This window comes from Brevibacillus sp. GCM10020057 (assembly GCF_042683565.1).
Lineage (GTDB): Bacteria > Bacillota > Bacilli > Brevibacillales > Brevibacillaceae > Brevibacillus.
This window is the reverse complement of record NZ_JBHUJW010000012.1, coordinates 417-56,857: the sequence shown is the minus strand read 5'-3', so window position 1 is coordinate 56,857 and position 56,441 is coordinate 417. Positions and strand designations below refer to the sequence as shown.

Below are 56,441 nucleotides of genomic sequence, written 5' to 3'. Positions count from 1 at the left end.
TGGGCGACCGCTCCGGTACGATCATGGCGAAGTTGTGGGACGTCAGCCCGGAGATGAAGGAAGCGATCGCCGTCAAATCGGTGGTCAAGATCGATGCCATTGTGCAAAATTACCGGGGGAAAAAGCAGCTGGTCATCCAGCGTATCCGCCCCGCCACTGCGGCTGACGAGGTGCAGATGGAGTCGCTCGTTCCCGTTTCTCCTGTACCAGTCAATGAGCTTTGGGAGAAGCTGTCAGCCAAGGTCCAGAGCCTGCAGAGCAAGACGCTGCGGAGCATCGTCGAAGAAGCGCTTGCCGATGAGGTGATCAGCACGAGGCTGCGCCACTATCCTGCAGGCGTGCGAATGCACCACAACTATTACCACGGCCTGCTCGAGCACATCGTCTCGCTGCTCACGGCTGCGGAGCGGCTTTTGCCCCTTTATCCGCAGGTCGACAGGGATGTCCTGTATGCTACGTGTATCATGCATGACATCGGCAAGCTGTACGAGCTGTCCGACCCGATTGCGCCGGACTACACGACGCCGGGCCAACTGATCGGACATTTGGTAATGGGCGCGGAAATCGTCAGCGGCATCTGCCGCAAGCTGGACATACCGCTGGGAGACGCGGAAGTTTTACACTTGAAGCATTGCATCCTCAGCCATCACGGCGAAGTGGAAAACGGCTGGGGGAGCGCGGTATCCGGCAAGACGCCTACCGCTGTGCTTTTCCACTACCTGGACCAGATCGACAGCAAAATGAATGCCTTGGGCCAGACGCTCGCGGATGCGGGCGAGGAAGAGTGGGCCTACGCGGGCGTTCTTCGCAGAAAAGTATGGCGCGGCTATTAAGCCAGTCGCACTGGCCGTCTGCATCGGGAGCAGGCGGCCATTTTTGTTTCGGCAGAAACGTTTCTGGCGCTGTTACCGTCTTTTGGAAGAGATGCACTTTCGCAAAGGAGGAATCTGTATGAAGCGTTGGAACCGGACAGCGTCTGTGCTCGTCGCAGCGAGCCTGCTGGCATCGCCGGCCGCCGTGCTGATACCTGCCTCTGTCTATGCCAGCAGCATCGACAAGAAAGACGTGGAGGTCATTCCGCTGCCGGAAGAGCTCGTAAAAGTGCTCAAAGACTTGAAGGAAGACTACGTCCCGGCGCTGGGGAACCTGCACACCGATGCGTTCGTCAAGGACGGCGGGGAATACCGGATCGCGCTCTCGGACAAAAAAAGCAAAATTACGGCAGGGGTCTCGCTGGATCTCGCCGTCGATGAGCAAGGGAACATTACGTACCTGAAACTGAACGATCCGGTTCGGGAGAAGGCCAAACCTTTTGCCGGCGACGTCCCTTACCAGAAGGCGGTCAACTTCATCCGGGAGCAAGTCGCCCTCGACCACAGCGTAGCTGCACAAGGTTATCGGGCAGCGGACAGGGGGACAGAAAGGGAAGGACTGCTCGTCGTCCCGTTTTACCCGACCTTGGGCGGCGTTCCCGTGAAAAAAGAACTCGGCTATGTCGCCGTAGATGCGGACGGGCAGGTCGTGCAGTTTTATCAGAAAAAGCAAAAGCTGCCGCTCGCCTCCAAGGTGGCCGATCCGAAAAAGGCCGTGCCGGCCGGACAGGCGCAGAAGGCGTGGGAGACAGCGCTGTCCATGAAGCTCGTCTACGACCAGGAGACAGGTAAGCTCGTGTACGTTCCGGAAAACGAGCCGTTGATCGATGCCATGACAGGGACGGTCGTTTTTGACTTGCAAGTGACAGAGCGCGATTCGGTTACGCTAAAGGGGACGGCGAGCAAGGACTGGTGGAAGGACAGAGGCAACATGGAGAAGGTGCTGACCCAAGGCTTGCAGCTCGCACCTGGACGCCTGAAGTACGACTTCGTCACGGATGGCGATAAAAAGAGCGACATCGACGTGCACGAATGGACGGCAGTAGCCAAAGAGAGCGCACGCATCGTGCTTGATCGCAAGTCGCGCGCACCGCTGCGGATCGAGGTCGAGGGGCAGGCGGCGCAGGAGCGAGAGCAGCCGCTTTCGGTCTCCGCAGGACGAAAGCTGGCTGTCCAGTTTGTAGAGACGTATTTGCTGGACAAGGAACAGTCCTTTGAAGTGAAAGCGACCAGCTTGAACGAACAGCTGCCAGCGTGGGTAGACCAGACCGGGGAACGCCTGAAAAGTGTGCAGCGGTATGACTTTTATCCCGAAGTCGATGGCATCGCCACGAAAACGCCGCTGTACACCGTGGAGATCGATCCGCGCAGCGGGAAGGTCGTGTTCGCAAAAGCAGCCGCAGCGCTCCCGCTGCCCAGCCATTTGCACAGAGAGGGACTGATCGGGGAAAAATCGGCAAAAGAAGCATTTCTCGCGCAGGTCAAGCTGCTCCCATGCTACTTGTATCCCAAAGCGGGCAACCAGACGGCCCAGCTCCCGCAGCTCGTATACGCAGCGAGCGAAGACAGCCTCTCCCGGGCGATTGACGCCTATAGCGGCAGCGCCGTGCGCAGCTGGCTGCTTTGGGAGGAATGAAAACGCGAGCCTGGCACAGCCAACGACGGCTTTGCCGGGCTTTTTCTTTATCTAATTATCGGAATAGAGAAACACTTCGCGGCAGGTAGGATTTTTTTTCTTTTTGTAGAATAACTCTTTGATTCCCATTTGATTTGGCAAGCAATGCCGGTCACGAGAAGGAGACAGTTCATGAAACGGCCAACTTATACCCTGTCAAGCATTGTAAAAAAGGTATTCCGGTCCGGTGAGCGCTCCCTCCCCCGGACGGAAGTATGCTCCCGAATAGAAGCGCACGAGCTGAACGCTTATCTGAATCTGGACAGCGAGTCACTGCTGGACAAAGTGCTTGGTCTGGAGCAGTCGCCTGTACGGGTAGGGAGCTCGGAAGCGATTGTGGAATTGACTTATCAGCCGCACCAGCTGTTCGATCTTGCCTACCGTTTTCTGCGCGATACGCTCTCGCCGAAAAAATCGGAGCAGATCGTGGCAGAGCTGCGTCGCCAAACCCAGTTTGGCTGGAATCAGATTCAGCGTCTGCTGCAGTTGGAGAAGGACCCGCGCTTTGTGCAGTATCAGGGCGATCCCCGCTGGTTTCTGGCCGAATGGACGCTCGGCAACGATCAAGTCTATGCTTTTTGCGTAAGCAACGGCATCACACAAGTGACTTCTCGCTCCCTGGTTCATTTTCTGGAGCAGGAAGTGGGAATTGCCCAGGATGCGGCGTTTTTGCCTGTTTTGGATGATCGCTTCCGCATCGATGGAGAACGACTGTACATTATTGTTCGCAGCGAAGAGCCAGTAGAGGACGAAGCGGCGGTCCAGGAAATTGCCGTCACCGCCCCTTCGGAAACGATAGCGACAACCGGGACAGAAGTAGAGGAGCCGGCTGAACCGGTACATAACGTGCAGCTTGGAGAAGGACACCATGAATCATCAACTAATACGAAGGAGGAAAAAACAATGAATACGACTGTATCTGATCGACAAGTTTTGCAAGAGGTACAGGAGCTTCTGCAACAGGCAATCAGCCGGTTGGAAGCGCGCCAGCAAGAGAGGACGCAGGAAGTTGTCGGCCATTTTCAACAAAGCAATATGCAGGCTATAGAACTGTTGATGAAAGAGAAACATAAGCATGAACAGATCGCACTTGGCATCAAGCAGGTGCTGGCAACCAGTGAAGAGCAATGAGTACGGATGAGGCTACAATCCGGTTGGAGCAGAGGTTTGCCTTGCTGCGCGAAGTCATCGCGAGTTATCGGATTCGGCTTCAGGAAATGGAGCAGGAAGTGGTGCAGCTTTTTGCCACGAACCAGCTCCCTGCTATATCTGCATGCATGGACGAGAAGCAGCGCATCGTCAGGCTGATGAACCGTCTGGAGAAGTTTATCATCCAGTGGGAACACAACGGCGAAGTGGGTATTGTCCATGAATCAAAACGAGAACACTTGAACACATGAAGAATAATGCGGTAAAATAGGGGGATTGTGCAGGATTCCCCGCGCATGCCGCGTGGGATGGAAAGGAGAGCCAAACCCTCTATGTCTGTAGGCAGAAACGAATTGTGTCCCTGCGGAAGCGGGAAAAAATACAAAAAATGCTGCGGCGTGGTCACTCCGATCACTGAGCTTCGCAGCCGTCACGAGCAAAAGCTGCAAAAGGAATACGCTGGCTGGGTCGAGCGTCTGAACAACTTTGTGGGTGGAAATGTGACCGCTGAAGCGATCCAGGAAGCGCGCAGCCGCTTTGCCGAGGAGGTCGGTCTGCCGGAGGAGCGCATCATGCGTCCGGAATGGGCGGCGCACTTTTTCAACTGGTGCGTGCTCGATGTGCGAACGGGCGGCAGCACCTTGCTGGAGAACTACCTCAAGCAATATGGCCGCCGCATGGAGCCGGACTTGCGCCGCGCATTCGCGAGGCTGCATCTGAACGTTTACGAAGTAGTGGATCTCGACCGCGACATTATCACGGTCCAGCAGCCAGTCACGGGCGAGATGCACTACCTGCTGCGCTCCCAGCATCTGCAGGTGGAGCCGGGCCAAGTAATCGTCGCACGTCTGCTCAATCTCGGTTTGCGCGACATGCTCTTCTCGGGCAGCATCATTTTGCAGCCGCATGTGAAGGAAGCGCTGCTGGACTGGCTGAAGGAGCATCCGGAAGTGACAGAAGCGGCGAACGATACGAGCAAGCGTGTCTATACGACAGACCTGTATCGCTTCATCGTTTCGTTCGGAGATGAAGGCGGCGCGAGCAAAGCGGAAAATGCCTTGCTGCGCCGCACGTACACGGTCGCCAGCCGCGACGAACTGATCGCCGAAATGGAAGCGACGCGCTTTTTTGAGCTGAAGCGAAAAGATTCCGCAAGCGAAATCTGGGTGTATGCGACTCGCAAAGAAGAGCATCTGTTCCCGGCCTTGAAGGGCGCCTTGCTCGAATTGTACGAGGTGCAGGCAGAAGTGATCATCCATGAGGGGCATGTCATGCTGGAAGGCTTCGCTGCGCAGCTGGATGAAATTGCCGAGCTGCTGCAACTGCATCCTTTGCAAAAACAGGAAGGGATTCGCGTCTTGACCTCCACCGGCTCCAAGCTGTCCAAAGGCACGCTGTTCATTACGAGCCAGCCGACCTTGCCGCCCAAAGTGCTGCAATGGGCTGTACAGACGTACTTTGCGGAAAAATGGCTGGTCACGCCGCACGAGGCGCTGGACGAGCTTGCTCCCGTATTGGTGGCGGCTTCCGACAATGAGGCGCTGCACGGCAAGCTGGAAAGCCTGATGGAGCAGATGGAGCAGGACAGCAAGGTAGGGCATGGGTTGGCGAGATTCATGCGAATAGACATGCTTCGTCCCCGACTGGCTCTGAAAAACGACAGCTTGCACATCAACAACTTGCTGCGCCGCCCGCTGATCGAAGGGCTGCCGGAGAGCGTCTACACCGTGCATCCCGACAGACTGGCGGACATCAGCCGGTTTGTGCAGGAAATGACGGAAGGCAAGTCAGGTGCGACCATCAAAAAGTACGACGAGGTCATGAACAACTTCCGTTCGTTCGTCCGCAGCGCTTTCGGCCCGAACTTTACATGGGACCAACTGCGCAAGGAAGAGCTGGTGTACTTCCTGGTGCACGACATTTACACGCGCACAGATGCGGCGACCAAGACGCTCGCCGCGAATCTGTTTTCCGTCCTGACCGCCTTTTTCAAGTGGCTGGACAAACAGGGGACGGCCAGCATCCATGCGTCGATTCAGTCGCTGCTTGGCGAGCTGAAAGAAACGCTTCCGGAAGCGTACCGTCTGCGCGGCCTGCTGGAAAAAGAGGCGAATCAGAACTTGCTTGGCCAAGCCAAAGGCCCTCGTCAAATCGTCGATGAGCCGCTGCTCTTGGTGGAGCCGGACAAAGACGGCTGGGTCGCCAAACGCAAAAATGGCGAAGCGATCAAGCTGGTGTTCGAGGCAGACGCCAGTCAAGTGTTGGCTGCCGACTGGCTCATTTCCGGGCTTTTTGGACAGACAGAAGACGGCAGCTGGAAGGTGTACGGCACACCGGAGCTGTATCCGCCTGTAGTCGCCCAACTGCTCGGCGCGCCGACCGGCGTACTGCTCTAATCGCATAAAAAGGTGTCCCTTGGCAGTGTCTCGGAGGGGGCACCTTTTTTGCGTTTCTTGGGCGGACAATTAAAGAGTAAGACCATGTGATATTGGAAGTAAGTCACGCAGATGGAACTCCAGACCTCACCAAACCGGGAATAAAAACCTGTTATTCCTGTCCAACCTTGTATTAGATGCGCCTCATCTGTTATTAGAATAGTTTTTTGATTTGAAACGGAGGACGCCATCATGCCAAATCCATCCATATAGGAGCTGGTGTATGAATGTTAACGAAGGTAATGCGCTACCAGATCATTAAGCCTCTTGATGATGACTGGGACGTCCTTGGGCAAGTACTGCGTACAGTCCAACGAGAGACTCACGCGTTATTAAACAAAACCATTCAATTGGCCTGGGAGTGGCAAGGGTTCTCCTCTGAATATAAAGAGAAATATGGACTGTATCCGATACCGAAAGAAGTACTCCCCAAGAAAAAAGGTGGTAATGTCGGGTCCATTATGCATTACGTGTATGATCAACTAAAGGACATGTACACGGTAAGTGACAGACGAAACCTCAATCAATCTATTAAGCGTGCCGTTGACAAGTGGAAGTCCGACTTGCCAGATATCCGCAAAGGTGAGAAGTCGATCCCCTCTTACAAAAGGGATTGTCCAATTGACTTAGTATCACAAGCGTATTCGCTACATCGAGAATCAGAAGGCTATGTCATGCGAACAGGGCTTATGAGCAAAGAGTACAGTAAAGAGTTAGGGCGTAGATTCGGATCGTTTGACCTACTTTTGCATGTCAAAGATAAAACGCAGCAAATGATTATTGACCGCCTCATTGACGGAGAGTATAAAGCTGGTGTGGCACAGATCATCTATCATAAGAAAAAATGGTTTGTGAATCTTACATACTCATTTGAGCCAGCAGAATCTGTTCTCAATCCGGAGCGTATCATGGGAGTTGATCTGGGTGTCATGTTTCCTATATACGTGGCCTTTAATGACTTATATCAGCGTTATAAGATTGATGGCGGTGAGATTGAAAGATTCCGAAAGCAAGTGGAGCGTAGACGCAAGCAGTTGAACTTGCAAGGAAAATACTGTGGCGATGGACGAAAAGGACATGGAGTTCGTACTAGAATCAAGCCAACTGAAGTCACTGAAGCGAAGATTGCCAACTTCCGGGACTCCTGCAATCATAAGTACTCGCGTTTTGTGGTGGAAATCGCACTGAAACACAGATGCGGCATCATTCAGATGGAGGACTTGTCGGGATTCAGGGAAGAAAAGGAAGAAGCTTTCCTTAAAAACTGGGCGTACTATGATCTCCAACAGAAGATTGAGTACAAGGCGAAAGAAGTTGGGATCAAGGTCGAAAAGGTTAATCCTAAATTTACCAGTCAGCGTTGCTCGAAGTGTGGGTATATTGCCAAGGAAAACCGGCAAGCGAGGGAGTTTTTCTGCCAGGCATGTGGATTCCAGACGCATGCTGATTATAACGCTGCTAGGAATATCGCAACAAAAGATATCGAACAGATCATCCAACAGACTTTGGCTCTTTGAAATTAATAAAACAATTGGGGCGATCCAGCGTCCTTAAATCGAGACAGTGGGTGCGAGGTTTACATATGATGCACCAAGACACTCGATAAGGTGAAAAGCCACTCCACGCAGCGCGTGGGAACAGTTTCAAGCTTCTGACTTCGAGCGACCCTTAGGTTTTTTGACGTTCCAGGGTGCTCGCATAAAAACGGCCATTACAGGTGGTGCGAACCCGCGTCAATATTAGCCTCCGAACAGTCATAGAAGCATGGTTCTGTTTGGAGTTTATTTAATTGCTCTTCTTTTAATTGATAAAGATCGTCTCCGAACAGTCATAGAAGCATGGTTCTGTTTGGAGGTTGCGAAAGGAGGGGACACGTTATAGGCGTTCAAAGTGACTCCGAACAGTCATAGAAGCATGGTTCTGTTTGGAGCAAATATCTCTTATGGATCACTTGATACGGGTGCTCTGCTCCGAACAGTCATAGAAGCATGGTTCTGTTTGGAGGCATCAGAGTTAATCACTCGCCACATAATCGGCTGACCCTCCGAACAGTCATAGAAGCATGGTTCTGTTTGGAGAAGGTCTTGTCGTCGAAGAAGGTTGCTCGAAAAACTCCGAACAGTCATAGAAGCATGGTTCTGTTTGGAGAACAGCTGGAATTGCGATTTCATGGCTTCGCACAAGCTCCGAACAGTCATAGAAGCATGGTTCTGTTTGGAGAAAAACTTGAGATCAGTCCGACGACCGGGAAACCGGCCTCCGAACAGTCATAGAAGCATGGTTCTGTTTGGAGACTCTGATGCGAATGGGTACATGTTGTTCGCTGAAAAGATCTCCGAACAGTTATAGAAGCATGGTTCTATTCGGAGATCAAGAATGTTGCTACATATGTAATAAGTAATAAAAACTCCGAACAGTCATAGAAGCATGATTCTATTCGGAGACTAACCATTAGGCAGGCGGCGAATCGCATATCGGTGGTATAGAAGGCGCCGATTTTTATACCTTAACTTTAAATGCCTGAATAACAAGGCTCTTACCTTACCAACATTTTTAAATTTCTTATTAAGTATACGTCCTGCCAGATTTTCTCGCGCTTATTAAATGAATCATGAAAGGCTCTTATTATTTGAAAAAAATTCGATACTAATGGAGCTACTGAAAATACATGTAGGTTGTTTGTTGGAATCTCAAATCAAGCCAACAAAAGATTGCAATGTAAACCATACCGTGAACGTTCGTCTAAATCTTTAATTCGCTTCTTCAATTCTTCATGGAAGCGAACTTCAGAATCATTGTAACCACAAAGACTAAATATCCCATTCGCGAGCTGCTTGACTGTCAGTGTATACTCCGTGAAGATCTTTTTATCTTTGGCAATGAACAAAAGTTCAAGTGTTTGCGAGTAGCCGAGGATAAAGTCAGGACCGGAACAAAGAGATAACATGAAAAGGGCCGTCTCCAAGTCAAAAATACGACTGTTGAGACAAGCCCTCTTCTCTATCCTTTCCCAACGCCTTGAGCCATGCCCCTGTTACATCCGCCCCCACTCCCGGACCGTTTCGTCTTTCGGCAGGAGCAACCCGAGAAAGCCGACCAACGGCAGCAACGAGCAGAGCGTGATGACAAACGTCAGGCTGAACATGTCAGCAAGGTAGCCAAAGACAAGACTTCCCATGCCGCCCATCCCGAAGGCCAGCCCGGTTATGAGCCCGGATACGGTTCCGATGCGACCGGGGAGCAGTTCCTGGGCGTAGACGACCGTTACGGAAAAGCTGGACAGCAGGATCAGGCCGCTCAGGAAAAGCAAAGGGTACGTCCAGATGCCGGAGACGTACGGCGTCAGGATCGTCAAGGGAAAAGCTCCAAGCGTCGAGAGAATCAGCAGGTTGCGCTTACCGAAACGGTCGGAGAGTGGCCCGCCGAGAAAGGTTCCGATCGCGCCAGCCAGCAGGAAGCCGAACACGACGACCTGTGCGTGGGAGTATTCAACTCCTTTGATGTACATGAGGTAAAATTGGTAAAAGCTCTGGTAACCGGCGTTCATCCACGAACGGACGGTGACGACGAGAACGAGCAGGCCGAGAGCGATGAACCGCTTGCGTCGATGGTTGTGCGTAACGGGTCCGGAAGCGGCCTTTTTCATGCGCTGCTGGGTACGGTACCAGAGGGCGACATACAACAGGACCCCGCTGGCGAGGATGGCTGGCAGCAGAAACCACTTGGCGCCGGTCTGCCCGAGGTTGGCAAATATCAGAATGGTCATCAGCGGGGCGAGCGCCTGGCCGGCATTGCCCCCTACCTGAAAAATGGACTGGCCCAGACCTCTGCGAACGCCGGAAGCCTGGTGGGCGAACCGGGAAGCCTCCGGATGGAACACTGCGGAGCCGATGCCCACGCAGGCGACTGCCATCAGGACAAGGTAATAGTCGCCCGCAAAAGCGAGCGCGAGCATGCCGAGCCCGGATATGAGCAAGGCGAGCGGCGGCAGAAACGGATGCGACTTCCGGTCAGAAAAATAGCCGACGACAGGCTGCAGTACCGAAGAGGTGAGGTTCATGACCAGCAATATGAGTCCGACTTGCGTGAAGGTCAGTGCGAGGTTTTTCTCCACGATCGGCAGCAAGGCCGGGATAACGGCTTGCAGGCTGTCGTTCAGCAGGTGAACAATGCTGATCGCAAACAGCATCCGGTAAACCGTAGGGGCTGCGTTTCCCGCAGGTGACGCATGAAGGGGTGCAGGGGTTGCACTCATCTGATTCATCTCCCATTTTCCGAGAAAAATGTGTCCCGTTTTCCTTTTCCCCACACCTGCTCAGTGTGGCGGATTTGTTCCCACTTTAGCATGGAACGCGCCAACCGTCATCCGTATAGCTGCAGCATATATAGGATGGGAATAAATGTATGCCAAAGGCAAGCAGCTTCACATCATGCGCCGGCAGCCGGAATGAGATAGCGGAACTTGCGCAGACTACGGGGTAGCTTCAACAGAAGGAGGAGTGTTCCCGTGGAAAAGAAGTCGAACGATGTAAATGGAAAGCAGGAGAGCCACGTCCGTCAGGGAGGAGACTCCCACCGTTCAACCCAAAAGCGCCCGGACGGCCCAGTCCAGGGCTTCAGCCAGGCTCCGCGCGGCAGGCAATAGGCAAGTTGGCTGCGGCAATACGAACTGCCCCCATCGACAAAAAGATGGGGGTTTTCTGCTTGCCAGGAACATTTTTCTACAAATGCAGACAATGGTATGGTACAATAGCGGAATCAGAGTATTCCCATCTGAAGAAAATATTAGTGCATCATGTCGAGTGGCACTGTTCACAAGTGTGCCTCTGTTTTTTCTTTTCAAAAAAAGCGCGCGCGAACAAGGAGATTGATACATATGCCTGCAAAGGTGGCAAGACGCGCCTCCGCTCCCCGAAAGAAGCAGCCGGGACGCAGTCGCAAACTTCGTAGATTTGCTGTGTTGTTGTGTCTGATCGCTCTGCTTTTGGTCGGCGGCGCGGCCGGAGCAATTTATTGGAAGATTAATGACACGTTGGATACGATGACGAAGCCGAACGACGACTTTACCTCCCCCGTCTCGCAAAATGTCGATCCGGAATATCACAGCGACAAGCCGATGTCCTTTATCATTCTCGGTTCCGACACCCGTCCGGAGACCGGTTCGATGAATACGGACGTGATGATCGTGGCAGTCGCCAATCCGGCAACGAAAAAGGTGACGATGGTCTCCATTCCCCGCGATACGCGGGTCAAAATTCCCGGCTATCGCGATTACCACAAGATCAATTCCGTCTATGCCAACGGGGAAGCGGAGCGTCGCGCGGCGGAACGCAACAACCGGACGCCCACGGAAGACGGTATTTCCTTGACGAAGAAAACGTTAAACGAGATTTTGGGGATTCCGATCGAGCATTACGTGGCAATCGACTTCGATGGATTCAAGGCAGTGATCGACGAACTGGGCGGAATCGAAGTAAACGTCGACCGCAAGCTGGTCTACGACGATCCGACAGACAATACGCACATCAACCTGAATCCCGGCTTGCAGACCTTGAATGGCGAGCAAGCTCTCGGCTATGTCCGCCACCGCCACGACAACCGCGGAACGAAATACTACTCCAACGACTTCGACCGCAACCGCCGCCAGCAGGAAGTCATCAAGGCGGTCGTGGACAAAGTCGGCTCTGTGGAAGGGTTGAAAAAAATCTTTGCCATCATGGATGTCGGCGCGAAAAACATACATACCGACCTCTCCAAAGACCAGATCACTGGCCTCGTATACGACTTCAAAGGCTTTAGCTCTTCGATGGTGACCACGCTGGACAACGGCGCATATTGGCAAGGCGGGTACACGTATCTGGAGAAGGAAAAGCTTGAGGCCGTCCGCGACTCGCTGCAAGCGGAAATGGGGATCACGGATAATGTGGTTGCCCAGCTGAACAACTCGCCTGTGCTGGGCGCAAGCGAAGAGGCAGTAGCGGCGTCCAACAGCAGCAAGCCGACGGTCAAAAAGAAAACGACCCGATCTGCCGCATCTTCATCCAAACCGAAAGAACCTGCCACAGAGGAGCCGAAAAAGGAGCATGAAATGGCGGAAGCGCCTGGAGATGCCGCAGATGCCGGCACGGCGCCGCCGCCGGATGTGGCAAGTCCGGGCGGGCAGGGGCAGACGCAGCCGGCAGACTCTGCAAGCAATGCGCCGGACGCTGGAGCGACTCCGCCGCCGGACATCGTCCAGCCTCCCCAAACCGGCGCGTCTCCGGTAACAGATTCGACCAATACGAAGACCAGTTCCTGATTGTATCAGGCACCCGTTCTGCGAAGAGCGGGTGCCTTTCTTTATGCCTGCCTGGGACGAGAGTCGGCCTTTTTGCCTATTCTCGTCCTGTATATTTATTTTTGAAAGTTTTTTAATAAAATATTGCCAGGATAGGTTTAGAAAACACGAAATGCATGGTACAATAATAATATACCGACAAGACAGATTAATCAGACAATTACGGTACTTTGACTGGAGGGATTTGGATGACAATTTTCTTGGTGAATCTGTTTCTGGTGATTGCCTTTGTTTACCTGATCAGCCGCCAACAAAATGAAGAAATTGTGTATGACGAAGATTTTTTCCTCCAGAACCCCTCAGCCCTGGAAGAATACCATCAAATGCCCATTGATTTCCAACACGCCTTTTTCCGCAAGCACAAAGAGTGGATCAAGGAAAAATATATGCGCGGAGAGAGCTACATTTTGGGATACTGCCCAAATAAGGAAGTGCGCAGAGCCTGGCTGACCGAATTCATGAATCAAAAAAATTCACCAACCCCTTCCCCGTGAAGGGGTTTTTCGATGTGCCTCCCGGCGTGCTATACTGCTGGGAGAACATCATCGCATGCGAGAGGAGAAACGAAGTGCTGCAATATATGGTGGAGCAATTAAATGAACATCTTTCTGCTTACGGGACGATTCTCGACGTGACATTGCGGTCGGATCAGTCGCTCGTGGAAGAAGCAGAGGTGCGGGAAGTCATTCTTACGTTTGCAGACGAAGAAACAGAGGGGAAGCCGCTGGCGACCATTCACCTGTTTGAACTGGAGGGCAGCTGTGAAGTCGAAGTAGAAGTGCAGTTTACGGGACGGGAAGATGGCGGCTCGCTCTGGTTGCAGGCGCAAGCGGTCGTGCCCGAGGTCGCCATGACGGAAAAACGCCGTTATGTACAGCCCGGACAGTCTGCGCAATCCGAAGTGGTGCTGGATTACCACTTTCTCGCGGAACAGCCGCAGAGCGAGGAGGAGGCGCAAACCTTGACGCGCACGCTCGAGCGGTTCGCCGCCGACCTCGGCAAGCTGGTGCGTCTGTCCTGAATCGGGAGGCAACAACATGCAGTAGAAAGAAAGCTCGGGCACCGCGTCCGGGCTTTTTGGCATAAGTTTTTCTCCTGCTCGCCTGGCAGCTGCGAGCAAGCCATCTTCCCGGCCGCGGGGAGCTTCTCGGCGGAAGATCAGGCATGATGGGGGGACGAACCGTCAGACAAGAAGGAATTCTGCTTGCGCGGGGAGAATGCATATAAGAATGAATGAGTGTTCACTCGTAGTGGTTTGGGAGGGAAAAAAATGAGCCTGTCCAAGGTACTCGAGCCGATTCAAATCGGTTCACTGCTCTTGCGCAATCGGGTGTTGATGGGGTCGATGCACGTAGGCTTTGAAAAGCTGGAGGACGGGGTAGAGCGCCTTGCCGCTTTTTACGCGGAGCGGGCCAGAGGAGAGGTCGGTCTGATCGTCACAGGGGGGGCGGCGGTCCGTCCGGAAGGCGGCATGGGGGATGCCTATTGCAATGTTTACATGGATGAACATATTGAGCCGCTGAAGCAGATCACGACTGCCGTTCACGAGGCAGGCGGGAAGATTGCCTTGCAGCTGTTCCACGCGGGGCGCTATGCCCACCAGGAGGCGACTGGTATGGAATCTGTGGCGCCATCTGCCCTGCAGGCTCCGATCAACCGTCACAAGCCGCGGGCGATGGACGCCGCAGAGATCGAGATGACCATCCAGTCGTTTGCAGACGGGGCTGTACGCGCCCGAAAGGCTGGTTTTGACGCTGTGGAAATCATGGGCTCGGAAGGGTATTTGATCAACCAGTTTCTGTCTCCGGTTACCAATCATCGGGAGGACGAATGGGGAGGAGACTTTCACCGGCGGGCACGTTTCGGGCTGGAGGTAGCGAGACGGGTGCGGGCAGCGGTCGGAACGGACTATCCGGTCATCTTTCGGATGTCAGGGCTCGATCTCATCCCAGACAGCACGACAATGGAGGAGACGCTGCAGTTTGCCGTCATGCTTGAACAGGCAGGTGTAAACGCTCTTAATGTGGGGATCGGCTGGCATGAATCGAAGGTCCCGACGATTGCCATGATGGTTCCGCGCGGTGCATACGTCTGGGTCGCCCAGCAGGTCAAGGAGGTTGTGGGTATCCCGGTCATTGCCAGCAACCGGATCAACGACTTGCGCCAGGCCGAAGACATCCTCGCGGCAGGGCGCTGCGATATGGTCTCCATGGCCCGTCCGTTTCTGGCTGATTCGCAGATCGTCCGCAAGAGCAGGGAAGGGCTGTTCGACGAGGTCAACACCTGTATCGCCTGCAACCAGGCCTGTCTCGATCACATCTTTGACGGAAAGGTCGCGTCCTGTATGGTCAATCCGGTCGTCGGGCGGGAGAAGGAATGGGCGCTCGTGCCGACTGCGGTGAGCAAAAGGGTGGCAGTCGTCGGCGCAGGTCCGGCCGGTCTGGAAGCGGCGCGCGTGCTCGCGGAGCGGGGGCATCAGGTCGTCATTTTTGAAAAGCAGGCGCAAATCGGCGGGCAGATCAATTATGCCCGGCAAGTCCCCGGCAAAGAGGAGTTCAACGAGATGCTGCGCTACTACCGGGTGCAGCTCGCGAAACTGGGGGTGGAGGTCCGGTTGCAGACGGCTGCCACGGCTGATTCCTTGCTCGCGGAAGGATTCGAGGAGGTCGTCGTCGCTACAGGTGTGATCCCGCGCCGTCCCGACATCCCGGGCGTGGACCTTGGCCATGTCATCAGCTACGACCAGGTCTTTGCCAAACAGGTACAGGTTGGCCGCCGCGCAGTGATCGTGGGAGCGGGCGGAATCGCCTGCGACCTGTCGCATCTGCTCGTGCAGGATCAATCATTCTCCGCCGAGGTCGTCCAGTATTTGCTGGAATATCGCATCCTCGACAGCAAGGCGATGCACCGTCTGCAGAGAAGCGGCAGACAGGTGTGCATGCTGCGGCGAGGAAAGCATGTCGGAACCGGGCTGGGCAAGACGACCCGCTGGGCAGTGCTCGCCAATCTGAAGCGGCACGGCGTAGAAATGATGACGCAGATTGCGTACAAGGAAATTACGCCAGAAGGGGTGGTTGTCGTCAATCAGCAGGGGGAGGAACAACTGGTCCTGGCCGATACCGTCATTATCGCGGCGGGCGCGACGTCCAATGACAGCCTGTACCATTCGTTGCAAGGGCGCATCCCTGTCCATCTCATCGGCGGGGCAAAGGAAGCGGGAGAGCTCGACGCCAAGCGGGCGATATACGAAGGGGCTGCAGTCGGCAGGGTGATTTAGACCGCTGCTTTGGAGAAGTGATTCTTTATTCCGAAAAGACTGAAAGTAGTGTATGATAAAGAGGATGTCGCCTTATAAGAAGTTTTGTCGAAAGGCTTTTCAGCGTACTTAAAATCTTGCAAAATGATAGCATATTGCTCAAATTCCTTCGATTGGGGGCACTCGCCTTGATGAATCATAATGGCATATTGCTGGGTAAACGTCACTTCTTATACTCATCTGCTCCGTTGATAGAGGTAGAAGGATGGAAGTTTACCATCGCCCCGGGTTTTAAGGTGATCGCAGGTGGCAGTGCGAATCCTTTGCAAACATTGATCAGCGTATACCGTGAAACTGAAAAAATCGCTCAACTGGTTCTCCACCACAGACGCTCTGATTCCGACGTGACGGTCCAAGCCGTCTCCAGCGAAATCTTGTTGGAGATCGCCCCGACGACGCGAACCGTAAGTGTGGCGGAAAAGCAATAAGGCACTCTTGACGGAGTGCTTTTTTGCTGGCCATAACCGGCAGCAGCAGCGTGCGGCAGTACAAATCGAAAACGAAACACAGGAGGCAGCGAAGGATGAAATTGAACGAATGGAAGCTGGGTGCCTTTCACCTGACGTGGTTGAAGGGAGGACTGACCCAACTGGATGGCGGGGCGATGTTCGGCGTTGTGCCCAAGCCGTTGTGGAGCAAAAAATACCCGTTTAATGAAAACAACCAGGTCCCTCTGCGCGCAGATCCGATCCTGCTGGAGGCTCACGGCAAGAAAATACTTATCGAATCCGGAATGGGGAACGGGCGGCTGACGGACAAGCAGAAGCGCAATTTCGGGCTGCTAGAGGAATCTCTGGTGATCGAATCGCTGGCTGCCAAAGGGCTTACGGCTGCGGACATCGACATCGTCATCATGACGCATATGCATTACGATCATTGCAACGGGCTGGTGACAGTACAGGACGGTCAGCTCGTCTCCACCTTCCCGCGCGCCGTCATCTACGTCCAGGAGCAGGAATGGGCGGAAATGCGCGAACCGAATATCCGCTCCCGCAATACGTACTGGGAGGATAACTGGCGGCCGATCGAGCGGCAGGTGCGGACGTACGGCGAGGAACTCGCGCTGCTGCCGGGAATTACCCTCCATCATACAGGGGGGCACAGTCAGGGACATGCGATCGTGCGGATGGAGAGCGAAGGGCAGCTGGCCCTGCACCTCGCAGACATCTTGCCGACTCATGCCCATCAAAATTCGCTGTGGGTCATGGCCTATGACGACTACCCGATGACCTCCATTTTCGCCAAGGAAAAATGGATCAAAGGCGGAATCGAGCAGGGGGCCTGGTTCACGTTTTACCACGATGCCCTCTACCGCGTCGTCAAATGGAATGAAAAGGGCGAACTGATCGAGCATCTCGATGTGGAGCTGTGAAGATCAACCGGGCCTACCGCCGTTTTGGGACTGCCAGCGTAGGCGTGGCCGGGACGATACCGTATCGAAAATGTGATGTACCTCATAGAAATTTTTCATAATCCAAAAATTTTGAATGATCATTGACGAAGCCCCTCCCTCTCTCTACAATGAGTACATCGCAGAGCATCTGTTCTGGCAGGAGAAGTTTGCAGAACAGCTCGGTAAGGAGAGAGGGTCATGAGGAGGATCACATCGCTGTTGCAGGAGTTTCACCCGATCGTCTGGTCACTGGTGATCGGGACGGTGTTTGTCAGGGCAGCCAGTTCCATGAGCATGCCGTTTTTGTTCCTGTATTTGTCCAATCATACCGATATGGATATGGCAATGATCGGGCTGACGATTGGCGCAGGTCCGCTCGCGGGTACGGTGGGGGGATTTATCGCAGGGACTTTGTCTGACCGGATCGGGCGCAGGCGGGTCATGATCGGCGCCCTTTATGTATGGACGCTCGTATTCGTCGGGTTTGCGGTCAGCAAGAACCCGATGGTGCTATTGGTGCTGAACATGCTCGGCGGGCTCTGTCGCTCGTTTTACGAGCCGGTGTCCCAGGCGCTGATGGCAGACGTGACCACGCCGGAGAAGCGCTTTCGGGTCTTTAGCCTTCGCTACACGGCCATCAACGTGGGCGTAGCGGTCGGGCCGATTGCCGGGGCGGTGCTGGCGAAGGCGTCGGTTGCCTTGCCGTTTTTGCTTACCGGATTCATTTACTTGCTGTACGTAATCAGCCTGCAATGGTTGCTGAACAAATTCGGCATCAAAAAAATCGAAGGGCAGAAGAAGGAGCATGTCACCTTCGCCCGCGCGTTCAGCGTCCTTGTCCATGACAAGGCTTTTCGCCTGTACATATTCGCCGGTATGCTCGGCGCGGTCGGCTACTCGCAGATGTCGTCGACGTTGGCCAAATTCGCGGAAATGACGGTGGCAAACGGAACGGAGCTGTTCGCGATCCTGATGAGCATCAACGCTATCGTCGTCGTGGTCATGCAGCTGCCGCTGACGGCCTGGGCAGAAAAAAAGACGCCCCTCACCGCGATTGTTGTGGGGAACGCCATGTACGCCGTCGGGGACGTCGGCTACGCCTTTGCCCATTCTTGGACGGTCTTCATGATTGCCATGGTCTTCTTCACCTTTGGCGAAATTCTCACCTTTACTTCCGGTGACGTGCTGATCGACCGGATGGCTCCCGAAGGAATGCGGGGCAGCTACTACGGTGCGAAAAGCTTCAGCAACGCAGGCCAGTTCATCGGTCCGTGGATGGGCGGGATTCTGCTCGCAGCTTACGGCGGGACGACCTTGTTCCTCGTCGTGGCGGCGTTCTCCATGGTCAGCAGCGTGTTCCAATGGGCGGGACAGCGCGCGTATTTGGCGAGCACCGGAAAATCCATCAACTACGCGCGGGCCGACTCAATCTAGCGCCTGCAGGATGCGCTGGGCGATGCGCTCGTATCCGGCGGTGTTGGGATGAAAATGATCCGCGTACAGGTACGTTTTTTCCTTGTTCACGAACAGATCATAAGTAGGAACAACGATGACGCGCGGGTATTTGGCTGCGATCCCGGCAGCCGTATGATTCCAGTCCAGCACAGGCTGGATCGTCTCGGCGGATGCGTAGGTATCCCCGAACGGATTGTACAAGGAAGTGTAGACGATCGTCGCTTGCTTGTTGACGGCGCGAATTTGCCGGATGATCTCTTCATAATTGGCCGTGAGCGTTTTTGTCGCTGCGGCCAATTTTTTTGCGTCGATCGTGTAGAGGCCGCCGGTCTGGCTGAACAGATCGTTGCCGCCGATGGTAAACAGGATCAGATTGGCTTCAGCCAGCTGCGCTTTGACTTGTTCTTGCCCCAGCTGTTTGACCAGGTCGGGGGATTCCTGCCCGTTGATGGCGAGGTTGGAAAAGCTGATCGGCTTGCCGAATTTTTTCTCCAGTACCTGGCGGACGAGGCCTGCGTAGCCTTGGCCGTTGGCGTCGCCTGCGCCGCGGGTGAGCGAATCTCCCAATGCCACTACCTTGCGGATTCCTTCTGCGGGCACGGGGGCCGCTTTTTCGGGGGCGGTTGGCACGGCTTCCTTGGCGGGAGCCAGTTGCTGCGGGTTCAAGGCGAGCACGAAGCCTGTCGCAAACAGCAAAAAGGATACGAGAGACAATAGACCTGCCGTGCGCCAGAGCAGTTGTCCGGATGTGCGCATCAGGTACCCTCCTGTTCGATGGTGAATCATGGATCGTGGTATAATGTGGATAGACATCTTTTGACAGTGTACCACAAACAGATTGCTTCCGTCAGGCGAGGATGCGGCGATTGAACAGGAGGGTGCCCGTTGGCTGATCCAGTGTTATCCGTAAAAGGATTGCGCAAAAAGATCGGAAAGAAGCCGATCATTCACGATATTACGTTTGATGTTTTCCCCGGCGAGGTGTTCGGCTTTCTCGGGCCGAACGGTGCCGGCAAGACGACGACGATTCGCATGCTCGTCGGTTTGGCCGCGGCAGACGGGGGCGAGATCAAAATCGGCGGCATTTCGCTTTTGGAGCGGTTTCCCGAAGCGATCTCTCAGGTCGGCTGCATTGTGGAAAATCCGGAGCTGTACAAGTTTATGACCGGGCGGGAAAACCTGGAGCACTTCGCCCGCATGAGCGGCGGCATCACGCCGGAGCGGATCGAAGAAATTGCGCGCTTCGTCGATCTGGAACGCGCGATCGACGACAAGGTCAAGACGTACTCGCTCGGCATGCGCCAGCGCCTGGGGATCGCGCAGGCACTATTGCACCGCCCGAAAATCTTGATTCTGGACGAGCCGACGAACGGACTCGATCCGGCAGGAATACGCGAGATGCGTCAGTTCATCCGCAGGCTGGCGGAGGAGGAAGGGCTGGCCGTCTTTATTTCCAGCCATCTGCTTAGCGAAATCGAAATGATGTGCGACCGCGTGGCGATCATCAACCAGGGCAAGGTCATTTCCGTCGGGCATGTGCGGGAGCTGATGGAGCAGTTCGCCGACCAGGTGGACTGGACGATCCAGCCTGCTTTCCTGCGTGATGCGATGGAGGTGCTAAGCAGGCATGAGGCTGTCACGGAAGTGTGGGAGGCCGGTGAAGATCGGCTGAAGTGCCGGATGAATGTCGATCGGGTCAGTGAAGTAAACCAGTCCTTGGTGCGTGCAGGAATTCCCGTTACGGGCATTGCGACCAGGACAGTCACACTGGAGGACCTGTTCCTGATTTTGACCAAAGGAGGTGGAAACCGTGGGGCAGAGCATGCTGGGGCTGGTGCAAAATGAGACGGTGAAACTGCTGCGCAGGCGCCGCTTTCTCGTCGTCGTGCTCATTTTGGCCATCCTCATCCCGATTTTTACATACGCCCAGTACCGCTCGGTCGTCACGGCCCAGGAGCGGATGGGCACCACCGATTGGCGTCCCTTGCTGACACAGCAGATCGTGGACATGCAAAACAGGCTCGCCTCCAGCCGCCTGCCTGACGAATGGCGCGATTTCATCAAGGTGCGCATCCAGCAGCAGCAGTATTACCTCGATCACGACATCAACCCGATGGCGCCGGGGGGACCGACGTTTGCCCGCGGCTTCATGGATCAGGCTGTCTCGATGTTTTTGCCGATGATTATCGTCGTGCTGGCGGTGGATCTGGTCTCGGCGGAGTTCAGCGAAGGAACGATCAAGCTCTTGCTCACCCGACCGGTCCGCAGGTGGAAGGTGCTGACCAGCAAGTACATCACCTTGCTGCTGTTTACCTCGCTTACGGTGCTGATGACGCTCGTCCTGGCTTATATCATGTCAGGCGTCGTGTTCGGCTACTCCGGGTGGACGCTGCCCATTTTGACCGGCTTTGAGGTGACGGGAGGGGAGCTGCAGACGTCAGGCGCGTTTATGCTGCCGCAGTGGCAATTTCTTCTGCTGCAGTACGGCCTGGGCTGGTTCGTCTGCGTCGTGGTCGGCACCGTGACGTTCATGGTCTCCGTTCTGGTGCGCAGTGCGGCAGCGGGCATGGGGATCATGATGGCCGCCTTGATCAGCGGCACGATCCTGACGCAGATGGCTTCCTCCTGGGAGTCCTCCAAATACTTGTTCGTCGTGAATTTGCAGCTGACCGACTACCTGAATGGCTCACTGCCGCCAATCAAGGGCATGACCTTGCCGTTTTCACTGACGGTCCTGACGGTTTGGGCGGTCGCGGCGCTGATCGTCGCCTACACGGTGTTTATCAAGCGGGATGTCACATCGTAAGCGTCTCGGCTTTGGACGGAGCGACGACGTGCTTCAGTAAAAAGGCAAAAAAAGGACATGCGAGCTGTAATGGATGATACGCTCTGCATGTCCTTTTTCTTATTGCCATGTGATGAGCTTCGTGGTTTCGATCAATTCATCGAGGCTGATTCCGCTGGCGGATATGACTACGTACAAGGATTGGTTATCCACCTGGGCGTTCAAGTGAACCGCATGCTGTGCGCTCGACGGTTTGGAGTCCTGCTGGTCAAATGACACGCCAATGGCTTGCTGGCCGTTGACCGTAAACAGTTGGGTAGCGGTGAACGTGCCGGGAATGGAAAGACTGCGCTTTCCATGCGTGTTGCGGACGACGTCGATCTTGATCCAGCTGTTGTTGCGCTTGTAGTTGGCGGTGAGTTGCGTCACCTTGGTGCTGGTTTCGGATTCGTACTGTACGGACACATCAGCGACCGTAAAGCCGCTGGTCGTTTGCGGCAACACTGGTACAGGCAGATCTGATGCTTGTACAGCCGTCTCGAGATCGGAAAAAGTAGAGAGTGTGATGGCATCTTTTCGTTCAGTCGGTGCAGGCGGTCCCGCAAAGGCATTCGCGGACGGATGCGTATCGGTTGCTGTCTCGTCCGGAGCCGTCAGCGCAGCGTATACATGTCCGCTTTCGTCGTCTGTCGCTTCCGGCGATTCCTTGGCCGTAAGCGATGCACTCGTTTTTCCCTTTGCCGTGTCAGCCAGAATCGCTGCCTCTTTTGCCTGCGTGTCGGCTGCAGGCGGATTGACGGTCGCCGTGCTCCGGGATGCTGGCGTTTCTGTGCGGCTTGACCGCGATTCGATAGCGGCCTTTTTTGCCTGTGGGCTGTCCATGGCAATCGCTGCGCCCGCATTGGAAACCGGTGCCTCGACCGCTTTTGGCTGTACGGCAGGGGGGACTGGGGCAGTCTGCGCTTGCGCAGCTTTTGGCGTCACATCGGCAGCGAGAGGGGCTTCCTTCAGCATGCTGGCGTTTTGTGCTTCCGCTGCTGCGCGTGCCGTCTTGGGCTGAATCTCCGTGTTGAAGGAGGCGACATCATTGGCGCTGCCGCCAGCAGAACCTGTCAGTTGTGCGGCCATCTGTTGACCGCCCGGCTGGAGCTGCTGATAGCCGGCGAAGCCTACTGCGAGCAAGATGGCAGCAGCGCTGACCCAGGCGAATGAAGGGAAGCCTTTGGCCCGGCGCTTGCTGCCGGCAATCGGTGTCGGCGGCTGCAAGGTTTCGGCAGCGGCATGAGGGGGCGTGCCTTGAGCGGCGTTCTGGTAGATGGACTGCATGATTCTCTCTTCCAGGTTTGCCGAGGGTAGCGGTACCTCCTTCAAGAACTGCACCTCCTCGTCCGTTGTCATCTGTTTTTCGATCCATGTCATGCATTCTTCACAGGTTTCTATATGAGAGAACACATCGCTGTCCGTGTCTTCCAACCATGCTTTTCTAAATGCCTGGCAGTTCATGTACGAGCCCCCCTTCCTTGCGGGTTAACAATTTTGCGAGTTCCTGGCGAGCGCGCAAATAGCGGACGCGGGCGGTCGACTCGGCAATACCGAGGAGCGAAGCGATTTTTTCAAACGGATATTCATGCGTGCAACGAAGCACGATAACTTCCCGATAGGTATGCGACAGGAGTGCGAATGCTTCTTCAATTTCACGACGCTGCTCCTTGTTCATGAGCGATTCCTGCGGAGACTCGTCTCTCGCATTGGACGGCACAAAGGCCAGTTGCTCGTCTGAGTCGTGATACTTCCGGCGACGCAAGAAATCAATGCTTTTGTTTCGGGCGAGCGTGTGCAGCCAGGAGGAAAACTGGCTGTCGCCGCGAAAGGTGGACAGTTTCTCGTACGCTTTGACAAATACTTCCTGCGTGAGATCCTCCGCATCGGAGCGATTGTTCACCATCTTGTAGATGAAAACGTAGATCATATGCTGGTATCGTTGGATGAGGTCGCGATACCCTTCGATGTCGCCCTGAAGAATCCGCTGAATGATTTCGGCGTCGGATTGCATTGAATCTCCGGCCTCCCTTCCCTCTATGAGACGCTGGTATTTATAAAACGTTTCAGACCAGCGCTTCCATTTCTATAATGTCGTATGGATAGCCTTGTTCAACGAGAAATAGCTGGCGATGGAGAGAAAACTCCTGCTCGCGCGTATCCCGTGTCACGAGTGTATAGAAATGCGCCTTGTTATCACCTGGCTTCGGACGCAGAATCCGTCCGAGCCGCTGCGCTTCCTCCTGACGGGAGCCAAACGTTCCCGAGATCTGGATCGCCACGTTGGCGTCCGGCAGATCCACGGCGAAGTTCGCAACCTTGGAAACGATGAGGCGCTTGATTTTCCCCTGTTTGAACTGTTGATACAGCCGCTCGCGTTCTTTTTCCGGCACTTTCCCTGTGATGAGCGGCAGCTGCAGTGTCTTGGCCATCTGTTCGAGCTGATCGACATATTGGCCGATGATCAGGACCTGATCCTGCGGGTGCTGATCCAGCAAAGAGCGGACAACCTCCAGCTTGCGTGGATTTTCGGCCGCGATGCGGAACTTTTGCCTTGTCGCAGCGCGGGCGTAGGCCTCCCGCCATTTCGGCTCGAAGGGAAGGCGTATTTCCCGACAATGCGCCTCAGCAATCCAGCCCTGCTCCTCCATGGCTTTCCAGGAAACTTCGTATTTTTTCGGGCCGATCAGGGTAAAGACGTCTTCCTCCCGTCCGTCTTCGCGCACGAGCGTAGCCGTCAACCCCAGTCGCCGCGTAGCCTGAATGCCGGAGGTGACGCGAAAGACAGGAGCTGGAAGCAAATGAACCTCATCGTAAATAATAAGCCCCCATTCGCGCTCTGAAAAGAGTTTCATGTGAGGAAAGTCATCTTCGGAGCCGGGGCGGTATGTCAAAATTTGGTAAGTTGCCACAGTGATAGGCTTGACTTCCTTGCGATCACCGGTGTATTCCCCGACCAGGGCAGGGTCCAGCCCGGTTTTGTCCAACAGCTCGGAAATCCACTGGCGCACGGAGGTCGTGTTGGTCGTCAGAATCAAGGTCGCCGTCTGCAGCTGGCAAATCGCGCCAAGGCCGATGACGGTCTTCCCGGCACCGCAGGGCAGGACAAGCACGCCGCTCCCTCCGGTGACCGCTCCGTTGGAGTAGAAGGCGTCGATGGCCTCCTCCTGATACGGCCGCAAAGCAAACGGGCGGCCGGAAGCCGTGTTTTCCCGCCAGCTGACGGGACAGCTTTCGCCGGTCGTGTAGCCTGCGAGATCCTGGACAGGATAACCGAGGCGAATCAACTCCTGCTTGATCAGCCCGCGGGCGTACGGCTTGATTACCTTGCCATCTTCGCGCGTGCACGGCTCCAGCAGGGCTGCGATGGATTTGTACCCGGTCAGCTCCGCCAGCAAGCATTTATCATCGCATGTCAACAGCAGCTCGTCCCCTGACTTTTCCAGCCGGATGCGCCCGTAACGGCACATCGTTTCTTCGATTTCCCGGACGATCGTGGGCGGAACGCCGTATTTACTGTACGAGGCCAGCGTCTCCAATACTTGCTCGCAGGTCATTCCCGCAGAGGCTGCATTCCACAGCGACAGGGGAGTGATCCGGTACGTGTGCATGTATTCGGGGCTTTTCAGCAGCTCGGCAAAGCTGTGGAGGGCTTGTCTCGCCTCCGTAAACAGCGGATGCTGCGTCTCCAGCAGGATTGTTCGGTCACTTTGCACAATCATGGGCAAATCTGGACGGTAAGACAAGTGACTCACCTCATTAGCCATGTACATATACATTCAGAACCATGGTATCACAATCTGGAAAAGAAAGAAAAACAGACAGGTAACATTTATCCCGGGGTGGGAAACAATATCCCAAAGTACGGACGCGAGGGAAGGAGGATCATGGCGTTGGCGTGGACCTGGTTCAACTTGGGGATGGTCGTGCTCCTTGTGTTCTTCAACGGTTTTTTCGTAGCGACGGAATTCTCGGTCGTAAAAGTGCGGGAATCGCGCATCGCCCAATTGGTGGCGGAAGGGAACGGCAGGGCAAAGAACGTGGAAAAGCTGTTGCACAATCTCGACGCGTACCTGTCGGCGTGCCAGCTGGGGATTACCCTCGCCTCTCTTGGTTTGGGCTGGCTGGGGGAGCCGGCTGTCGCGCAGCTATTGCACCCGGTTTTCCGTTACTTCGGCCTGAATGAGACCGTGTCCAGCAGCATTTCCTTTATCATCGCTTTTTCGGTCATTACCTTTTTGCATATCGTAATGGGGGAACTGGCACCGAAGACGCTGGCGATTCAGCGGACGGAGATGATCGTGCTGACTGTCGCCAAACCGATCATGTGGTTTCACAAAATAATGTATCCGTTCATCGCCTTGCTGAACTGGTCGGCGGCACGCTTTCTGGCCCTGTTTCACATTTCCATGGAGCCGCATCAGGAGGTACACACCGAGGAAGAAATCCGCATCCTCGTCAACGAGAGCCACAAGAGCGGCCTGATCGACAATACGGAAATGATGCTGGTGGACAACATTTTTGACTTCTCCGAGACAATGGCGCGGGAGATCATGGTCCCGCGCACAGACATGTTCGTGCTGAACATCCGCGACCCGTTCGAGGAAAACGTCAGGCTCGTGCAAAACGGCCGGTTCACGCGCTATCCCGTCGTGGACGGGGACAAGGACCACGTGGTGGGGAGCCTGCACATCAAGGACATGCTGACAGGGCTTTTGGAAGGCGAGCAGCGCGACCTGCAGACGCTGATGCGCCCGGTGCTGACGGTGCCGGAGACGATCTCCATCAGCCGCCTGTTGACCATGCTGCAGAAACAACGCGGTCAGCTTGCGATCATCATCGACGAATACGGCGGGACGGCGGGGCTCGTCACATTGGAGGACATCATGGAAGAGATCGTCGGCGACATCCAGGACGAATTCGACGACGAGCGTCCCGAGATCGAGCGCAAGGACAACACGCTTTCCTTCGACGGCCGCATGCTGCTGGAAGAAGTCAGCGACTACCTCGACATCGACCTGGAATCCAGCGAAGTAGACACGCTTGCCGGATGGATTTACATGCAATTCGACCATTCCCCGCGCGTGGGCGACTCCGTTCAGCACGGCAATTACCTGTTCACCGTCGAAGAGGTCGACCATTACCGCATTACCCGAGTCAGCGTAAAGAAACGGCAAACAGAGGAGGAAGTGGTGGATGCCAAGTAGGGTCCATCGCTTTTTTGTATGCTGATTATATACACGCAAATCATATATGAAGTGAAGCTTGTGTGAAATTGCAAGAAAAATCTGCATTTTCTACAAATGAAAGCACTCAAAAATGTTATGAAAAAACCTGTTCAACCAGCTAACATGTGCTATAATGATTCAAAGTTGACAAGTCAGCTTGCAGATGAGAAGCAGGTAGCAAAGCAGAGCCTAGAGGAGGAAGTTGAGATGAGACGAGCAGTCAGTATGGGACTGACCGCATTGCTGGCATTTTCTTTGGCCGCATGCGGCAATCAGACAGATGGAAAGACGGAGGCAACCGCGGCAAAACCCGCAGAGCAAAAGCAAATCGTGAAGCTCGGGTTGACGCAATTTGTGGAGCATCCGGCATTGGACGCCATTCACCAAGGGATTTTGGATGGACTGAAGGCTTCCGGCTTTGAAGAAGGCAAGAACCTCGAAGTAGACTATCAGAATGCCCACGGCGACATGAACAATACCGTTTCCATCGCGCAAAAATACGCTGGTGACCAAAAGGACCTGGTCGTAGCCATCGCTACGCCGTCCGCACAGGCAGCAGCCAAGGCGATTACTGACAAGCCCGTCGTATTCAGTGCCGTGACAGATCCACTGTCGGCACAGCTGGTCAGCAATCTGGAAAAACCAGGCGGCAACGTGACGGGTACATCCGATAAAGTATCCATGGAACAACAATTGCAATTGATTAAAAAATTCCTGCCTGACTTAAAAAAGCTGGGCGTGATCTACACGACCTCCGAAGTCAACTCCGAGGTGCAGGTGAAGGATCTGGAAGAGGCAGCGAGCAAGGAAGGCGTGGAAATCGTCAAAGCAGGCATCTCGCAGCTGTCCGAAGTGCAGCTGGCAGCGACGGGATTGACGGCGAAGACCGACGCCCTGTTCATCCCGATCGACAACACGGTCGTCTCTTCCTTTGAAGCCGTGCTGGGTGCCGCCGAGCAGAGCAAGATTCCGGTTTTTGCTTCCGATACGGACACCGTCAAACGGGGAGCCATCGCTACTTACGGAATCGATTACTACGGCATGGGAAAACAGACGGGCGAAATGGCTGCGCGCGTTCTGAAAGGTCAATCGCCGGCGGATATGCCAGTGGAAATTTCCAGGCAGGCCGAGCTGTACATCAATGAAACGGCAGCCGCAAAGTTTGGCTTGACCATATCCGATGAGCTCAAACAGCAGGCGAAAGAAATCATCAAGTAAAAGGGAGCTTCAAGCTCTCTTTTTCTACTTTAAAATTTATTTCACTCGTGTTAAAATTAGAAAAAATTTTTGAGGGGGTTATTTCGCACATGTTCAAGCAAAAAAAAACAATGAAAATGATTCAGACTTTTTTATTTCCTTTGTTGCTTTTATCCGTCACCGCGTGTGGACAGCAAAGCGCTACTCCGGCCAACGACCAAGGCCAGCCATCGACAGCAGCACCTGCGGCTGACAAGCAACTGACCATTGGCATCGCCCAGTTCGTGGAGCATCCAGCCCTGGACGCTGCGCGTGAAGGCTTCATTGCGGAATTGGCGAAAAAAGGCTACGAAGACGGCAAGCAAATCAAAATCGATACGAAATCTGCACAAGGCAGCATGGATACGGCCATTTCCATCGCCCAGAAGTTCGAGGCTGACAAAGTAGACCTCGTACTGGCGATCGCAACGCCGACGGCCCAGGCGGAAGCGCAGACGAGCAAGGAAATTCCGGTTCTGTTTACGGCTGTCACCGACCCGGTGGAAGCGGGACTGGTCAAATCGATGGAAAAACCGGAAGGCAACGTAACCGGAACATCCGACATGAACCCGGTCGAAGAACAGTTGAAGCTCGTCAAGGAATTGAAGGCGGATGCGAAAACAGTGGGAATCATTTACAGCTCCGGCGAAGTGAATTCCAAAGTGCAAGTGGATGCAGCCAAAGCTGTCGCTGACAAGCTGGGCCTGACCATCCAGGAAGCGGCGATTACGAGCGCAACCGAAGTGAAGCAAGCGGCTGAATCCATGGTAGGCAAAGTCGATGCGTACTACATCCCGACCGACAACATGGTCGTTTCCTCGATCGCAGCGGTACTCGGCGTAGCCGAAGCGCAAAAAATTCCGGTCATCGCCGGTGAGGAAAACTCCGTGAAGAGCGGCGCCATCGCGACATACGGCATCGACTACACCAAGCTGGGCGAGCAAACTGCCGACATGGCTGTGAAAATCTTGAGTGGCGAAGCGAAGCCGGGCGACATGCCTGTCGAGACGCAAGCTGACATGAAGCTAGTATTGAACAAGAAAGCAGCGGAGAAAATGGGAGTGACCATTCCGCAGTCGATGCTCGACCGCGCAGGAGAAGTGGTAGAGTAATACATGCAGTAACAGGAGGACTTCTTCTATGAATCTGGCAATAATGGGGGCAATCGAGCAGGGACTTTTGTTCGGAATATTGGCCCTGGGCGTCTATTTGACCTTTCGCATTCTGAACGTACCCGATCTGACCGTCGACGGCAGCTTTGCCCTTGGGGGCGCGATCGCAGCGAAGTTTATCATTGATGGGACCAATCCGTATCTGGCTACCTTGCTGGCTTTTCTGGTCGGCGCGGTAGCAGGAGCCTTTACCGGCGTCCTGCACACCAAAGGAAAAGTGAACGCCCTTTTGGCCGGGATTCTTACCATGATTGGGCTCTACTCGATCAACCTGCGCATCATGGGCAAGGCCAACTTGCCGCTGCTGCGCGAAGATACGCTGTTCACCTACGTCAAGGATTTGAGCATTCCCAACTTGACGATAGGCGGTCTGACGATTTTGACCGGTGTGTCTGTAGTGTTCCTGGCAGGCGTATTAGTGCTCAAACTGGTGATCGACTGGTTCCTGCATACTGACCTGGGATTGGATCTGCGTGCAACCGGGGATAATCCGAAAATGATCCGCAGCTTCGGGGTCAACACGGATACGACTACGATTATCGGCCTGGCTTTGTCCAACGGGCTGGTCGCTGTCTCCGGGGCATGGGTCGCCCAGTATCAGGGCTTCGCGGACGTCGGCATGGGGATCGGGATGATTGTGATCGGTCTTGCTTCTGTTATTGTCGGGGAAGTATTGTTCGGCAGCTCCTCCATTTTCCGGGCGACGCTCGCCGTCGTGCTCGGATCGATTGTATATCGTCTGGTCATCGCGCTCGCCCTGCAGGCTGGACTTAACCCGTCCGACATGAAGCTGATTACGGCCCTGATCGTCATTGTCGCCCTGACTGTTCCGACTATTGCCAAGGGCATTTGGAAAAAACAGCCGGGACGCGCAGCGAAGGGAGGCAGCAGCGATGCTTAAAATTTCAGGTGTGAATAAAGTGTTCAACGCAGGGACGGTCAACGAAAAGATCGCCTTGCGCAATGTGAATCTGCACGTCAAGCCGGGAGATTTCATCACGGTGATCGGCAGCAACGGCGCCGGAAAGTCCACGATGATGAACATCATCTCCGGCGGCTTGTTGCCGGACGTGGGCACGATTACCATCGACGGGAAAGATGTGACCCGGATGGGCGAACATCAGCGCGCCAGCCTGATCGGCCGCGTGTTCCAGGACCCGATGGCGGGTACGGCGCCGAACATGACGATCGAGGAAAACCTGGCAATCGCGTTGGCGAGAGGGCAGCGCCGCTCGCTCGCATTCGGGGTCAACAACCACAAGCGGGAGCTGTTCCGCGAGCAGTTGAAACAACTGGACCAAGGGCTGGAGAACCGCCTGAAGACAAAAGTCGGCTTCCTCTCCGGCGGTCAACGCCAGGCGCTCAGCCTCCTGATGGCGACTTTCACGGAGCCGAAGATTCTGCTTCTCGACGAGCATACGGCGGCGCTCGACCCGAAACGGGCGCAGCTGATTGTGGAGCTGACGGAGAAAATCGTGCAGCGCCACAACCTGACGACCATCATGGTAACGCACAACATGGAGCAGGCCCTGAACATGGGGAACCGCCTGATCATGATGCACGATGGCGGCATCATCCTCGATATTCCGGATGAGAAAAAGCGTACGATGAAGCCGCAAGATTTGCTCCGTGCCTTTGAAACGGCGCGTGGCGGCGAGAGCTTCAGCGAAGACCGCTTCCTGCTGTCCTGATTGATGAATCAGCCTTCCTGTTCCAGCGGGAAGGCTTGTTCTTTTTTCCGCAAAAAGGCGTGCATGGCCCAGCCGCCGATGAGCAGAAGCGCGGCGGCGGCAGCAAACAGGACGGCCCCGCCGAGCTGGACGAGCACGAGGCTGCCCAGATAGGGGCCGCATGTGCGGGAGATATCCCAGTGAGTGCCTGTAATGGCATAGTAGCGTCCGCGCATCGATGGGGGAGCGATCCGTGAAACGAAAGCGAGCCATTGAGTAATGCCGATGCTCTCTCCGATGACCCAGACGAGCTGCAGGGCGATCAGGGCAGGCTGCGTATCGAGGAACGCATAGCCGAGCGCGACGATGCCAAAGCAGACGTACGCACCGCTGACGAGAAGCCTTGCGGGCAGATGCTGGGTTCGTTTGACCAGCCAATACTCCAGGACGATGAGCAGCACGCCTTTCACAGAAGCGAGCGTTGCCAGCGTCTGCAAATAGTCAGGGAATATGTGCTTGAGATGGAGCTGCAGGTTCGTCTCCGTCTGCGCGTAGAACAAGCTGATCGGCAAAGACAGCAGCATGATGGCGAGAGCGGGACGGATGGCACGCCAGGAGCCTGGGGCGGCAGCGGCAGAAGAAGATGGACTTTGCTTATCCTGCACGGCTGCAGCCTGTCCGAGGGGGATTTTCCGCCAGACGACTGCGGCATAGAGCAGGAGGGATGCGGCTGTGCACAAAAAGGCGAGAGACGGCTCCTGACGGTAAAGCATCACGCCTGCCAACGGGCCGAGCGCACTGCCGACGTTGCAGGCGGTGTTCAGCAGGGCAAACGATCCGGCCATCTTCGCAGCGGGGATGGAGTCTGCCAGATGGGCCCTGCTCGCGGGAATGAACAAGGAACGCCCTGCCCCGTTGACGACGTAGAGCAGGGCGAAGGCAGCCAGCGAGTCGGCCTGTGCCATGGCGAGCATCGCGAGACATTGAAGCAGCAGAGCGACGAGCATGACGGTCTTGCGCGAAAAGCGGTCCGTCACACCGCCAGCGAGGAGCGTCAGCAAAATTTCGGAAAACGGCTGCAGCCCGATGACCAGCATGGTCATGGAGATCGAACCGCCGATTTGTTCGTTTAGGTACAGAACCAGAAACGGGGCGATCATCGCGCTGGACAGGGAGGTGAGTGTCTCGCCGAACAGTCTGACCCACAGAACGGACGGGTGGGCAGCGATGAGCCGGGAGAGAGAGTCAGCAGTGAGTTTCATGGGGCGCTTCCTTTCGTTTTGGAATATGGGGAGGCGGGCAGGTTCTACAAATTGTACGTTGGCGGAAGATAGAGAAAAAGTGTACGATTATGCCTGCGAAGATTTCATGTTTTTTGAAAGAAGCGGTGGTGAATGCTGTGCAGCTGGTTGAACAATATGTGCTCTTGTACGCGGGATGCCGTGCCCAAGCCGGGCGACCGCTGGAAATATCGCTCACAGATGTGGCCGAGGCGCTGTTTTGTACCCAGCGAAACGCGACCTTGACCTTGAAGAAGATGCAAAGCCAGGGCTGGATACGTTGGCAGTCAGGGCGAGGGCGCGGACATCGCTCGGTGCTGACGTGCCTGCTCACACCTGACGAACTGGTGCTCTCCGCTGCCAAAGAGCTCGTGCAAAGAGGAGAGATCCACGCCTCCCGGAAGCTGATCGATGCCTACCGGGAGCAGTGGCATGGTTTGGGGGAGGCGTATTCACGGTGGATGACCAGCCAGTTTGGGCTGCACCGGCTGCGGGAAAAAGGCAACGGAGTCCGGATGGATACGCTGCGTTTCTTTGTGGATCGCCCTTTCTCCGATCTCGATCCCGTTCGCGCGGTTTTGCGTTCGCAGACGCATTTGGCCAAACACATTTTCGATACATTGGTTCGCTTCGATCCGCAGACAGGTGCGATCACCGGACAACTCGCCTTCGCTTGGGAATGCGACAGGCTGGGCAAAGAGTGGGTCTTTACGCTGCGAAAAGGAGTGTTGTTTCATCATGGGCGGCAGCTTGCGGCAGACGATGTTTGCTTTTCCTTGCAACGCTTGGCGAAGGAGCCGTCTCGACACCGCTGGCTCGCCCAGTCGATTCACTCGGTACGCGCGCTCGATGAGTACGCGGTCGCCGTTGCATTGAACGAGCCGGATCAGCTTTTTCTCCACGCCTTGAGCAAGGAATACGCCTCGATTGTTCCGCGAGAGTATGTGACGGAGAGCAGTGAGGCTTTTGCCGCCTGGCCAATCGGAACCGGGCCGTTCAAAGTCGTTCGCAACGATACGTCCATGCTCGCTCTCGAAGCGTTTCAGCCTTATTTTGCAGGCCGCCCGTTTCTCGATCGGGTCGAGCTGTGGTGCGTACCCGGCGGGATGCACGTGGACACGGCGAACGATGAACTGCAGCTTGTGCGAGCGGCGATCGGGGAGCAGGAAACAGGGCGGCTGGGGACTGCCTGGAGAGGCTTGTCCCGCCGCGAGCAGTGCTTTCAGTACGTGAGCTTCAACAGCGCCAAGCCCGGTCCTCTGCGCCAGCCGGCCTTTCGCGCCGCCCTCGCATCTATGATCCAGGGGGAACGAATGCGCGCAGAGCTGAAAGGGGCGAGACAACCCGTGGAGGCGTGGGGAGAGCTGCTCACGCTCCGCTCGGTACATCAGCCTGGGGGCGAAGAGGCAGCCATATCGTGGTCAGGAGTTGGCTACGAGGGCGAAACGCTGCTCTTGTATACATATCCCGATCCGGATCATGCAGAAGACGCAGAGTGGATACGGGAGAGCTGCGCAAAAGCAGGAATAACGGTCGAGATCGTCTATGCGCTCCCCGAGGAGCTGGCGCGGCCGCAGGTGCTTCAGGCAGCGGACCTGGTCGTGGACAGCGCCAATGTCGACGAGCGGCTCGAGCTGTCGCTGCTGGAGTTCGTCTTCGCCGAAGCGTTGAGTATTTGGCATCATCTTGACGAACAAGCAAAGAAGGAAATGAGGCAAAGGGCGATGGACTTGCGGGGGGCAAGAACAGATTCAGAACGCTCGGCTCAAATGAAAAGCATGCTGGCGGCGCTGCAGGCTCGCCATACGTTTGTTCCGCTCTATTCAAACCGGCTGGAAATGCGCGCGCATCCCAGACTGTCAGGAATATCCATGGATGCGTTTGGCTGGATTGACTTTTCCCGGGCATTTGTTCGTGTATAGCTGAAAACTTGTCACATTTTTAGGTGAAACCGCTTTCCTTTTTCACCGTATAATGAGACGTAGAGTGATTTGCCGTTATTTTTCATCATAGGAGTATTAGGCAGGGCAGACGGTTTGGAGGAGGAAAGAAGCGTTGTATAATACAAAGACCGAAAAGGACAAACAAATTCTGTTCACATCCATACGCTTGATGATTTGCGTTGGACATGCGGATGGTTATATAGGAAATAAAGAAGTAAATCGCATTCATGAGCTGGTGAATTCGGAGCATTTCACGCTGAAGGAGAGGCAAATCTTGATGGACGACATGGACTATCCAAAGCGTCCCGAGGTGATCGTCGAAGATTTGATGGACTTGTCCCTGCCAGAAAAGCTGATGATCATGCGCAAGCTCTACCATATCGCGCTCATCGACCGCAAGCTGTCTCCATCGGAATCGAAGGCCATCGGGAAGATCGCTTGCCTGATCGGCATCTCGCAGGAAAAACAGGCGCAGGTCGAGGAATGGATCACGGACGGCATCAAATGGCGGGAACGCTGGAACAAAATAGTGGCAGAATAGGGAGGGCCCCAGACATTGGGGTCCTTTCGCCTTTTTTGGTACAATAAGGAGAATGCAAGCGAAAGAGGAGGACAACTGATGTTGCGGATCTTGATTACAAACGATGACGGCATTGATGCACCTGGCATCAAGCGTTTGGCCGAAGCATTGCTGACAGTGGAAGGGGCAGAAATTTTCGTCGTCGCGCCCCAGGAAGAAAAAAGCGGGGTCGGCCATGGAGTTACCCTTCGCAGCGCATTGGAACCGCAAGAGCACGATTTCTACGGTCTTCCTGTCAAAGCATGGTCCATCAACGGAAATCCCGCCGACTGCGTAAAAGCGGCGTATCACCTTTTGTTCGAGGAGGACAAAAAGCCCGACCTCGTCTTCTCCGGCATCAACGTAGGCACCAACCTGGGGCGAGACATCTACTACTCCGGCACGTGCAGCGGCGCCAGGGAAGCAGTCATTCTCGGTGTCCCCGGCATTGCGCTGTCCTACGACAACTGGTACGACCAGGGCAATTACGGGGAAGTCGCCGAGATGATCCAGCCCCTCGTGAAAGAATTCAGCGAACGGGCGAAAAAGGACGAGCTGCCCCGGCAGGTGTTCTGGAATGTGAACATTCCCCATGTGCCGTTGGCAGAGGTCAAAGGCGTCTTGCCGGCATCGCTCTCCCTGCATCATTACGAAGACAAGTACAGCCCGGAAGGCAACGGCTACCTCCTGATGCGGGAATATCCGGATGCCATGCCTTTGACCGAGCCGCTCGATTACGATCTGGTCAAGCGCGGCTATATCGCCATCACGCCGGTGCACATTGATGCTACGGACCGCGAATTGCTGAAGCAAATGGACGAATGGTCGTTCGTAAAATCATGGGGGAAACGCGAGGGATAAACGATGACAGAAGCGTACGAGCCACACATCGAGCCGGATGCGGCGCTGGCTTCTCCGGGCGCGGAGACGGCAGGCGAGCGGCTGGACCCGGAGCGGTTCCGCGATTTGTACCGGTTGGCAGGCGAGGAAGGGCTTCCTTACTTCGCCAGGCTGAATGGAAAGGGCGATGCGGAGCTGTACCTTGTCTTTGAATCGGTGGATGCGTTCAGCGAGCAGACGCGCGATGCCGTCTCTCTCGAGTTCAAGACGTATCAAAACAAGCTCCTTGTCGTGATCTGGACGTTGTCCGATCCGCTGCAGCCGCTCGGATTTCCGCTCAGCTTTGACATCCGGCGAACGGAGGAACGGCATCTGGCTCAGCGCATTCTCCGAAAAGGGGCAGTCACCCTGCACTACCTCGCCTATGAGGCCAGGAGCCTGACGCATATATACAGCGAGTCGATCACCTTTTCCAGTCAGGAGATCGAGCGTGCAGAAGCCATGATTTATGCCCTGTTCACGGGGGAGGCTGAGGCTTTGCCGCCGGAAGCGCAGGTGCGGGAGGAAGAGACGGAGACGATCCATGCATTGTCTCTGTCTGACGAGGTACTGCAGGAGGAGGGCGTGGCGTTCGTGCTGCACTACGGCCGCATGCTCGCGCAGTACGGCGAGGAACAGGCACAGCACCTCTTGATGAGCACGGTGCAGCAGGCTGTATGGGTCATGCGCCGCCATGCGCGAAGCGAGGTGCGGGGGTCAGCGTTCACCGTCTGGGCAGCCGAAGAGGGCGAATATTTGTCGCTCGTGGTGACCCCGCCTTTTACCGGCTTGTTTGAAGTCGTACATACATCGGAGGACGAGGCGAATCCGTTTGCACGCTTCCTCATGATCTTGCCGGCGTTTGTCCGCTGCGAAGATGTGGTTCCACTGCGGGTGGGCGCGTATCCGCTGCTGCGCTATGAAAACGGCCGTCTCTATCAATTGGAACTGGATGAACAGGTACAGGCTCGATTGGCAAAACTGCACCAGCAAGCGTTTTCAGGGGAACAAAGCCCGTATCGCTGATTGTTGCAACATTGTGAAAACGGATTTTTCATAGGAATTTTTTTCACTTCGATGAAATATGGGTAAATAAGTCATTTTTCAACAAAGGATACGACAAAGTCCATTCCGAAGTAGGTAGGACAGACAATCTGCTGGGAGAGGTGACAACGATGTACGCTGTTCAACCCGATGTACTACAATACGTTTCCGACTGCGCTCACCGTTTTCAAGAGGAGATCGAAAAACTGGCCGAGAGTCATGCGCTGACAATCGAGGGAGGGTTGCCTGCCCTGGAACTGCAAGTCCAGCCACAGTTTCAGGCGTTATTGGAGTATACGCTTTGGGGAGAGTCTGGAGTCGTCGCTATCCACGGCAAGCTGAATCTTCGCAACGAAGTGTTGCCGGTCAAGGATTCCTTTTCCGTCATGATGAAATTTTCCCTGTCGCATGATCCGAATGTCGATATCGAAGCGAAAAAGATGCGCATTGAAGAAATTTTGTACGGAGAAGTCGACCTGTTCTGGAACATTCCGCCCGAAGGTCACATCGGGCATATCGAATTGACGATCCGCTTTTCCTACCAGCCCGGATCAGGCAGGCTCGGCGAATACGTTCGCAGCGTCCTGGGAATTGTAACAGGGAAAATGCTGGCTGCCTGATCGCCCCGAACCAAACGCTCTCTCTTTTACGGGGAGAGCCTTTTTTTGCCTGACGACCTCGCAGCCCGAAGGAGAGAAAGTGAACATGCGCCTTTTCGTTGCCCTGGACATCCCGCAAAATGCGGCGGCTTATATCGCTGACGTCCAGCAAAGGCTTCGGCAGGATGTGGTGGCCGATCGCTGGCAGCCGCTGTACAATCTTCATCTCACCCTGCATTTTTTGGGAGACGTGCCAGAGTCGCTCATCCCGTTTATTTGTGAGGACATGGATATCGTCAGCGCCATCATCAACCCGTTTTCGCTGAAGGTCGGGGGCTTTGGCGCCTTTCCTCACGCGGAGCATCCCCGCGTGCTCTGGCTCGGCCTGCGCGGCCAGACGAATCCGCTCAAGCAGCTGCACCTGCTATTGGGCAAGCGCTTTGACCTGCATGACGGCCTGTCCTACGACCGCAAGCGCTATCGTCCCCACATCACGCTCGCACGCGGGCCGCACGTACAGGAGGGCGGGCTGCCTCTGCAAGAGTGGAATGAGCGCTACCTGGCGATAGACCCGCCGCATTGGCAGGCCAGGCACGTTCATTTGTTCCAGTCCGAGCTGAAGCCGGAGGGAGCCGTCCATACGGTGATCCACACGAGCACGTTTGATAAAGAACACTGCAAAAAACAAGCGGTGCCTGAATAGACTGGAAGAAGGGAGCGGGGAGATCTTCCAGAAAGCGGTGGAAAACGGATGGGTGAGTTCACGACCGGCATTCTTTATCCACGCAAATACGAACCGAAAGTGCTGATTGCCTTGTCCAGGACAGAACAGCCGTACTTCCACAGAAACGTCAACGGAGACTGGAACGCCTTCTTCCTGCAGGACGAGTGGCTGGAAACATCGAAAACCTTGCAATTTCTCCTGCAGCTGTCGAAGCAGTACGTGCCGCTGCTCTGGTTTCATGACGCGGAAGATAACGGCTGGGGCTTCCGGTTGTTCGATGCTGGCTACGAGGTGTCGTCTGCCACGATCAGCTACTCGCTGGATGTCGAGATGGCGGAAGAAGAATTCAGCCGTCTCTATCCGGACATTGACCTGCAGGAAGGAATCGGGGAAAGTGATGAAGTACGGCAAAAGTATGAGGACATCCTGGATCGGGTAGTGCGTTCGGAGCGGTATCGGCGGGAGGTTGGCAAAGGGATCACCAGAATCAGGCCGCAGTCCTTTACCCGGATCGTAGGACCGAAACAGGTGCAGCAGCTGCGCTCGCTCTTTGATCTGCAGCTGTTGACCGATGTGGATGAGGAGACAGGTGCTTCGTTGCTATACGATTCGGTCGATTTGTTCAAGGAAATCTTGGGCATTGAAGAGATGGTGTGGGTCAACTACGCCTATTTGGCAAGCGGCGGCAGGGAATGAAAAAGGGGATGCGATGGGGAGGCAGCCAGATGCGTCCTCTTTTTTTGTCTGTGCGCCGTATCTCCCGGAACGATTCGCTCGCAGCAGGCAAGCAAAAACCCAGCAGCCAAATGTGGCACTGGGTTATTTTACGGCCTATTTTTTCTTCCACTGTCCAAAAATTTCATCTACATCCAGCAGCATGATCAGCTTGTCGTTCAATCGGGCGATCCCTTGCAAATACTTGCCTTCCACTCCCGCCACGATTGGCGGGGCAGGCTCGATCAAATGCTGCGGAATGCTCATCACTTCCGAAACGGCGTCCACGATGATTCCCACGTTGAGCCCGTCGAGCTGCAAATCGACAAAGCGTGTATCGACCGTCTCCGGCGCAGGCTCCAGGCCAAACATCTTCCGCAAGTTGATGATCGGCAGGATACGGCCGCGCAAATCGATAACGCCTTCCACGTACGGAGGAGATTTGGGAAAGCGTGTGACCGGAAGCGGCTTGATAATTTCCTTTACGAGCGAGATCGATAGCCCGTAGTACTCATCCCCCATTTTAAACAGGATAGACTGGCTCGTCGCCCCTTCTGTCTCCCACTGTGATCCGTAATGCTGTTTCGTTTGTTCCATCGCGTGATTCCTCCCCGATCCTCTTACCATTTTATACCCGTATTGTACCATGGACAAACCTTGTCAGGGACGGTTTTTATGCAGGAGCGGGGCGCTGGATCTGCTGTGAACTGCTGTGAAAGAGGGATAATGGCAAGGTCCCAGCACTTGACAATATAAAGGCCATTTTTTTCGCGAACAATAGCCTTACGAAAGAAAAAGGACTGACACACAAAATGCATGCAGTCCATCTCCCCTGACTTTGCGCTGACGCAGTCTTTCTACGGCTCCTGCAGCTCGGACAGGGAGATCCCCTGTTCCAGAGCGAATTCAAAGTCATCTACATCGTAAAATTGAACGGGTACGGTATATTCCAAAATCCGATCCTGATAATCCGGCTGGTCGGTAATCAGCGGGACCTCAAATCGCATGGAAGTGATCAACAGCTGCGTTTCGACGGGATCAAAGATTTCTCCCCACATGGCGTTGTCCTCCACCTTGATGACCGTCAGCGTCACACCGTTGGGAAAAGTGAAAGGCACTTTGGACCAAGGTGCGACCAGGCCTTTTTCCAGCCGCTTGCGGTTAAACGGATCATGGAAAAACTGGCTCATCTCCTGCATGATTTTGCGTACGTGCTGATCGTCGGCAGAGTAGGGCATGATAGGTTCTGGGCTTTGGATAAACTCGTCCAATTCATAGATTGTCGATGCGGGTATCAGGTATTCTACCGGTTGCGACGGGGACATCAACTCTCCGTAAATGGCCAACATAATCGCTTCGGTAACGAATTGTTTCGACATTTCGACAACCCTCCTCCTTACCATCATACTGAATTCCCGGAGTGACAACAACCCCGGGCAGGGAGTGAATGGGTCCGTTTTTGATGGAATAGGAGGGAACTTCATTGTTTGATTCGGCCTTTTTTTCGACCTTGCTGATCATTATTACCATTAATATTGTCCTGAGCGGAGACAATGCGGTCGTAATCGCGATCGCGTGCCGCAAGCTCGCACAGGCGAAGCGCAAGCAGGCGATCCTGTGGGGAACCTTTCTGGCTGTCATCGTCCGCGTCATTGCAACCGTTCTTGCGGTCTACCTGCTGAAAATCCCCTACCTCTACCTGGTCGGCGGGGTCATTTTGCTGTGGATCAGCTACAATCTGCTGCGTGAGGAAGGCGGGGAGAATCAGATCGAGTCGAGCGAGGACATGGTGCAGGCAGTCAAAACGATTGTCGTAGCGGATGTGATGATGGGGCTGGACAACGTTTTGGCCATCGCCGGTGCCGCGAATGGCAGCATCATCCTGATCGTCCTTGGCCTGATCATCAGTGTCCCGCTGATGGTGTTTGGCAGCCAGCTCATCCTCAAAGCCATGGAGCGGTTTGTGTGGCTCGTCTATTTGGGCTCGGCCGTGCTCGCCTGGGCTGCGGCCAACATGATTACGAACGAAGAGGTGATCGCCGACTGGCTGTCTCGGTGGCGAGGAATGGATGTTTTTGTAAAAATTGCCATTGTGACCGCAGTGCTTGCGCTCGGCTACTGGCAGCGAAGCCGCAGCGGACAAGCCCATGCCGGGTAATCAGCAAAAGCTGACGAGCGGATTGTCGTCCCGGCTTTTCTTTACAGCGTTTTGACGATGGTCACACTCATCCACTCTTTGTCGCACAGGTTGATTTCATAAGGACAGGCGACGGGGGAGCCATCGGGTTCTTGCAGGATTCGTATCGTCGGCCGGTTGACTGCCAGCGGATTGACATGGGATACGACCCCGACATGTCCTGTGTTGAGCTGGACGGTGGAGGCAATGGGGTGGATCGCAACATGCTGCAAAAACAGCCGTAGCAAATCCATGTCGAAATAGGAATTACCGGCCGCAAACAAAAATTCCGTCGCTTCGCTCGGCGTGTAGCTGTTGCGGAAAGGTCGAGGAGAGGTCAGGGCATCGTAGAAGTCGGCGATCGCGACGATCCGCGCGTATTCGTGGATCTGCTGGCCCTCCAGCTGTCTGGGATAACCGGAGCCGTCGTAGCGTTCATGATGCTGCAGGGCGCAGTGGGCGGAGACGAGCGATATATTGTGCTGGCTGCGCAGGATGTTGAAGCCGTCCTCCGTGTGGTAGCGCAACCGCTTTCGCTCCTCTGCGTTCAGCTCCATCTTTTTGCTCCACAGCTCTTGGGGAACCTGCGTCATGCCGATATCGAATAAAAGCGCGCCAATGCCCAAATCCATCAATTGCTGCTGGTTGTAACCCTTCGCAAGCCCAATCACTCCCGCCAGCACCGCCACATTCACGGCATGGTGAAAAAAATAGCCGTCCAGCACGTGGAGATGGGAGAGATTGACGAGGATGTCCGGGCGCCCGCTCAAATCCGTGATGATCTCCCGAAACACCTTTTGAAAGGTGTTCCCAAAGTCGGGCAGGGATGTGCGGCGCTTGATCTGCGGCTGATCCATCAAGGTCGTCATGGTTTTGTAGACAGCCTCGACGGCTTCCTTGCGGGTTTCATCGCGTATCGCTTCTTCCGGAATGATGTCTTCGGTATGTTTGTCTTTTATGTAAAGCGTATCAATGCCCAATGTAACAAGCCGATCAATGTAGCGGGCTGTCAGTTCGACTCCGTGTCCGAGCAGTACGTTCCCGTTTTCGAGGAAAACGCTCTTTGCTACTACATCGCCTGGTTTAACCGAGGAAATGTGCAATTTTTTCACAATGACGGTCCCAGTCCTTTTCTAGTTGAATTGTGAATAGTAGGAAAAATTAGGTAAATATGCGCTTTCGCTTATACATTTTCACTATAGCACACGAAAAGGAGAGTGACTACTCATTTGTTCGTTATTGCTCGGCCGCCCGATCGGACCGGGTAAACCAGCGAAACGGATTCAGCGACCAGCGCGGCTCGTGGCGGGCATAACGTTCCTTGCGTCGCGTCAGGCGCTGCTGCATCAGGTCCATTTCAAAGGTGACGCGGCGTATTTCCAGGCGCAAAGACTCCTGCATTTCTTCAATATCGGTAATCTTTTGCAAAATGGTCGTTTGCATGGAATTGAGCGAGGTCAATTGCGTCAGCTCTTTCTGGAACTGGATCAGCGTTTCTTGTACGTTTTTTTCCATTTCCTGCAGGGCTGTGTCGAGTTTGCCGGCCGCGGGAAGGGCGATGGCCGTTTCTTCGGCGCCAGCGAGCTCCTCGGCCAACAACATTTCTGCCGGAATTTTCCCTTCATCGACGAGTTGGCGCTGAATTTCGCGCAAGGAGTTGTTTCCGCTGTCTTTTCTCTGCTTTACTTCTTTCAGGAGAGCAAAACCGTTTTCGCTGATCAAATAGTGACCCTGCGGATTTTTCAGCCGCTCGTGAGCGGGTACGAACAAGTCCAGCCAGTTTCGCAGGGTGCGGACGTGCACGTCCAGGCGGTCAGCCACCTCTTTTGAAGCCATCCATACTTGTACATTCATCAGGAATCACTCCTTTTTTCCCTCTCGATATTCCGGTGGACTCATTATAGCACCACTTTTTTCCGGGAAAGAGAGAATCGACAAAGGTTCTAAAAACTAGCGAGATTTCGTCTGTTTTGGACAGTCATGCATATTTTGTCAGATTGTTGCCGACAGCTCATAATGACCGGGACAGGCGCGTACAATGGGAGAGATGCCATGCTTATCCGTCTTGCGGAGGGGAGGGTCTCCCGTTGCCACTGTTTTTCTGGATTGTCATGTTGTCTGCCGCTGCGGCCAGCAGTATCGGCGGGCTCCTGCTCTGTCTGCGCGCCTGGTCGGAGGAGGCGCTGCTGGCCATGATCAGCGCAGGGGCTGGGCTGCTCCTCGCCATTACGCTGCTCGATCTGCTGCCGCACGTGCTCGCGGGGGACAATCACCGGATGATGCCCTTTGTCCTGGTCGGCTTCACTGTGCTGTTTGCCCTCGAAATGGCGGGCAAAGCAGGGGGAGAGCTCGGCTCGACAGGTGTCATCGGCGTATTGACCGGGTTTGTGATGCATGCTTTTGTAGAGGGCGTGTCGCTGATGGCGAGCCTGCGCATGGATGCGGAAGTCGGGGTATCGGTCTTGCTGGCGATGCTGCTGCACAAAATTCCGGACGGCGTGACCGTCGCCTCCTTGCTGCTCGCTGCGACGCGTTCCCGGCGCAAGGCGTTGTGGGGAGCTACCTCTCTGGGAATCGCCACGGTAGCGGGCGCGTGCAGCATGGGAGCAGCCGAAAGCCTGTTTCCGCCAGAATGGTCACCCGTGATGCTGGCGATCACGACCGGCATCTTTTTATACGTCTCGGCGAGCCATCTCGTCCCGTACATCCAGCATGCGCGCAGGGCGCAGCTCGGCGTCTACTTTTTCGGGGCGATTCTCGCTTACATGGTCCTGGCTGCGTTTTTGAGCGGGAACCATACGCATGCATAAGCGGCTCTGTCTTTTGCCAGTCTAAGGAAAGAATCCGCACAGCACAGGACTGGCGAGGAAAGGAGCGTGAAGGCATGGATCGCACACAAGAGCTGGCAATGACAGAAGCATCCCTGAACCTGCAGCCTGAATTCCCGGAAAGCGGGACATCGCTCAACCCGTTAGAGGAGCCGTGGTGGAGCTTGACCCAGCAGCCGAAAGTTTCGACAGATTCCACTGGCGGCGAATAAAAAAAGGACACAAATCCCCCCTTCCAACCCTCGTCACTTTGGACAGGATCGGTTATAATTGTGGAATATGTTGGAAGGGGGCAGATGCGTCTATGAATACGTTGCTAGAGGGGAAAAACATCGTCATCATGGGGGTGGCGAACCACCGCAGCATCGCGTGGGGAATCGCCCAATCTCTGCACAAGGCGGGGGCAAACCTGATCTTTACCTATCAGGGAGAGCGCCTGCGCGAAAATGTGGCCGAGCTGTCAGCCAAGCTGGGCAAGGAATCGCTGTTGGTCAATTGTGACGTCACACGCGACGAGGAAGTCGAAGCGGCATTCGCCGTCATCCGGGAAAAAGTCGGCGTCATTCACGGGCTCGCGCATTGCATCGCTTTCGCCAAGACGGAGGAGCTGGAAGGGGAGTACGTCAATACGTCCCGGGAAGGCTACGCGCTGGCGCAAGATATCAGCGCCTACTCGCTGGTGGCAGTGGCACGCGCCGCCCGTCCCTTGATGACAGAGGGTGGCAGCATCGTCACGCTGACGTATTTGGGCGGCGAGCGAGCCGTCCCGAATTACAATGTCATGGGGGTAGCCAAGGCCGCTCTGGACGCTTCCGTCCGCTACCTGGCAAACGACCTCGGCAAAGAAAACATTCGCGTCAACGCCATTTCCGCAGGGCCGATCCGCACGCTTGCCGCCAAGGGCATCCGCAATTTCAACTCGGTCCTCAAGGAAATCGAAGAAAAGGCGCCGCTGCGCAGGACGATCGACCAATCCGAGGTAGGCGATACGGCCCTTTTCCTGTTCAGCCATCTGTCCCGCGGCATTACGGGTGAAATTTTGCATGTCGATGCCGGCTACAACATCATGGGCGGCTGATCTTGCGCAAATGCATATCAGGCTCCCTTCCTGCGCACACTCTACGTAGATGCGAGGAAGGGAGCCTTTGCAATGTTTCCGTTGATTACGAATATGGAAGAATTTTTGCTTTACATGGGAGGCGGCTTTCAATATTTACCTGCCCATTTCAGCGATGAAGCGGGAGACCCTGGTTTTTCGGCCGAAGCGTTCGCGGGGGATGCCGATGCACAGGCTGCGGCGGGCACGGGTAATCGCGACGTATAACAGCCTGCGTTCCTCCTCCAGCGCCGCGCTGCCGCCTTTGCGCAGTTCGTCCAGCGTGTATTCGTGCGGCAGCGCGCCTTCGACCAAATCCGGCAGAAAGACGTGGTCGTACTCCAGTCCTTTTGCCCGGTGAATGCTCAATACGTGTACTGCTTCCTCCGGGAGTGGCCGCTGCGTGCGCCACTCCTTTTCCCGTGTGGCCATCTGCTCGAAGTGGCGGAGCAAATCGGCGACGGTCGGATGCCGTTTGGCCGCTGCGAGTATTTGCTGCAGCTCGTCCGCCCAGCGGTCTTTGCCGTCCTCCCGGTTTTTCGCCCGCTTTTTCAAATAATCGCGAAGTTTTCCGTCCTCATAAATCAGCTCCAGCGCCTGTGCAGGGGAGCATTCCCGGCAGGAGGAGAGAATGTCGGCGACAGCCTGCAGATGCTTGCGCTGATACGGCTTGAGCTGGGGCAGACGGGGCAGGACGTGGAGAATGGGGAGGTCCTCCAGAATGGCCTGACTGCGCAGCGTGTTCCACATCTCGTGGGAAATGTAGAGCGTAGGCAAAATTTCCTTTAACGCGTCCGTGTCGTCCGGATTGACGGCGAGACGCAAATAGTGCAAGACCCAGCGCACCGTCTGCCGCTGGTAGAAGGAATCTTCCTCCTGCGTGTAGTGGAACGGTATGCCTGCTTCGCTTAACCGCTCGAGAATGGGGCGCGCCGATTCGTTCGTGCGGTACAGGATGGCGCATTCGCCCAGGCTGATGCCTAGCTCGCGGCGGCGGACGATTTCATCGACGATGCGGGAGGCTTGCTCTTCCTCGTCCTCCGGCTCGAACAAGTACGTGTCGCCCTCCTCCCGATGGAAAGAGCGGCATTCCTTTTCCCAGCGCTCGCGGTTGTGGACGATCAGCGAATAGCCAAGGCTGACGATGGCGGAGTGGGAGCGGTAGTTGACCTCCAGCGTGATCGTCTTCGCTTCGGGAAAATCTTTGGTGAAGCCCAGTATGTACTGCGGGTCGCTGCCGCGAAATCCGTAGATGGACTGGTCGTCGTCGCCGATGACGCACAGATTGTTCCGGGGAGCGGCGAGCAGCTTGACCGTCTCGTACTGGATACGGTTAATGTCCTGAAACTCGTCGATCATGACGTAGGCGATCCGCTCCTGGTAGCGGCGCAGAAGCTGGGTGTCCTCCTGCAGCATCTCGTAGCAGCCGATCAGCATGTCGTCGAAGTCGAACCAGTTGTGCTTTTTCTTCGCTTCCTCGTAAAGCGGGTAGAGCTGCTGGGCCAGACGCTCCGTTTCGTTTGCAGGCTCCCGGAGCGTGACCTCGTGGGGCAGAATGTATTCGTTTTTCCAGCGGCTGACGACACCCAGAGCATCGAACGCTTCGTTTTCCTTGAGCGCAAGCAGGTCTTCGTGGCCGAGCAAGGCGCCTGTATCCCGAAGGAGCCGCCATTTTTGCCACTCCTTTTTCAGCAGGCGTTGTGGGTCCCAGCGGCCCGGCTGATGGTGCAGCAGCATCCGGTAAAAAATGCTGTGGAACGTCCCGGCGACCAGCTCCCGCGCCTGGCCGGGCAAAAGCTGCCGGGCGATGCGCTGACGAATCTCCTCTGCCGCCTTGGTCGTAAACGTGACGACCATGATCCGCTTCGGCTCCACGCCAAGGTTCTGGATCAGGTGGGTGGTGCGGGCTGTCATGACGCGCGTCTTGCCGCTGCCGGCACCAGCCAGGATGAGCAAGGGACCCTCTGTCGTATGGACCGCGCGCTGCTGGCCGGGGTGCAGCGGTTCATGGAACTTTTGCTCCGCGAGATGCTGAATCGTCTTTTTGGGTGTCAGCCGCTTGCGAAAGTGGGGCGGCTTCACGGCTGGCGGGGGGACGGTGACCGTACTGCCAATCGCCCGTTTTTTCGGCAGCCGAAAGGAACCGATCATCACCGCATCTTCGGCATCTTCGCCTGCAGCCTCGAGCTTGTCCGCCTCTTCTGCCAAGGCGGTCGCAGCAGCCGTTTCTTCCGTGGCCTTTAGCCAGTCCGCAGGCGATTGCTCCAGGGGGACGCCCGGACACGACCCTTCCTGTGCGTGGACGAAGTATGGTTCAAAGGTAATGCCTGCGACAAGGCGAAGCGGCGATGCACAGGCAGCGCAGCGGATTCGGTCTTGCTGTGCGGCCATCCGGAAGAAGGGGATGCGATGATAGTTCTCTGGCAAAAGCGCGATAGGTTTGTTGTCGAATAAGGCAAGGATCATCAGGACACCTCAGGTTCATGGGTAGGGTGAAAAAGAAGTGTCCCCTTGTCTTCAGGGGACACTTGCCAGCGCCTGGTTGTTCCGGTCAGGACGGCGCGTGCAGCAGCACCGTGTCTTCCGGGATGGAGGCCGGGTCTTCTTCGCCCACGTAGGTAATGCTCACCCGTGTGATGCGGTGATTTTCCAGCTCGCTGATGGTAAACAGGTAGCCCTGGAACATGACGGCTTTCCCGTTTCCGACTTCTTCGTTCAGTTGGCTGTAGAGCCATCCTGCGATCGTGTCGACTTCATCGGATACAATTTCAATCGTAATGTAGTCGTTCAGCTCTGTCAAAAGCGTTTTTCCGGAAACGGACAACGCGTTGTTCGCGCTCTCTTCAATCTCGGGGCGTTCATGGTCGTCAAACTCATCCTTGATGTCGCCGACGATTTCTTCGAGAATGTCTTCCATCGTCAACAGGCCGGCAGTTCCGCCGTACTCGTCGATGACGATGGCCAACTGGGAGCGCCGCTTCTGCATCAGCCGCAGCACATGGCTGATTTCCATAGACTCCGGCACGGTCAGCAGCGGACGCAGGAAATCTTTCAGTTCCGCTTTGCCCGTCGTCAGCGCAGACAGGTAAAAATCGGACGTGTGGACGAAGCCGATCAGCCGGTCTTTGTCCTCGTGCGCGACGGGGAAGCGGGAGTGGCGCGATGCGCGCATGATCTCCAGGTTTTCCGCGAACGTGTTGTCGTCGTACAGACAGATCATGTCAATGCGCGGAATCATGATTTCCCGGGCAAGTCGCTCGGAAAAATCAAACACATTATCGACAAGCGCCAGTTCATCCTGGTCGATGTGGCCGCTCTTGTGGCTCTGGGTGACGAGCAGGCGAATTTCCTCCTCGGTATGCGCCGTCTCATTTTCAGAGGCAGGCTCGATGCCCAGCCGCCGGATGAACAGATTGGCCGCGCCATTGAGCAGCCAGATCAACGGGTAGCTGATCCGGTAGAAAAATATCAGCGGTCCGGCTGTCCACAGGGAAGTCGCTTCGGCCTTTTGAATGGCAAGCGATTTCGGAGCCAGCTCTCCCAGTACGATATGCAGAAAGGTAATGATTGCAAAGGCAACGGCAAGCGAGATTGGACTTACCAGGTAAAGAGGCAAGTGAACAAATGCCAGTACAGGTTCGACATAACGGGCGATTGCAGGCTCACCAACCCAGCCTAACCCGAGCGATGCCAGCGTAATGCCGAGCTGGCAGGCAGACAGATAGGCGTCCAGCTGCCGGGTGACCTTTTGCGCGTGGCGGGCGGACTTGACGTTGCCCTCGCTGACGAGCTGGGTCAAACGGGTTTGGCGGACTTTAACCAACGAGAATTCTGCTGCGACGAAGAAACCGTTCAGAAATACCAAAAACAGCACAAGCAGCAGATTCACCGCAAGCTCCCCTATCGGACTCTCCAAGCAGACCTCCATCCTCCCGCAGTGCGAAAGGTGGAGATTTCACCTCCGTCTGATTGAGAATGGTAATTCCAATGTACGATAGAAAGCAGGCAAACATTCGCAGCTTCCGTATTATTGGATAGTATACCAACTGGCCAACTGAACAGTCAAAACGTTCCGACCTGTTCATACACACTCTCCAGGCCGTTGGACATAGCTGCAGTATTTTGTTCATACACATAAACGAGCAACTGTCCGAAGGGAGGGGAGGGCATGTACTGGTTGGCAAAAACGGCTGCGATTCTGGCTGGCAGCCTGTTGGTGGCTGTCGGCGTAAATCTGTTTCTGGTGCCGCATCAGCTGATGGACGGGGGAATGATCGGGATCGGGCTGCTCGCAACCTACTATTTGAAGCTCCCGGCCGGTCTCGTGATGATTCTCGTCAGCATCCCTGTCTACCTCGTGGTGTTTTTCCGTGATCGCAGGCTTTTCTACCACAGCTTTCATGGCATGCTCATCTCCTCCTTTTTCATCGACATCCTGTCCGTCATGCGCGAGTGGAACCATTGGACGACTGCGACTTCCGCTGTCACGGGCGGCGTCCTGATCGGGACAGGGATCGGACTGATGCTCGCTTACGAAACGAACACGGGAGGGACGGACCTGCTCGCGCAATTTCTCGCCAGGCGCTCCCGCATCCCGGTCGCTTTGCTCATTTTCTTCATCGACGGACTGATTGTCGTCAGCTCGTTGCAGGCGATCGGCGCAGAGCGGACGCTCTTTTCCTTTCTCACGATTTCAGCGGTGGCCGCTGCCACTCATCTGCTTTGCGGGATTGGCCGGACTGGGCCGCCGTATACTGTGGTCGGACCGCTGCGCAATTCCTCGCTCAAGGCCGGGCGCGTCGTGTTTCGTAAGGGCGGCACCGCGAAAAGGCAAGCGGCTGTGCCGATCACTTCGCGCAATCGAGAGCAGGGGAAGGGATGCGGGAAAATGTGGAGAAAATAAATAGGAAACAGAGGAAATGAGGGACCTGCCTTGTCAGCCTATACGCCGCAGATGATCAATGAACGAGTCGGCTATTTTCCCGGTCACGTGAATGTGGGCCTGGTGATCGGAGAGAAGGGGGCGATATTGATCGACTCCGGCCTCGATACGCAAACCGCCAAGAAGCTGAAAAAAGGACTGGACGCGATTGCCCAGCCCTTGTGCGCCATTATTCAAACACATGCTCACGCCGACCATTTCGGCGGCAATTCTTACTTGCTCGGATGCTGGCCAGAAGCGCAGGTGTATGCGCCGCCGTTGGAGGAAGCGATCATCCGCTATCCGATTCTCGAGCCGATCTACCTGAACATGGGAGCGGAGCCGCCCGCCGATTTGCGAAACAAGTTTTTGCTGGCCCCATCTTCCCGGGTGGACCATCTCCTTCCGCCGGAGGGTGATATCGAAATCGCCGGAGTGCCGTTTACCATCCTTTCTCTGCCGGGTCACAGCTGGCAGCAGGCAGGCATCGTCTGCGATGACATCTGCTTCGCTGCCGACAGCTATTTGGGTGAAGAAATATTGGAAAAACACAAATTGCCGTTCCTCGTTGATGCACATGAGACCATCGCAAGTCTGGAAAAACTGCTGGCATCCAGGTACAAAGGATACGTGCCCGGACACGGGCCGTTTACCACCTCCTCTCAAGAAGCGGTATCCAAGAACATCGATCTGCATCGCAAAATCTATCGAGAGATCGAGGACTTGCTGCGGGAAGAGAGCACGCTGGAAGAAGCATTGGCCCGCCTTTGCGAGCGTTTGCACATTACCATAGAGAACGCCTCCAGTTTTGTCCTGTTTCGGACAGCGTTCATGGGTTATCTCGTCGGCCTGCTGAGGCAGGAGAGGGTTGTCTATCGGTTTGTCCAGAATCGCTGGTTGTGGAGAAAAAACGAGAATCTGGTTCAGGATGGAGCGGAAGGTGAAGAGAGGTAGTCTGCGATTTCGGCCAGCTTGTGCTCGGCAGCTTCGCGGACGGCTTTCGGGATGAAAAAGACTTCATCGGGAGCGTTGTTCATATAAAATTTTGCTTCCAGATAGGGATGCCCCAGCTTGACGGTAAGCTCACCTTTTCCTGTCGTCGTGTGCGCGAAGTTCGTGGGAATACGCAAAAAATACGTGCTGCTGCTGGCGGAGTCGTAGATGACGACATCGTATGTGGGCGTGGCGTCCCCTCCTGATCGTTGAAAGCCCTGCAGTCTCAGCATCTTGTCGACATAGGAGAGCGGCTGCACGACACCGGTCAGGGTTTTGTTTTTTAACCGCATGGACATCCTCCTCGATACAACCTGTAAGTAATCGGGTTTGGTAACATCCTATGTTGGTCGGTCGTAATTCAGACTTGCAGAAAAAGAAAAGAAGGAGTGGGAGCATCATGAATCAAATTGCCGATTTGCACACACATACTAAAGCCTCTGACGGGACCTGCGACCCGGCGGAAAACGTGCGTCTCGCCAAAGAAGCGGGGCTTGCGGCTGTCGCCATCACAGACCATGATACGGTAGCCGGCGTTCCCGCAGCCATGCAGGCCGCAGCCGAACTGGAGATCGAAGTCATCCCGGGGGTAGAAGTCAGCTCGGTGGGCAGAGGCCAGGATATTCACGTCCTTGGCTTTTTTGTCCCGTATGATGACGCAGCCTTCCAGGAGCGGTTGGTCAGCCTGCGGGAGACGAGGCAGGAGCGCAACAAGCTGCTGATCGCACGCCTTCAGGAGCTGGGCATCCCGATCACCCTGGAAAATGTATACCGCCGTAAGCAAGGCACGGACAAAAACATCGGCCGTCCTCACATCGCCGAAGAACTGGTCGAGCTGGGCGTCGTATCCTCTATTGACGAGGCGTTTGCCAAATACTTGGGCAAGGAAGGCGCGGCATACGTCAACCCGCCGCGGATCACCCCGCAGGAAGCGATCACGTTGATCAAGGAAGCGGGAGGCGCTGCGGTGCTGGCGCATCCGGGCCTGTACGACGCCGACGACCTGGTGCAGGAGCTGATCGCCTTTGGCCTGGACGGGATTGAGGTGAACCATCCGGACAACGATGCCGAGCAGCGCGCGCGCTATACCGCTTGGGCAAACGAGCACGGCCTTGTCATGACAGGCGGCTCCGACTTCCACGGCTGGCGCGGTGAAGAGCCTTTTCACGCCATGCTCGGGTCTCACACCGCCTCGCTGGAGGCAGTGGAGCGGCTGCGGGCGATTGCGGCGGACAGGAAAGCGAAATAAGGAAAGCCACATACCCAAAGGAAAGGCTGCCGTCCCTGTAGACGGCAGCCCCTTTGTCATGTCACTTGTGAAAGCACAGGCCCGATCATTTCAGCTTTTTCACCATGGCAATATGCTCGATTCCGGCTTCGTCGAAGACATCGCCGTGCGGCTCATAGCCGAGCTTTTCGTAAAAACGCTGCGCGTGCGTCTGAGCGTTCAGCTTCAGCGTCTCGTAGTTTTGCTCACGGGCCACCTCTTCCATCGCTTGCATGATGAGCCGGCCGAGGCCGGTGCCGCGCTCGGTTTTCTGGACGGCAACCCGCTCGATTTTTCCCACGCCAGGCGCGTACGGACGCAGGCGGCTCGCCCCGACCGGCGTTTGGCCGTCGTAAGCGACGAAGTGAATGGTCCCGCTGCTTGCTGCATCGTGCTCGTCGATCTCCAGCTCCTCCGGCACTTGCTGTTCCTCGATAAAGACTGCTCTGCGCACGGAGAGGGCATCTGCCATTTCTTTCTCCGTGCGGACGGTCTGGATCTGATACGTTTTGTTCATGAGATGGCACGTCCTTTTTTCGGGCAAAAGATCCCTCCCTGCCGATGGGCGACAGGGAGGGTCGAAAACGTTGCGGTGGGTAAACTTATTTTTTCAAGAGGAATGTCTGGTAGACGCTCCAGATGCCGTCCTCCAGCTGGTAAATCAGATGGAAGCGGTCGACTTCACTCGTCAGGTCGATTTTTGCCATGCTCAGCTGGCCGGTGACGTCGCGAAGCTCGTCGTCGGACAAATCGCGGCCGATGGTCAGGTGAGGCACATACGCATACGTCTCTTTCTCAGTGACACATTCGGCTGCGATTTTTTGATGCAGCTGGACAAACGGTTCTTTATTTTGCACTGCCAGGTAGATGACATTGGTAGTTGGATGGAAAGTCGATACCCGATGAAAGTGAGCCGTAAAGCTGTCGGTAGAGGAGGCGACTTGCTCCAGGTGACTGACGAGCTGCGGCAGTTTGGCTTCATCCAGCTCAAAGCCTTCCTTCAACCGGATGTACGGAGGGATCAGGGCATAAGCCGAGTCGTAACGCTTCCGGTAAGAGTTGGCGACCTCTTGCACCTTGCTGGATGGGAATACTACGATACTGTACATCATGAGAACCACTCCTCCTTCACTATCTAGCAAGCATCTATTTCTCTTTGTGTTACTGTGTTATTTTAACAGAAAATTCTTCATTTGTGTAATGTTATGCGTGGGTCCGTATATTCCTTCCGAAGCAGGAAACACTGTGTAATGCAGGGAGGTGCCGCACAGCATGCACACGGCCATGATGATCACTTTCATTTTTCTTGTCCTTCTCTTGCTGTCTGTGCTGACCTTCACCATCCTCACCGCGATCCGCAAAGTGGAGTTTGAGGAAGCGCTGGCCACGCCAGTGAAGGACGAAGGTCCACACGAAGAACAGCCACGGTAAGTTTACCCAAACAGCGTACGCAGCATACGCGGCAAATTCGCCTGCCAGTGGCCCCACGTATGGTCACCCTCGAAGGTCTCATAGACGAGGGTGGCCATTTTCGTCTGCAGGATGCCGCGCAGCTCTTCGTTGGCCCGGACGAGATCAAGCGGCCCGCGTGCAGAGGCCACATTCGTCTCCTTTGTGCCAATTTCCAGGTAGAGCGTCAGCGGCACAGCAAACACGGTCTCTGCAACCCGGCGGTTTAGCTCGCTGTCCATGGCAATGGACTGACACGCGATCTGCCCGAACGTATGCGGATACGCCAAGGCCGTAAACAGCGAAACGACTCCCCCGAGCGATTCCCCGACGAGCGTTCGTGCATTGCCCAGCGTCTCCGTCGAGTAATGAGTGTCCATGTAGCTGACGACTTCCTCGGCCAAAAAACGTCGGTACGCCAGATGCTCGCTGCCGTCCGGATGGTAGCGGGCCTGGCGTTTTTGCTTGTCAACGGGAAGAAAGACTGCCAAAAGGTCCGGCAGATCCTTTTCCCGGATCATCCGGTCCAGCAGCGATGCCATCCGGCCCATCGCCAGGTAGTCTTCACCGTCCTGCACGTACAGAACGGGATAGGAATAAAGCGGAGAGTAGCGCTCCGGCGTGTAGACGATCAGCTTTTCCGGCGTCCCCAGATGCCGGCTGTCCAAGACGATTTCCTCAAGAGTCACAAGCTTGTCCTCCTCACAGGATGTTCTGGTGACTATTATACAGGAGCACACAGACACGCACGAGGGGAGAATGCGCTGCAGGTCATGTGCGGGGCGGGCAGGGAGGATTTCGGGGTCAAAACGCTTCAACTGAAACATTCGCAATTTTGTCACCATATGATACTATGGTAACAAACGACTTCACTCGATTTGCGGAAGGGGTTTTCTCATATGAAGAAGCAAGTACACAGCCTCGAAGTCAGAAACGCCGCCCTCACACGTCTGGAAGAGCGAGGAGTCACTGTGGAGGACATTGCGGAGATCGTCTATCTCATGCAGTCGCCGTACCACCCTGACCTGAGAATGGATGCATGCATCGAGAGTGTGAAAGCGGTACTGGAAAAAAGGGAAATGCAACACGCCATTCTGGTTGGCGTGGAGTTGGATACGCTCGCAGAAAAGGGCTTGCTGTCCGAACCCCTCCAATCGATCATCGCTTCAGACGAAGGCCTGTTCGGATGCGACGAGACACTCGCCCTTGGCTCCGTCTTCGGATACGGCAGCATCGCAGTGACAACCTTTGGGCATTTGGACAAACACAAGGTAGGCGTCATCAAGCGCCTCGACACCAAATCCGCGGAAGGCCGCGTGCACACATTCCTGGACGACCTGGTAGCAAGCGTGGCCGCCAACGCTTCCAGCCGTATGGCTCACCGGATGCGCGATGAGCAGGAGGCAGAGGCAGCCCGCCTGGAAGCCCTGTCTGTCAAGCTGAAGGTAGAGAACGAGGGTGGAGAAGGGACAGAGCAGGCAGGTTAAGGCAAGGGATTAAGCGGATGGATGCCGCCGCCACTTGTGGTCCATGTGAAGTTGCGATCACGTTTGCAAGCAGCTTGTTTCCGTAAATGTGACTTGTTCCCGTAAACGTGACTTGTTCCCATTGTGAAGGAGAAAAGGAGCCATTCCCTGCTCTGGGCATCAACAGCAGCGGATAAAAGGGTTGCGCGGCAGAAATACTGACCTAAGCAACGTCTTGTCCCGGTTATGCTGACAGGAGCGGGGGATGGCTTTTGTTTGTCTTCGTGAGATGCGCGGATGGGAAAGGTAAAGAAAACCTGAACATCCACACTTTTTGTTGACCTTCTGCTGGGAGTGAAAAAAATTACAAGAAATTATGTTTTTTCTCTTGCAATTCATAAAGGCATGCTGTATAGTAATAAATGTGATCGACGTCCGGTGCGATTCGGGCCCTTAGCTCAGTTGGTCAGAGCGGTCGGCTCATAACCGATTGGTCGTAGGTTCGAGTCCTACAGGGCCCACCATTAAGCGAGTACATAACAGGTTACGATCACATACATATCCCATGATCCGGTAGCTCAGTTGGGAGAGCACCATCTTGACAGGGTGGGGGTCGCTGGTTCGAACCCAGTCCGGATCACCATACATGATATATCAAGGGTTTGAGAGTGATTTAAACACTTTGAAAAATAAGTGGTCGCACTCAAACACGTTTTCTATAAGAAAGCACACTTTCTTTCAGTATTCAAAAAACTGAAAGGGGTGTGCTTTTTTGCATGTTATTAAAGTTTTCCATCAAGGACTTCCGTGAAGATCGTGAATTTAAAAACTTATCACCGAAGACCATTGAATCGTACATGTCAACCCTAAATGAGTTTCAGGATTATTGTGGCAAACAGGAAATTGTGGATGTAAGTGATGTAACTCCGAACACAGTTAAGAATTACCTTATGTATTGCCAAAAGGAACGAAACAACAATATCACAACCAGAAACAGTAAGTTGCATGTCCTCAAGATATTCTTTAACTATCTTGAAGAAATCGAAGTAATTACTCAGAAACAAAATCCATCAAAGAAAATTGGATACGGTAAAGAGGACATTAAGATTGAAGTATTTCAGGATCGGCATATTCAACAAATGCTTGGTTATTACAGACGATTGAAGCAGCGTGAAAAATCATTCTTTGCTTATAGGGACTATACAATGATTGTGTTCCTGCTTGGTACAGGTGTTCGGTTAGGTGAAATGGTTAATCTGTCATGGAATGAAGTCGATTTGAAAAATGGTACTATCATTGTCTTTGGAAAGAAACGACAACAAAGTTCTATCCCGATCACTGAAAAATTAATCAAAGAACTGTGTGAGTACAGAGTTTATTGTGAGCAGACATTTGGTGAAGTTCCGCAATATGTGTTTACAGATGTTGAGGGAAAAAAACTAACTGATAATGCGGTTAAATGTGTTTTTAAACGGTTGAAAGAAATCATGAATTTTCCTGATGTACGTTTATCAGCCCATACATTTCGTCATACATTTGCTCACAGGATGCTAATGAATGGGTGTTGTTTATTGCACAATAGAAATGCCTAATATTGCAGCGTAAAAATGCTCAAGGCAAATACAAAAAAGGCACTTGTCAGCACCCATATTTCCTCCTACCGTTAGGTTTGCGACAACTTAGCGAAGGAGAATGGAAAGGATGCTGAAAATGCCTCAACAACACTATATCAGGTTTTTAC

At 54.9% G+C, this 56,441-nt stretch carries 54 protein-coding genes, 2 tRNA genes and 1 CRISPR repeat array (1 of these 57 only partly in view); of the genes, 40 read left to right on the top strand and 16 right to left on the bottom strand.

Features of this window, described 5'->3' with window-relative positions:
* The 6 genes from ACFSO0_RS04745 to ACFSO0_RS04720 form a co-directional block, all read left to right on the top strand.
* Positions 1–833, top strand: partial view of a 3'-5' exoribonuclease YhaM family protein gene (locus ACFSO0_RS04745; protein WP_376877084.1) — the 3' portion only. Its footprint begins 112 nt before the window's first position; only the last 833 of its 945 coding nucleotides appear in the window; the start codon falls outside the window, past its left edge; it ends in the stop codon at positions 831–833.
* 118 nt (positions 834–951) lie between these two features.
* Positions 952–2,508 (top strand): hypothetical protein, encoded by a 1,557-nt coding sequence (locus ACFSO0_RS04740; RefSeq protein ID WP_376877081.1) that lies wholly within the window; start codon positions 952–954, stop codon positions 2,506–2,508.
* A gap of 171 nt (positions 2,509–2,679) precedes the next feature.
* Positions 2,680–3,678 (top strand): hypothetical protein, encoded by a 999-nt coding sequence (locus ACFSO0_RS04735; RefSeq protein ID WP_376877078.1) that lies wholly within the window; start codon positions 2,680–2,682, stop codon positions 3,676–3,678.
* Positions 3,675–3,947 (top strand): hypothetical protein, encoded by a 273-nt coding sequence (locus tag ACFSO0_RS04730; protein ID WP_376877075.1) that lies wholly within the window; start codon positions 3,675–3,677, stop codon positions 3,945–3,947. Before ACFSO0_RS04735 ends, ACFSO0_RS04730 begins: the two co-directional genes overlap by 4 nt.
* An 81-nt stretch (positions 3,948–4,028) precedes the next feature.
* Positions 4,029–6,092 carry a YecA family protein gene (locus tag ACFSO0_RS04725; protein WP_376877072.1) on the top strand — a complete coding sequence of 688 codons (2,064 nt, stop codon included), beginning with the start codon at positions 4,029–4,031 and terminating at the stop codon, positions 6,090–6,092.
* A 266-nt stretch (positions 6,093–6,358) separates the two neighbouring features.
* A complete protein-coding gene (locus ACFSO0_RS04720) occupies positions 6,359–7,648 on the top strand; it encodes an RNA-guided endonuclease TnpB family protein (RefSeq protein WP_376877069.1) in 1,290 nt (429 codons plus the stop codon).
* A 227-nt stretch (positions 7,649–7,875) separates the two neighbouring features.
* A CRISPR array of direct repeats spans positions 7,876–8,574; the repeat unit is 36 nt; unit sequence CTCCGAACAGTCATAGAAGCATGGTTCTGTTTGGAG.
* Between the two features lie 591 nt (positions 8,575–9,165).
* Here ACFSO0_RS04720 and ACFSO0_RS04715 read toward each other — a convergent pair.
* Complete coding sequence (locus ACFSO0_RS04715; RefSeq protein ID WP_376877066.1) at positions 9,166–10,386, bottom strand: MFS transporter; 1,221 nt, start codon at positions 10,384–10,386, stop codon at positions 9,166–9,168.
* A 252-nt stretch (positions 10,387–10,638) separates the two neighbouring features.
* On the opposite strand from ACFSO0_RS04715, the gene ACFSO0_RS04710 reads away from it, so the two are divergent.
* The 8 genes from ACFSO0_RS04710 (at position 10,639) to ACFSO0_RS04675 (ending at position 18,611) form a co-directional block, all read left to right on the top strand.
* Positions 10,639–10,776 (top strand): hypothetical protein, encoded by a 138-nt coding sequence (locus tag ACFSO0_RS04710; protein WP_376877063.1) that lies wholly within the window; start codon positions 10,639–10,641, stop codon positions 10,774–10,776.
* Between the two features lie 231 nt (positions 10,777–11,007).
* Complete coding sequence (locus ACFSO0_RS04705) at positions 11,008–12,429, top strand: LCP family protein (RefSeq protein WP_376877060.1); 1,422 nt, start codon at positions 11,008–11,010, stop codon at positions 12,427–12,429.
* 227 nt (positions 12,430–12,656) lie between these two features.
* Positions 12,657–12,962, top strand: coding sequence for a hypothetical protein (locus ACFSO0_RS04700; protein ID WP_376877057.1), 306 nt, complete (start codon positions 12,657–12,659; stop codon positions 12,960–12,962).
* 74 nt (positions 12,963–13,036) lie between these two features.
* Positions 13,037–13,489, top strand: a complete 453-nt coding sequence (locus ACFSO0_RS04695) for a hypothetical protein (RefSeq protein WP_376877054.1) — start codon at positions 13,037–13,039, stop codon at positions 13,487–13,489.
* Positions 13,490–13,738: 249 nt separating this feature from the next.
* Positions 13,739–15,745, top strand: coding sequence for an oxidoreductase (locus ACFSO0_RS04690; protein WP_376877051.1), 2,007 nt, complete (start codon positions 13,739–13,741; stop codon positions 15,743–15,745).
* Positions 15,746–15,915: 170 nt separating this feature from the next.
* Positions 15,916–16,212: a hypothetical protein gene (locus ACFSO0_RS04685; RefSeq protein ID WP_376877184.1), complete on the top strand. Its 297-nt coding sequence runs from the start codon at positions 15,916–15,918 to the stop codon at positions 16,210–16,212.
* Positions 16,213–16,307: 95 nt separating this feature from the next.
* Complete coding sequence (locus ACFSO0_RS04680; protein WP_376877048.1) at positions 16,308–17,156, top strand: YtnP family quorum-quenching lactonase; 849 nt, start codon at positions 16,308–16,310, stop codon at positions 17,154–17,156.
* Positions 17,157–17,375: 219 nt separating this feature from the next.
* A complete protein-coding gene (locus ACFSO0_RS04675; protein ID WP_376877045.1) occupies positions 17,376–18,611 on the top strand; it encodes an MDR family MFS transporter in 1,236 nt (411 codons plus the stop codon).
* Here ACFSO0_RS04675 and ACFSO0_RS04670 read toward each other — a convergent pair.
* A complete protein-coding gene (locus ACFSO0_RS04670; RefSeq protein WP_376877042.1) occupies positions 18,603–19,388 on the bottom strand; it encodes a GDSL-type esterase/lipase family protein in 786 nt (261 codons plus the stop codon). The two genes, ACFSO0_RS04675 and ACFSO0_RS04670, sit on opposite strands and share 9 nt — an antisense overlap.
* Positions 19,389–19,517: 129 nt before the next feature.
* Here ACFSO0_RS04670 and ACFSO0_RS04665 point away from each other — a divergent pair, with 129 nt between their 5' ends.
* Positions 19,518–20,477: an ABC transporter ATP-binding protein gene (locus tag ACFSO0_RS04665; RefSeq protein WP_376877039.1), complete on the top strand. Its 960-nt coding sequence runs from the start codon at positions 19,518–19,520 to the stop codon at positions 20,475–20,477.
* Positions 20,455–21,438, top strand: a complete 984-nt coding sequence (locus ACFSO0_RS04660; RefSeq protein ID WP_376877181.1) for an ABC transporter permease — start codon at positions 20,455–20,457, stop codon at positions 21,436–21,438. Before ACFSO0_RS04665 ends, ACFSO0_RS04660 begins: the two co-directional genes overlap by 23 nt.
* A 99-nt stretch (positions 21,439–21,537) precedes the next feature.
* Here the strand turns inward: ACFSO0_RS04660 and ACFSO0_RS04655 are convergent, their stop codons facing one another.
* The 3 genes from ACFSO0_RS04655 to ACFSO0_RS04645 all read right to left on the bottom strand — a co-directional run bounded on the left by ACFSO0_RS04655 (position 21,538) and on the right by ACFSO0_RS04645 (position 25,202).
* Complete coding sequence (locus ACFSO0_RS04655; RefSeq protein WP_376877178.1) at positions 21,538–22,797, bottom strand: hypothetical protein; 1,260 nt, start codon at positions 22,795–22,797, stop codon at positions 21,538–21,540.
* 103 nt (positions 22,798–22,900) lie between these two features.
* Entirely contained in the window at positions 22,901–23,470 is a 570-nt protein-coding gene (locus tag ACFSO0_RS04650) for an RNA polymerase sigma factor (RefSeq protein WP_376877036.1), read from the bottom strand.
* Positions 23,471–23,522: 52 nt separating this feature from the next.
* A complete protein-coding gene (locus ACFSO0_RS04645) occupies positions 23,523–25,202 on the bottom strand; it encodes a DNA repair helicase XPB (RefSeq protein WP_376877033.1) in 1,680 nt (559 codons plus the stop codon).
* A 141-nt stretch (positions 25,203–25,343) separates the two neighbouring features.
* On the opposite strand from ACFSO0_RS04645, the gene ACFSO0_RS04640 reads away from it, so the two are divergent.
* The 5 genes from ACFSO0_RS04640 (at position 25,344) to ACFSO0_RS04620 (ending at position 30,783) form a co-directional block, all read left to right on the top strand.
* Entirely contained in the window at positions 25,344–26,663 is a 1,320-nt protein-coding gene (locus tag ACFSO0_RS04640) for a hemolysin family protein (RefSeq protein WP_376877030.1), read from the top strand.
* 228 nt (positions 26,664–26,891) lie between these two features.
* Positions 26,892–27,902 carry an ABC transporter substrate binding protein gene (locus ACFSO0_RS04635; protein WP_376877027.1) on the top strand — a complete coding sequence of 337 codons (1,011 nt, stop codon included), beginning with the start codon at positions 26,892–26,894 and terminating at the stop codon, positions 27,900–27,902.
* Between the two features lie 89 nt (positions 27,903–27,991).
* Positions 27,992–29,032, top strand: a complete 1,041-nt coding sequence (locus tag ACFSO0_RS04630; RefSeq protein ID WP_376877024.1) for an ABC transporter substrate-binding protein — start codon at positions 27,992–27,994, stop codon at positions 29,030–29,032.
* 28 nt (positions 29,033–29,060) lie between these two features.
* On the top strand, positions 29,061–29,993 hold the full coding sequence (locus ACFSO0_RS04625; protein ID WP_376877021.1) for an ABC transporter permease: 933 nt from the start codon (positions 29,061–29,063) through the stop codon (positions 29,991–29,993).
* Positions 29,986–30,783 carry an ABC transporter ATP-binding protein gene (locus ACFSO0_RS04620; protein ID WP_376877018.1) on the top strand — a complete coding sequence of 266 codons (798 nt, stop codon included), beginning with the start codon at positions 29,986–29,988 and terminating at the stop codon, positions 30,781–30,783. Before ACFSO0_RS04625 ends, ACFSO0_RS04620 begins: the two co-directional genes overlap by 8 nt.
* Positions 30,784–30,791: 8 nt before the next feature.
* On the opposite strand, the gene ACFSO0_RS04615 is transcribed toward ACFSO0_RS04620, so the two are convergent.
* A complete protein-coding gene (locus tag ACFSO0_RS04615; RefSeq protein ID WP_376877015.1) occupies positions 30,792–32,024 on the bottom strand; it encodes an MDR family MFS transporter in 1,233 nt (410 codons plus the stop codon).
* A gap of 137 nt (positions 32,025–32,161) precedes the next feature.
* Here ACFSO0_RS04615 and ACFSO0_RS04610 point away from each other — a divergent pair, with 137 nt between their 5' ends.
* The 7 genes from ACFSO0_RS04610 (at position 32,162) to ACFSO0_RS04580 (ending at position 38,486) form a co-directional block, all read left to right on the top strand.
* The gene (locus ACFSO0_RS04610; RefSeq protein WP_376877012.1) at positions 32,162–33,964 is read left to right on the top strand and encodes an SgrR family transcriptional regulator; all 1,803 of its coding nucleotides are present in this window, start codon (positions 32,162–32,164) and stop codon (positions 33,962–33,964) included.
* A 133-nt stretch (positions 33,965–34,097) separates the two neighbouring features.
* Positions 34,098–34,526 carry a tellurite resistance TerB family protein gene (locus ACFSO0_RS04605; RefSeq protein ID WP_376877009.1) on the top strand — a complete coding sequence of 143 codons (429 nt, stop codon included), beginning with the start codon at positions 34,098–34,100 and terminating at the stop codon, positions 34,524–34,526.
* A 78-nt stretch (positions 34,527–34,604) separates the two neighbouring features.
* Positions 34,605–35,405 (top strand): 5'/3'-nucleotidase SurE, encoded by an 801-nt coding sequence (surE, locus tag ACFSO0_RS04600; protein WP_376877006.1) that lies wholly within the window; start codon positions 34,605–34,607, stop codon positions 35,403–35,405.
* 3 nt (positions 35,406–35,408) lie between these two features.
* Positions 35,409–36,449, top strand: coding sequence for a hypothetical protein (locus tag ACFSO0_RS04595; protein WP_376877003.1), 1,041 nt, complete (start codon positions 35,409–35,411; stop codon positions 36,447–36,449).
* A gap of 149 nt (positions 36,450–36,598) precedes the next feature.
* A complete protein-coding gene (locus ACFSO0_RS04590; protein WP_376877000.1) occupies positions 36,599–37,087 on the top strand; it encodes a hypothetical protein in 489 nt (162 codons plus the stop codon).
* Between the two features lie 85 nt (positions 37,088–37,172).
* Positions 37,173–37,769 carry an RNA 2',3'-cyclic phosphodiesterase gene (gene thpR / locus ACFSO0_RS04585; RefSeq protein ID WP_376876997.1) on the top strand — a complete coding sequence of 199 codons (597 nt, stop codon included), beginning with the start codon at positions 37,173–37,175 and terminating at the stop codon, positions 37,767–37,769.
* A gap of 48 nt (positions 37,770–37,817) precedes the next feature.
* Positions 37,818–38,486, top strand: a complete 669-nt coding sequence (locus ACFSO0_RS04580; protein WP_376876994.1) for a hypothetical protein — start codon at positions 37,818–37,820, stop codon at positions 38,484–38,486.
* 135 nt (positions 38,487–38,621) lie between these two features.
* On the opposite strand, the gene ACFSO0_RS04575 is transcribed toward ACFSO0_RS04580, so the two are convergent.
* Together ACFSO0_RS04575 and ACFSO0_RS04570 are read right to left on the bottom strand one after the other, a co-directional pair.
* Positions 38,622–39,101 (bottom strand): chemotaxis protein CheW, encoded by a 480-nt coding sequence (locus ACFSO0_RS04575; protein WP_376876991.1) that lies wholly within the window; start codon positions 39,099–39,101, stop codon positions 38,622–38,624.
* A gap of 260 nt (positions 39,102–39,361) precedes the next feature.
* Positions 39,362–39,883 (bottom strand): ADP-heptose synthase, encoded by a 522-nt coding sequence (locus ACFSO0_RS04570; protein ID WP_376876988.1) that lies wholly within the window; start codon positions 39,881–39,883, stop codon positions 39,362–39,364.
* Positions 39,884–39,987: 104 nt separating this feature from the next.
* On the opposite strand from ACFSO0_RS04570, the gene ACFSO0_RS04565 reads away from it, so the two are divergent.
* Entirely contained in the window at positions 39,988–40,662 is a 675-nt protein-coding gene (locus ACFSO0_RS04565; protein WP_376876985.1) for a TerC family protein, read from the top strand.
* A 41-nt stretch (positions 40,663–40,703) separates the two neighbouring features.
* On the opposite strand, the gene ACFSO0_RS04560 is transcribed toward ACFSO0_RS04565, so the two are convergent.
* On the bottom strand, positions 40,704–41,792 hold the full coding sequence (locus ACFSO0_RS04560; RefSeq protein ID WP_376876982.1) for an HD-GYP domain-containing protein: 1,089 nt from the start codon (positions 41,790–41,792) through the stop codon (positions 40,704–40,706).
* 124 nt (positions 41,793–41,916) lie between these two features.
* A complete protein-coding gene (locus tag ACFSO0_RS04555; protein ID WP_376876979.1) occupies positions 41,917–42,534 on the bottom strand; it encodes a MerR family transcriptional regulator in 618 nt (205 codons plus the stop codon).
* A 233-nt stretch (positions 42,535–42,767) separates the two neighbouring features.
* Between ACFSO0_RS04555 and ACFSO0_RS04550 the strand changes: the two genes are divergently transcribed.
* The 3 genes from ACFSO0_RS04550 to fabI all read left to right on the top strand — a co-directional run bounded on the left by ACFSO0_RS04550 (position 42,768) and on the right by fabI (position 44,586).
* Complete coding sequence (locus ACFSO0_RS04550) at positions 42,768–43,490, top strand: ZIP family metal transporter (protein ID WP_376876976.1); 723 nt, start codon at positions 42,768–42,770, stop codon at positions 43,488–43,490.
* 74 nt (positions 43,491–43,564) lie between these two features.
* Positions 43,565–43,720 carry a hypothetical protein gene (locus ACFSO0_RS04545; protein ID WP_376876973.1) on the top strand — a complete coding sequence of 52 codons (156 nt, stop codon included), beginning with the start codon at positions 43,565–43,567 and terminating at the stop codon, positions 43,718–43,720.
* A 92-nt stretch (positions 43,721–43,812) separates the two neighbouring features.
* Positions 43,813–44,586, top strand: a complete 774-nt coding sequence (gene fabI, locus ACFSO0_RS04540; protein ID WP_376876970.1) for an enoyl-ACP reductase FabI — start codon at positions 43,813–43,815, stop codon at positions 44,584–44,586.
* Positions 44,587–44,721: 135 nt separating this feature from the next.
* On the opposite strand, the gene ACFSO0_RS04535 is transcribed toward fabI, so the two are convergent.
* Both ACFSO0_RS04535 and ACFSO0_RS04530 read right to left on the bottom strand, forming a co-directional pair.
* Complete coding sequence (locus tag ACFSO0_RS04535) at positions 44,722–47,070, bottom strand: ATP-dependent helicase (protein WP_376876967.1); 2,349 nt, start codon at positions 47,068–47,070, stop codon at positions 44,722–44,724.
* Positions 47,071–47,155: 85 nt separating this feature from the next.
* On the bottom strand, positions 47,156–48,532 hold the full coding sequence (locus ACFSO0_RS04530) for a hemolysin family protein (protein ID WP_376876964.1): 1,377 nt from the start codon (positions 48,530–48,532) through the stop codon (positions 47,156–47,158).
* A 240-nt stretch (positions 48,533–48,772) separates the two neighbouring features.
* Between ACFSO0_RS04530 and ACFSO0_RS04525 the strand changes: the two genes are divergently transcribed.
* Both ACFSO0_RS04525 and ACFSO0_RS04520 read left to right on the top strand, forming a co-directional pair.
* Positions 48,773–49,507, top strand: a complete 735-nt coding sequence (locus ACFSO0_RS04525) for a YitT family protein (protein ID WP_376876961.1) — start codon at positions 48,773–48,775, stop codon at positions 49,505–49,507.
* 51 nt (positions 49,508–49,558) lie between these two features.
* Positions 49,559–50,479, top strand: a complete 921-nt coding sequence (locus ACFSO0_RS04520; RefSeq protein ID WP_376877175.1) for an MBL fold metallo-hydrolase — start codon at positions 49,559–49,561, stop codon at positions 50,477–50,479.
* Here the strand turns inward: ACFSO0_RS04520 and ACFSO0_RS04515 are convergent.
* Entirely contained in the window at positions 50,449–50,811 is a 363-nt protein-coding gene (locus tag ACFSO0_RS04515) for a hypothetical protein (RefSeq protein ID WP_376876958.1), read from the bottom strand. The two genes, ACFSO0_RS04520 and ACFSO0_RS04515, sit on opposite strands and share 31 nt — an antisense overlap.
* A gap of 107 nt (positions 50,812–50,918) precedes the next feature.
* Between ACFSO0_RS04515 and ACFSO0_RS04510 the strand changes: the two genes are divergently transcribed.
* Positions 50,919–51,767, top strand: coding sequence for a PHP domain-containing protein (locus tag ACFSO0_RS04510; protein ID WP_376876955.1), 849 nt, complete (start codon positions 50,919–50,921; stop codon positions 51,765–51,767).
* Between the two features lie 85 nt (positions 51,768–51,852).
* Here ACFSO0_RS04510 and ACFSO0_RS04505 read toward each other — a convergent pair whose 3' ends face one another.
* Complete coding sequence (locus tag ACFSO0_RS04505; RefSeq protein ID WP_376876952.1) at positions 51,853–52,302, bottom strand: GNAT family N-acetyltransferase; 450 nt, start codon at positions 52,300–52,302, stop codon at positions 51,853–51,855.
* 85 nt (positions 52,303–52,387) lie between these two features.
* Positions 52,388–52,897 (bottom strand): YjcG family protein, encoded by a 510-nt coding sequence (locus ACFSO0_RS04500; RefSeq protein ID WP_376876949.1) that lies wholly within the window; start codon positions 52,895–52,897, stop codon positions 52,388–52,390.
* A 160-nt stretch (positions 52,898–53,057) separates the two neighbouring features.
* Between ACFSO0_RS04500 and ACFSO0_RS04495 the strand changes: the two genes are divergently transcribed.
* A complete protein-coding gene (locus ACFSO0_RS04495) occupies positions 53,058–53,216 on the top strand; it encodes a hypothetical protein (protein WP_376876946.1) in 159 nt (52 codons plus the stop codon).
* 2 nt (positions 53,217–53,218) lie between these two features.
* Here ACFSO0_RS04495 and ACFSO0_RS04490 read toward each other — a convergent pair whose 3' ends face one another.
* Complete coding sequence (locus ACFSO0_RS04490) at positions 53,219–53,923, bottom strand: alpha/beta hydrolase (RefSeq protein WP_376876943.1); 705 nt, start codon at positions 53,921–53,923, stop codon at positions 53,219–53,221.
* Positions 53,924–54,133: 210 nt separating this feature from the next.
* Here ACFSO0_RS04490 and ACFSO0_RS04485 point away from each other — a divergent pair, with 210 nt between their 5' ends.
* The 4 genes from ACFSO0_RS04485 (at position 54,134) to ACFSO0_RS04470 (ending at position 56,292) form a co-directional block, all read left to right on the top strand.
* Positions 54,134–54,721: a phosphatidylglycerophosphatase A family protein gene (locus ACFSO0_RS04485; protein ID WP_376876940.1), complete on the top strand. Its 588-nt coding sequence runs from the start codon at positions 54,134–54,136 to the stop codon at positions 54,719–54,721.
* Between the two features lie 426 nt (positions 54,722–55,147).
* Positions 55,148–55,224: transfer RNA gene (locus tag ACFSO0_RS04480), tRNA-Ile, on the top strand.
* A 43-nt stretch (positions 55,225–55,267) separates the two neighbouring features.
* Positions 55,268–55,343 (top strand) — tRNA-Val (locus ACFSO0_RS04475).
* 133 nt (positions 55,344–55,476) lie between these two features.
* The gene (locus ACFSO0_RS04470; RefSeq protein ID WP_376876937.1) at positions 55,477–56,292 is read left to right on the top strand and encodes a tyrosine-type recombinase/integrase; all 816 of its coding nucleotides are present in this window, start codon (positions 55,477–55,479) and stop codon (positions 56,290–56,292) included.
* Positions 56,293–56,441 lie beyond the last annotated feature (149 nt).

Excerpts from the sequence above, each read along its gene's own strand:
- ACFSO0_RS04740 (WP_376877081.1), top strand. The coding sequence starts at position 952 with ATGAAGCGTTGGAACCGGACAGCGTCTGTGCTCGTCGCAGCGAGCCTG.
- ACFSO0_RS04735 (WP_376877078.1), top strand. The coding sequence starts at position 2,680 with ATGAAACGGCCAACTTATACCCTGTCAAGCATTGTAAAAAAGGTATTC.
- ACFSO0_RS04730 (WP_376877075.1), top strand. The coding sequence starts at position 3,675 with ATGAGTACGGATGAGGCTACAATCCGGTTGGAGCAGAGGTTTGCCTTG.
- ACFSO0_RS04725 (WP_376877072.1), top strand. The coding sequence starts at position 4,029 with ATGTCTGTAGGCAGAAACGAATTGTGTCCCTGCGGAAGCGGGAAAAAA.
- ACFSO0_RS04720 (WP_376877069.1), top strand. The coding sequence starts at position 6,359 with ATGTTAACGAAGGTAATGCGCTACCAGATCATTAAGCCTCTTGATGAT.
- ACFSO0_RS04715 (WP_376877066.1), bottom strand. The coding sequence starts at position 10,386 with ATGAGTGCAACCCCTGCACCCCTTCATGCGTCACCTGCGGGAAACGCA.
- ACFSO0_RS04705 (WP_376877060.1), top strand. The coding sequence starts at position 11,008 with ATGCCTGCAAAGGTGGCAAGACGCGCCTCCGCTCCCCGAAAGAAGCAG.
- ACFSO0_RS04700 (WP_376877057.1), top strand. The coding sequence starts at position 12,657 with ATGACAATTTTCTTGGTGAATCTGTTTCTGGTGATTGCCTTTGTTTAC.
- ACFSO0_RS04690 (WP_376877051.1), top strand. The coding sequence starts at position 13,739 with ATGAGCCTGTCCAAGGTACTCGAGCCGATTCAAATCGGTTCACTGCTC.
- ACFSO0_RS04685 (WP_376877184.1), top strand. The coding sequence starts at position 15,916 with ATGAATCATAATGGCATATTGCTGGGTAAACGTCACTTCTTATACTCA.
- ACFSO0_RS04680 (WP_376877048.1), top strand. The coding sequence starts at position 16,308 with ATGAAATTGAACGAATGGAAGCTGGGTGCCTTTCACCTGACGTGGTTG.
- ACFSO0_RS04675 (WP_376877045.1), top strand. The coding sequence starts at position 17,376 with ATGAGGAGGATCACATCGCTGTTGCAGGAGTTTCACCCGATCGTCTGG.
- ACFSO0_RS04670 (WP_376877042.1), bottom strand. The coding sequence starts at position 19,388 with ATGCGCACATCCGGACAACTGCTCTGGCGCACGGCAGGTCTATTGTCT.
- ACFSO0_RS04660 (WP_376877181.1), top strand. The coding sequence starts at position 20,455 with ATGCTGGGGCTGGTGCAAAATGAGACGGTGAAACTGCTGCGCAGGCGC.
- ACFSO0_RS04650 (WP_376877036.1), bottom strand. The coding sequence starts at position 23,470 with ATGCAATCCGACGCCGAAATCATTCAGCGGATTCTTCAGGGCGACATC.
- ACFSO0_RS04640 (WP_376877030.1), top strand. The coding sequence starts at position 25,344 with ATGGCGTTGGCGTGGACCTGGTTCAACTTGGGGATGGTCGTGCTCCTT.
- ACFSO0_RS04635 (WP_376877027.1), top strand. The coding sequence starts at position 26,892 with ATGAGACGAGCAGTCAGTATGGGACTGACCGCATTGCTGGCATTTTCT.
- ACFSO0_RS04630 (WP_376877024.1), top strand. The coding sequence starts at position 27,992 with ATGTTCAAGCAAAAAAAAACAATGAAAATGATTCAGACTTTTTTATTT.
- ACFSO0_RS04625 (WP_376877021.1), top strand. The coding sequence starts at position 29,061 with ATGAATCTGGCAATAATGGGGGCAATCGAGCAGGGACTTTTGTTCGGA.
- ACFSO0_RS04620 (WP_376877018.1), top strand. The coding sequence starts at position 29,986 with ATGCTTAAAATTTCAGGTGTGAATAAAGTGTTCAACGCAGGGACGGTC.
- ACFSO0_RS04615 (WP_376877015.1), bottom strand. The coding sequence starts at position 32,024 with ATGAAACTCACTGCTGACTCTCTCTCCCGGCTCATCGCTGCCCACCCG.
- surE (WP_376877006.1), top strand. The coding sequence starts at position 34,605 with ATGTTGCGGATCTTGATTACAAACGATGACGGCATTGATGCACCTGGC.
- ACFSO0_RS04595 (WP_376877003.1), top strand. The coding sequence starts at position 35,409 with ATGACAGAAGCGTACGAGCCACACATCGAGCCGGATGCGGCGCTGGCT.
- ACFSO0_RS04590 (WP_376877000.1), top strand. The coding sequence starts at position 36,599 with ATGTACGCTGTTCAACCCGATGTACTACAATACGTTTCCGACTGCGCT.
- thpR (WP_376876997.1), top strand. The coding sequence starts at position 37,173 with ATGCGCCTTTTCGTTGCCCTGGACATCCCGCAAAATGCGGCGGCTTAT.
- ACFSO0_RS04580 (WP_376876994.1), top strand. The coding sequence starts at position 37,818 with ATGGGTGAGTTCACGACCGGCATTCTTTATCCACGCAAATACGAACCG.
- ACFSO0_RS04575 (WP_376876991.1), bottom strand. The coding sequence starts at position 39,101 with ATGGAACAAACGAAACAGCATTACGGATCACAGTGGGAGACAGAAGGG.
- ACFSO0_RS04570 (WP_376876988.1), bottom strand. The coding sequence starts at position 39,883 with ATGTCGAAACAATTCGTTACCGAAGCGATTATGTTGGCCATTTACGGA.
- ACFSO0_RS04555 (WP_376876979.1), bottom strand. The coding sequence starts at position 42,534 with ATGAATGTACAAGTATGGATGGCTTCAAAAGAGGTGGCTGACCGCCTG.
- ACFSO0_RS04545 (WP_376876973.1), top strand. The coding sequence starts at position 43,565 with ATGGATCGCACACAAGAGCTGGCAATGACAGAAGCATCCCTGAACCTG.
- fabI (WP_376876970.1), top strand. The coding sequence starts at position 43,813 with ATGAATACGTTGCTAGAGGGGAAAAACATCGTCATCATGGGGGTGGCG.
- ACFSO0_RS04535 (WP_376876967.1), bottom strand. The coding sequence starts at position 47,070 with ATGATCCTTGCCTTATTCGACAACAAACCTATCGCGCTTTTGCCAGAG.
- ACFSO0_RS04530 (WP_376876964.1), bottom strand. The coding sequence starts at position 48,532 with ATGGAGGTCTGCTTGGAGAGTCCGATAGGGGAGCTTGCGGTGAATCTG.
- ACFSO0_RS04525 (WP_376876961.1), top strand. The coding sequence starts at position 48,773 with ATGTACTGGTTGGCAAAAACGGCTGCGATTCTGGCTGGCAGCCTGTTG.
- ACFSO0_RS04520 (WP_376877175.1), top strand. The coding sequence starts at position 49,559 with ATGATCAATGAACGAGTCGGCTATTTTCCCGGTCACGTGAATGTGGGC.
- ACFSO0_RS04515 (WP_376876958.1), bottom strand. The coding sequence starts at position 50,811 with ATGCGGTTAAAAAACAAAACCCTGACCGGTGTCGTGCAGCCGCTCTCC.
- ACFSO0_RS04510 (WP_376876955.1), top strand. The coding sequence starts at position 50,919 with ATGAATCAAATTGCCGATTTGCACACACATACTAAAGCCTCTGACGGG.
- ACFSO0_RS04505 (WP_376876952.1), bottom strand. The coding sequence starts at position 52,302 with ATGAACAAAACGTATCAGATCCAGACCGTCCGCACGGAGAAAGAAATG.
- ACFSO0_RS04500 (WP_376876949.1), bottom strand. The coding sequence starts at position 52,897 with ATGATGTACAGTATCGTAGTATTCCCATCCAGCAAGGTGCAAGAGGTC.
- ACFSO0_RS04495 (WP_376876946.1), top strand. The coding sequence starts at position 53,058 with ATGCACACGGCCATGATGATCACTTTCATTTTTCTTGTCCTTCTCTTG.
- ACFSO0_RS04485 (WP_376876940.1), top strand. The coding sequence starts at position 54,134 with ATGAAGAAGCAAGTACACAGCCTCGAAGTCAGAAACGCCGCCCTCACA.
- ACFSO0_RS04470 (WP_376876937.1), top strand. The coding sequence starts at position 55,477 with ATGTTATTAAAGTTTTCCATCAAGGACTTCCGTGAAGATCGTGAATTT.